Below are 56,626 nucleotides of genomic sequence, written 5' to 3' on the forward strand. Positions count from 1 at the left end.
AATTCCCCTTACCGAAGCCACGGATCGTCCATCGCTTTTATATACCGTCAAAATTGAGTGAGGCTTACTGAAGAGCCGTATGCGGAAAATCCGCACGTACGGTTCCGTGAGGGGCATTGAAATATATGTCTACTCGACAAAAAGCAAAAACCAGTTCAAAGGTTAAAAACTTAAGAGTTCGTCAAAATTAAAAGGTTTGCTATGGCCATTAAAATGAATGAAGAAATTTTGTCGCCTAAGACAAAACCTAAAAAAGTAGTGTCCTCCATCACAGTCAGATTTGCAGGCGATTCAGGGGATGGAATGCAATTGACTGGGGATCAGTTTACCGATACAACCGCAGTGATGGGAAACGATTTCGCAACATTCCCAGACTATCCTGCTGAAATTCGAGCGCCTCAGGGAACCCTGCCAGGCGTCTCCAGTTTTCAAATTCAATTTTCCGATACCGTTATTTTTACACCTGGCGACCTTGCCGATGTTCTTGTAGCCATGAATCCAGCTGCCCTGAAGGTTAATTTAGGTAATGTAAAAAAGGGCGGATTAATGATTTTGAATGAAAATTCTTTTGATGAAGAGCATTTAAAGAAGGCCGCTTGGAAGTCAAATCCTTTTGAAGGAGAAACCTTAAAAGACTATCAGATTTTAAAGGTTCCACTGACAGACCTGACCCGCAATGCCCTTAAAGACCATTCTTTAAAGGGAGCAGAAATTGATCGATGTAAAAACTTTTTTGCTTTGGGGATGATGTTTTGGCTTTATGATCGCAATTTAGATCATACCATTCAATGGATTCAATCCAAATTTTCCAAGCGACCTGAAATTGTGGCTGCGAATGTCGTAACCCTGAAGGCCGGTTATTATTATGCGGATATTGTGGAAGCCTTGCCAACCCAGATTCAAGTCAAGAAAGCTCAATTAGAACCTGGCATTTATCGAAAGGTTACTGGAAATGAGGCAACAGCCATCGGTTTAGTAACTGCAGCTCATTTGGCTGGAAAAACATTATTTTATGGGTCTTATCCTATTACTCCTGCAAGTTCGATTCTTCACGAGCTTGCAAAATATAAAAAATTTGGAGTTAAAACATTTCAGGCCGAAGATGAAATCGCAGCCATTGGTTCCGCCATTGGGGCTTCTTTTGGAGGGGCCATTGGGGTTACGGGAACCAGTGGCCCTGGAATGTGTTTAAAAGCAGAAGCACTCAATTTAGCTGTGATGGTGGAATTGCCTTTAATTATCATGGATATTCAAAGAGCAGGCCCAAGTACAGGGATGCCGACTAAGACAGAGCAGGGAGATCTTTTGCAAGCGATGTATGGCCGAAACAGTGATTCTCCTCTGGCGATTGTCGCCCCTAAAACACCTTCCGATTGTTTTTACATGATTATTGAAGCAGTCCGAATGGCTGTAAAGTATATGACACCTGTGATTTTTTTGTCGGAAGGCTATTTGGCTGAAGCGGCTGAGCCCTGGAAACTTCCAGAATTAGAAAGTCTTCCAAAGATTGAAATTACTCATCCGAAGGCAGGCAAAGATCCCTTCATGCCTTATCAACGAAATCCTGAAACTTTAGCGAGACCCTGGGCTATTCCTGGAACACCTGGATTGGAGCATAGGGTGGGAGGGCTGTCAAAAGCAGATTTAACAGGGGCCGTGAGCTATGATCCTGAAAATCATCAAAAGATGATTCAACTTCGTGCAGAGAAAATTCAAAAAATTGCTCAAGATATTCCGGATATGACTATTGAAGGACCTGCTTCTGGAAAACTATTGGTCTTGGGATGGGGTGGGACCTATGGGGCTATTTATCAGGCTTTAAAAGAGATGGAAGGAGAGGGTCAAAAAGTTTCGCATGCTCATCTGGGCTACATTCATCCTTTTCCAAAAAATTTAGAATTTATTTTGAAGTTTTTTGAAACAATTTTGGTGCCAGAGCTGAATATGGGACAACTCATCATGCTCTTACGTAACCGTTTTCCAAAAATGAACTGGGTCGGGTTTAATAAAATGAAGGGTCATCCCTTTACTGTCGCTGAAATGACCGAAAAAATGAAGGAACTATTATTATGAGTACAAGTACAGCTTTAAAAAAACCGTATACAAAAGAAAATTTTGTTTCAGGACAAGAAGTCAGGTGGTGTCCAGGTTGTGGTGACTATTCCATTCTTGCAACCATGCAAAGGACCTTGGCAAAATTTGATCTTCCCATTGAGAATTATGTCATTGTTTCAGGGATTGGCTGCTCTAGCCGATTTCCCTATTATATGAATACCTATGGGTTTCACACCATTCATGGACGTGCACCTACGATTGCAACAGGGCTTAAGTGTGTTAATCCAGACTTGTCCATTTGGGTGATCACAGGGGATGGGGATGGTTTAAGTATTGGTGGAAATCATTTGATTCACTGCATGCGTAGAAACGTCGATTTAAATATTCTTTTGGTTAATAATCGAATCTATGGTTTAACTAAAGGGCAATATTCTCCGACTTCTGAAATTGGCAAGGTTACAAAATCAACCCCCTATGGATCCATTGATTATCCGATTAATGCGTTGTGTATTGCGATTGCATCGGAGGCCACTTTTATTGCTCGAACCTTGGATACGGATCCGGCGCATATGAGCTATATCATGGAGCGGGCGGCCAACCATAAAGGAGTTTCCTTTATCGAAATTTATCAAAATTGCATTATTTTTAATGATAAAACACACGTACCTGTGACAGGGCGTGAGACACGGGATGATCGCATGGTTTATCTTGAACATGGGAAACCTCTTATTTTTGGAAAGAAAAAAGATAAGGCGATAGAAATCAAGGGACTTCAACCTGAAGTGGTTGATTTAGCCAAGGTGAGTCCAAATGAACTTTTGATTCATAATGAAAAAGATCCCAATCCTCATTACTCTTATTTGCTGACTCAGATGGATTATCCTGAAATGCCCGTTCCCTTTGGCGTTTTTCGGCAGATTGAAAAACCAACCTATGATGAGATGATGGAAAATCAAATTAAGGAAATCATCCGAACCAAAGGGAAGGGAGAATTAAAGGATTTAATTTACGGAAACAATACTTGGAAGGTAGAGTAACTAAACTGCCAAAGGCAAAATAAGCCTGTAACTAAAGGGCCTCGGAGGTGGTGGGATGAAATGCTCAACGTGTGGTCATGAAAATATTGCGGGGGAGGATCGCTGCGATCATTGTCTCCACTCTTTAATGCAGAGGGACCTTCCTCGGCCTAAGAAAGATGATCGTTTTCAAACCGTCATAATGACAGCTCCCATTTCAGATCTTTTGACGGGAAAAGACCTGTTGGTCGCAAGCCCCAGCGATACTCTTCAAAAAATCGTAAATATTTTTCAAGATGAAAAGAAAGATTGCGTCTTGGTTTATAAAAAGAAAAAATTGGTTGGAATCTTAAGTTTTAGAGATTTGTTGTGGAAGGTTGCTGGAAAAATTCAAGATCTTTCAAAAGCCAAGGTAGAATCCTTTATGACTCCCAACCCAGAATATGTCAGGGGAAATGACCCCATTGCCTATGTGGTCAACAAAATGGCTTTGGGTGGCTTCCGACATGTCCCTGTCCTTCAAGAGGATGGCGCCCCTTTAAGCATTATCTCTATCAAAGATGTTTTGAGTTATTTGTCCAAGAGGGATAAAAACCGTTCATGAAAACGCAGTGTACAGCGTTTAGGAAAAACTCTAGCCTCACAGAACTGAACAGTGCACACTATTTTTATGACTGTATTTAACGCCTCAAGCTTTTTCCTTGGACTTTAAACATTAAGCCTTGAACTGTTTTATTTGGGCAGAGAGGGAATCGAACCCTCATGAGGTTGCCCCCATAGGTTTTTGAGACCTACGCGTCTGCCAGTTCCGCCATCTGCCCGTTATTATCTCGATAAGGGATACATAATCTCGTTCTCCCTTAACGAATAACGCCTCATAAAGTATCAAATAAAAGGGTTGTGTCAACCATAATTCTTTTGTTACTTTGTTCCTGCTTTTGATTTTAACCAGTAGGAGTTATTGATGAACGATATAATTGAAACGTTACTTAAAGATTTAAATCCTGCTCAAAAACAAGCGGTTGAGTCAACCGAAGGCCCACTTTTAATTTTAGCTGGAGCCGGAAGCGGGAAAACGCGTGTGATTACTTACCGGATTGCTTATCTATTAAGTTTAGGGATTGATCCTAGCCGGATTTTGGCGGTGACCTTTACAAATAAGGCTGCAGAGGAAATGTCTAAACGGGTGAAGCGACTTGTAGAAGAAACTCCTGCTTTACAAATCAGGTCTTCGGACGGACTCTGGATTGGGACTTTTCATTCAACTTGCGTCAAAATTTTGAGGCGTCAGATTGAACGACTCGGCTATCGCAATGATTTTATGATTTATGATAATCAAGACCAAATGCATGTCGTGAAGGAGTGCCTTAAAAAATTAAATATGAGCGATAAGGAGTTTCGACCTCAGTTTATTTTAGGCCATATCAGTGGAGCCAAAAATCAGCTTTTAGATTCTAAAGCTTATCAGCAGTCTATTGGAAGTTTTTTTGAGCAAAAGGTTTCGGAGGTTTATACGCTTTATCAAAAACTTTTAAAATCAAATAATGCTCTCGATTTTGATGACTTAATTTTAAATACGGTGGTTTTATTTTCTCAACATCCTGAGGTGTTGAAACTTTATCAAGACCGATTTCAATATATTATGATTGATGAGTATCAGGATACGAATCATGCCCAATACCGACTCATTAATTTGTTGGCAGCCGTTCATCAGAATATTTGTGTCGTTGGGGATCCCGATCAGGCGATTTATCGATGGAGAGGGGCCGATTTCAAAAATCTTTTAAATTTTGAAGATGACTATTCTAATTGCACTGAAGTTGTTTTGGATGAAAATTATCGCTCGACACAAAATATTCTGAATGCCTCAAATCACTTGATTCGCTTTAACCGTCAGAGAAAGGAAAAAAATCTTTGGACTCAGCAAGCTCCAGGAGCGCTTATCTCCTATTTCAATGGTTCCAATGAACATGAAGAGGTTGATTTTGTGATTAATTCAATCGAACGACTTAAAAGACAAGGGGAATTTAGCTATCAGGATATGGTTGTTTTTTACAGGACTCATGCGCAATCTCGTGTGTTTGAAGATGGCTTAAGGAGATCAGGGATTCCTTATCAGATTGTTGGAGGCTTAAGTTTTTATCAACGTAAAGAAATTAAAGATATGGTGGCCTATTTAAGACTGATTGAGGGCTTTGGGGATTCGGTGAGTTTTAAACGGGTGGTGAATGTTCCTCCGCGGGGAATTGGGGAAGCCACAATCGAAAAACTCGAGAAGTGGCGAAGTGAGATGGGGGTTAGTCTTTTAGAGGCCGCTCTGCGATCCCGCGAAGTTGAATCGTTAAGCTCAAAGACACGTCAGACCCTGGAGAGTTTTGCCCAATTAATCAATAAATTTAAAGAACTTAAAGAGACCCTTTCCCCACCTGCGCTGATGACGCAATGGGTGGAAGAAATTCATTATTTTGAAGAGGCGCAAAAAAGTGATCCTCTCACAGCGGAGGGAAGAATTGATAATATTAAAGAGTTTGTTTCTTTTGCTCAGGAGTATGTCCTTGATTTTGAATCACCCACTTTAGGTGGATTTTTAGAAGGAATCAGTTTGGTTTCCAATATGGATCAGTGGGCGGATGAAGGTGAAAAATTAACTTTAATGACCCTTCATTCGGCCAAAGGACTTGAATTTTCAATTGCTTTTATTGTGGGACTGGAGGAAGGAATTTTCCCTCATGCAAGTTCTGGGTTTGATGAAGATGAGTTAGAAGAAGAAAGAAGACTTCTTTATGTAGGGATGACACGCGCCAAAAATCGTTTATCTCTTTCCTCTGTGAATAGCCGAATGATTTATGGTCGAAGGGCCGCGTCAAATCCTTCCAGATTTTTAAGTGAGCTTCCCAGTGAGTTGATTGAACGGGTGAGCCTCTATGCGCATGATTTCATGGCTCATGAAGCCTCATCGGTCGGAATTCCTTCTAAGAAGGAGTTTGAATATATTGCAGGCAAAAAGGTTTTACATGCGGTTTTTGGAATAGGAGAAGTTCTCGAGACAGAAGGGGAAGGGGATGATGTCAAGGTTCGGGTGGCTTTTGATAAAAACAGTTCCTCCAAATGGCTCATGGCCAAATATGCAAGGTTAACGCCGCTTTAAGAATAATTCGGGGTGAATGATTTTTGCAAGAATCTCAATTCCTTCAACAATTCTAGGTCCAGGGCGGGCAAAGTAAGCATTGGCATCCACTGCAAAGACTTGATTTTTCTGGACAGCAGGAAGCTTTTGCCAGTGGGAATATTTTTTGAGAAGTGAACTTTGTTTAATCACTTGATCCAAATTCATTCCACAGGGACTTAAAATAATAATTTCAGGGGCAAGGTCAAGGACGTCTTGCCAATCGATTCTTTTCGAGTCGCTGCCGTCTTGGGCAAGCGGGTCAAAACCTCCTGAAATTTTGATCATCTCACTGATCCAGTGCCCGCCATTATAAATGGGATCAAGCCATTCCATAAAGAACACTTTAGGACGCTCGATGAGGTGATCTGTAAACTCTTTAATTTTTTTTATTCTTTCTTGCAAAGATTGAACGAGTTCATTTGCTTTTTTTTCATGATTTATTGTTTGACCGACCTCCAAGATATTTTTAAAAATGTCGTTTAGATTTTTAGGTGTGAGCCAAAGAATTTTAGGAGAATGGGGGAGAGATTTTAAACTTTGAGTCACTTCATTTCCGGAAGGGGCACAAACCTGACAAAGGTTTTGAGTGATGATGAGATCAGGGATGAGTTTTTTTAGCAAAAGTTCATCAACCTGATAGAGGCTTTTTCCTTTTCTGAGATGTTGACTCACAAGGCGGTCAATTTCGTTTTGCTCAAGATGGGCAGTATCTAAATTTGCACGAACAACAATCGGCTTGGATTTTGCTTCAGGAGGGAAGTCGCATTCATGCGTTACCCCGACCAGTTGGTCACCTAGACCCAGACTGTAAACTATTTCTGTTGCACTGGGAAGAAAAGAGACAATGCGCATACCATGGGATTATATCGTGAAATTTTGATGAATCATATAAAATGTATGCGAAAAAGGAGGTCCGTACGAGTCAAGATCGAACATTGGTTTATTCAACGGATCCCCAGAAAAATCAAAAATGCCCAAAATGCAAATTTTTAATTTCTGAATGCACGTGTCAATCTCATCATCTGATTCGTTTAAGTAGTTTTACGGCTACCTTGAGAATTGAAAAGGCTGGGCGGGGAGGAAAAACAGTAACGGTGATTGACCGTTTGCCTCGAGAAGAAAAATTTTTGAAGAATTTTGCACGAACCCTTAAAACACGATGTGGCTCAGGAGGAACTTATCGAATTGAAAATGGTTTTGGTTTAGTTGAAATCCAAGGGGATAAACGCGATTTGATTCGCAGTATTTTTCAAAAAGAAGGAATTCAATATAAAGGTTAAATCGCCTCTAATAATTGTCCAACGACATAATCATTGAGCATCCAGCCTTTAGGAGTCAGTCGAATCTGATTTTTTCTTTTAATAAGTAGTTTTGCTTCAAGAAGGGGTTTGATTTGATCTGGGGTAAACCACGTGCTTTCGATTCCCTGAAGGGTTCTTGATTGTCGAATAATCTGATCCCGTTTTTTTGTTTCCTCTGTCGAGAAAGTTAGGATTTCTTCTTTTAGAAAAGGATTGGAAAGATAATTTTTAAGGCTAGAGGTATTGAGGGTATATTGATCGTTGTCAAATGATGTTGCGGAAAGGCCAAACCCTAAATAGGGTTTTCCTTCCCAAAATCTTAAATGATGAAGACATTCATAACCCCTTTTTGCCCAATTAGAAATTTCATAATGAAGAAAGTTTGTTTTTTCAAGCATTGCACAAAGATGCTCGTAAAAGAGAGAAGAAGTTTCTTCATTCATTTCTAAAAATTGACCTTTTTCATGTTCCCGCATAAACTGGGTTCCTTCTTCTAAGGTCAAGAAATAGCAGGAAAGATGTTGAGGATCAAATTGTTGAGCAATGGATATATTTTGTTGAAGTGACTGAAGCGTTTGTCCTGGAATGGCCATCATAAAATCAAAATTCAGGTTTTGAATACCCGTTTCTTTGAGAAGAGAAATTTTCTTTTGAACTTCTTGGGCCGTGTAACCTCGTCGGAGAACTTTAAGTTCATCCTCTTGAAAGCTCTGAACTCCCACTGAAAAGCGATTAAATCTCAATTGAATAAGTCCCTTGATGTAATCTTCGGATATAAGGTTCGGATGAAGCTCAATGGTTATTTCTTTGAGCATTTTTAAGGATGCATTATGGTGGAAAAGAGAATTCATGATTTTTTCAATCTCTTCCAGCTGAAGCAAATTTGAAGTTCCTCCTCCCATGTAAACAGTTTCAATATTAAGCTTATCTCTTTCGCTTAAGCGACCTTCAATTTCTTTGCAGAGTTGATGAACATAGTCTGAAATGGTTGATCGATGGCGAACCCCTGTTTTAAACGCACAAAATGGACACTTTGACGAACAGAAGGGAATATGAATATAAATATGATCTGTATTTTGGTTTTTCATAGAGACAATGTCGAGTTTTATCGACGTGCAATTAGGATGACACGATTTTTAGAAAAGCATATTTTGAAAAATCTGAATCCCGTGTAAAAATTTCTTTAATTCCGTTGTAGCGTAAACAAAGTGCAATTCTTGCATCAAAAATCTCATTGCCTCGTAAGGTTGGAATTTCATCTGTGAGGGTTTTAAGTTCAATCCACCAGTCCTCAGATTCTTCTAAAATTCTAATTTGAAAGCTTTCAACCCATTCGCTCACTAAATCAATTGCGGGGTCTAGGTCCAAAGGTAAAGGAAAGACACGTTGGTGAGTAAGAAGTCTTAAAATTTCGGCAATATTGGTGCCTGTGGTGACCAAGGGAGAATGGACTTTAGAAAACCAATGCCGTATCTTAGAATGGTCTTTTTGTGATTTAACGAGATAATCAACAATGACATTGGTATCAAGCGCGATCATGGTCTAAAAGATCCATCCAATCCCGGCGAGATTTAAGATTGATGCTTGAAGGTCCACCTAAATCAACAGGTTTCACAGGGTGTCTGGGATGGTGTTTGCTCCTTCGTAGAGATTCCCATCCAACTCTAGCCCAGAAACTGATGGTTTCACTTAAAGTTTTTCCTTCTCTGTGGGCTTCTTTCTGAGCTGCCCGGAAAAGACGATCTTCAATGATCAGACTTGTTTTCATATTCTTAACTATAGAATATATATTCTTATAAAGTCAATAATGATATTAAACGCTCGCGACGTTCTTATTTTCGTTATGAGGAAAAATATGAACAGCTGTAATTCCGACATAGACCCTTTTCCCAACTCGAAAATCGCTTTGTAAAGCAACTCCTTTAGGCACCTGTGCAGTCACAGAACAATTTCCTTCTAAATCAATTTTAAGTTCTTCAATGGCTCCAAGGAAACGTGTGGAATGGATAATTCCTGAGACTTCACTGGATTCCGGTTTTGAAGACACGTAAACATCGATGGGACGAAATAGAATCGATGCCTTGGTTAAATGGGCAATTTTACTTGGAGCCAAAAATTTAAAAGGTCCCCACTCAACAATTCCGTTATGAACCGTTCCTTCGATGCGATTGGTTTCCCCTACAAAGGTGGCGACAAATTCTGTTGCCGGCTGGTTAAAAATTTTTTTCGGCGGGGCATCCTGTTCAATCGTTCCATGATTAACAACCAGTACTCGATCAGAAAGTTCAAAGGCCTCATCTTGATCATGGGTGACAAGAAGGGTTGTGAGGCCAATTTGATCATGTAATTTTCTTAACCACGCCCGTAGTGCTTTTCGGAGTCTTGCATCTAGCGCTCCAAAAGGCTCATCCAATAAAAGAAGTTTGGGTTCAGGAGCCAAGGCTCGAGCCAACGCAACTCGCTGACGTTGGCCTCCCGACAGTTGTGAGGGCATCCTTTTTTCAAATCCCTGCAAGCCAATAAGCGAAAGAAGGTGTTTTGCTTTTTCTGTTCGATCCTTGTGAGAAACCTTACGAACTCTAAGTCCAAAAGCAATGTTGTCGACGAGGCTCATATGCCTGAACAGTGCGTAATGTTGAAAGACAAAACCTACTTTTCTGTCTTGAACAGGAATGCGAGTAACATTTTCTCCATTGATAATGACTTCTCCTTGAGTCGGAATTTCTAATCCCGCAAGACATCGCAAGATGGTTGATTTTCCAGATCCAGAGGGTCCTAAAAGGGTAACAAATTCACCATCCTTCACCGAAAATGAAACATCTCTTACTGCAGCAAAGTTATTAAATTTTTTCTGTAAATTTTTGACTTCGATACTCATCCCACCACCTCTGGAGCCTGCCAAAAGCAGGCTTGCCCTTTTCTTATTTTTAACATTTCATCACCACTCCCTATTTCTACTTCAAAGCCAAATTGTACTAATCGTCATCGGCTCCTCAAGGAGCCGACCAGAGGTGGTGGGATCATTCTTTCCACCTCCGTCTCCATAACTCTAACAGGCCTCTTCCGATGAAGGAAAGAATAATCAGAAAAAGGGCGCATGCATAAGCCGCATCCATTTCGAAAGCAATATAACGATCATAGATATAGGTTGGTAAAGTCTGGGTCACTCCAAGAATATTTCCGGAAACGACCAGAATAGCCCCAAATTCTCCAAGGGCTCTTGCGTATGAAAGGGCAATGCCTTGTAAAATTCCCTCTCGCATATTAGGGAAGGTCACCCATCGAAACGTTTGCCATCGGGAAGCTCCTAAGGTATGAGCGGCGTTTTCAGAATCCATTCCCATTTCTTCTAAAAGCGGAATCATTTCTCGAATAATAAAAGGGAGCGTTACAAAGACTGTAGCGAGAACCATGCCAGGTCGTGCAAAAATAATTTTAATTCCCATTTCTCTTAAAAGGGGACCTAAAAGTCCTCGAGGGCCGTAGGTGATCATGAGTGCAAAAGCACCGATAGCGGCAGGAGCGGCAAAGGGTAAATCAACAAGTCCATTTAAAAATTTTTGTCCTAAAAACTTATCCCGAACAAGAACAAGCGAAGTCATGATTCCAAACGGGATTGTGATAACAAGAGAAGCAGCAACAACAACAGCAGTATTTTTTAAGGCCGCCAGCGCATAACGGGTTGTAATGGATGCAGTAAAGACTTTCCATCCGGATTCAAATACTTGCCATATTAAATAGATATTGGGAAATATGAGCAGAATTAAAAGATAGAGGAGCGTTATTAAAATAAGGATCCATTTTATTCCTTGGGTTTTAAAAAATCGTTTCATCGCTCATTTCTCCTTTCAGGGGGACTTTCTAAAAATCTGATCATCCACAGGAGAAGATATGAAATGCTTAGAACAACCACTGAAGCTGCAGAAGCTCCTTGCAAATCAAATTGTTCAATTCGGGAGAAAATATAAGTAGACGCAACTTCAGTTTGAAAGGGTTGCGTTCCTGCAACAAATACGACAACACCAAATTCACCCAGACAGCGGGCAAAGCTTACAACAGCCCCTGAAAGGATACCGGGTCGAATCGCAGGAAGAACGACCGATAAAAAAATTCTTAAATGGCCAGCTCCAAGTGTAACAGCGGCCTCTTCCTCTGCTAAATCAATGGAGCGCAGCAAGGGTTCAACGGAACGAATCACAAAGGGAAGTGTTACAACCATGAAAGCAATATAAATGGAAGAAGGATGATAAAGAATATTCCATCCGTGATTTCCTAGCCAGGATCCAATCCATGATTTTGGACCCAGAATAGATGCCAAAGTTAATCCCGTAACCGAAGTTGGAATGGAAAAAGGAAGATCGATCATGGAATCTAAAATTTTGTAACCGGGAAATCGAAATCGAACCAGGCAATAGGCTGCAAGGGTTCCTAGAATTATATTGAATAAAGTGACAGCTCCCGCTGCCATAAAGGTGAGTTTAAAGGCATCAAGAGCCTGACTTTCAGTGAGGGCTTGCCAAAGCGCTCCCGGCCCATTTTGAATAGCCTTGTAAAAGACCATTCCTAAAGGCAGAGCAATAAATAATCCCAAATAAAGCATCACAAGGAAACGAGTGGTCAGTTTATAAAGTCCTCTTGAGGTCCGTTTTCCTTGTGAAGTCGCCATTAAGATTTTTTTCTTTCGGTTTGGATTATTTTTGTCCATAGCGATCCAGGATTAAATAAATCAGTTTCTACTTTCGACCATCCCCCTAAAAATCCAATATCAAAAGCCTGAGGAAGCAGGGGAAAACGAGAACGATATTCTTCTTCGATACGCGCATGAATGGACCTGAAACCCCATTCAGCAAGGATTTTCTGGGCTTCTTCTGATCGAAGAAACTCGAGGAATGTTTGCGCAATATCCTTGACACCATGTTGATCTGTATAAGTATCGACCACGGCAGCTGGATTCTCAATGTAAATGGTGGAAGAGGGAATGACAAACTCAACGGACTTCCCTTGTTTGCGAAGCCAAAGCACCTCATTCTCATAGGTGAGTGCAATCTGTCCAACTCCTCTCTCAAAATCCTGAATGGATGCACGAGCACTCTCGCCAAATGTCACAACATTTCCATAAAGTGCTCTTAAAGCATTTTCAGCATCTGAGACATTGCCTCCTTGCTTCAAGATAGAACCATAAAGCGCCAAAATGTTCCAACGGGCTCCACCTGAAGTTTGAGGATTAGGAGTCAGAACCTTCACTCCAGCTTTGAGAATATCCGCCCAATCCTTGATATGAAAAGGGTTTCCAGGTTCGACTCTAAAAACTATCACTGATTTGGAAACAATTCCCTTGTTTTCAAGATTCCAATCATGATGAATCAACCCTGCTTTTTCAATTAAGCGAACGTCGGGCTCCAAAGACAAATAAACGATATCCGCATCAAGCCCTAAAATCACGTTGCGTGCTTGAGCCCCTGAAGCGCCCCATGAAAATTGAAATTCAATTTCTTCACCTGGATGTTTCTCAGTCCATTTCTTAGAGAAGAGAGGAGCGATTTCCTTTTCTACCGCTTCTCCTGGAACTGAAAAACCCACGATAAAAAGTTTTCGTTTCTTAACATTCGTTTGATCTGAACGACCTAAAACTCTTATGCTTGTGATAAGTAGGATTGTTATGCTTATAAAAATTAACACTCGATTCTTCATTAAAGTTTCCTCATTTTTAAAAAAAATTAAAAAGCGAACTGGTGATCACTTGGCATGACTGGGAGCAACCCGGAAGAAACCCTTCATTCATTGGAAATGGGCATCTTAAGACAGGGAAGTCCCTATCTACAGATGCAGCTACAACAAAGCAGAGAAAGAGAAGATTTTTTAGAAAAAGCCCTGACGTCAGTTTTTGAAAAGGAATAACCAAGGTCGACACTTGTTGGCAATTGACTCATAGTACTGTCACTATCTCACGTCTTAAAAAAGAAGTCAAATATTTTTATCCTTGACGATTTTTAAATTCTTATTTAGATTATATCCAATTTAGATTAAATCTAAACTAAATACAAATCGTTGTGGATGTGGAGCACATGAAAACAAAAGCTTTAAGTGTGAATCGTTTTAAATCTTTTCTTCAAGAGCGAAGTCTTAAGTTGACGCATGAGCGAAGATGTATTTTTGAAAAGGTATCTCGCTTGAAGGGTCATTTTAATGCGGATTCTCTTTATGAATCACTTAAAGAGGAGAAGGCACGGATTGCAAGGGGGACTGTTTATCGGACTCTTCCACTTCTTCTGGAGAGCGGGGTTATACAAAAATCCGTCGGAGAGGGGAAAAGAGAGTTTTTTGAAAGTCAGGCAGGACGCAAGCATCATGATCATCTCATCTGTCTTCGATGTCACAAGGTGATTGAGTTTCATTCTGATGAAATTGAAAATCTTCAAGATACGATTTGTGCAAGATATGCTTTTGAAATGGTCTTTCACGATCATCGAATGTATGGACATTGCGAGGATTGCCAGCTAAAAAAAGGCTAAATTTTTTTAAAATTTAATTGAGATTTAGTCTCAATTAAAAGTTTTAAAATGAACGTTTAATAACTTTAAAAAAATGAAAAGGAGGTTTTTGTGAAGACGGGTTTTAAAAAGGGTCGGGCGCTCAGGTGTTGGAAAACAGGTTTATTGTTTTTATGCTTAGGGGGCATGGCTTTTTCGACGCCTTCCTATGCGCATGAAAGTATTTTTGCTTGGACTTATACGACGGATTTATTGCCCAAGGGAAGATGGGAGATTGAACATTGGACAACGGCTCGTTTAGAGAAAGAGCATGGGACTTATCAAGTTTTTGATTTTAGAGAAGAATTTGAATATGGGGTTACAGATAATTTTGGTGTGGCCCTCTATTTGAATCATCATGATGTGAATGCAAAAGAGAGCGTTCCTCAAGAAGATCCAAGTAATCCGGGACATCGTTTGCCGGGAAGCTATGAAACAGGAGGTGAGGATGTTCATGCGGATCATGATCCGGAGCTTTCTTTTAACTCTTATCATTTTGAGTCTGTCTCGGTGGAATTGATTTATCGGATTTTAAGTCCTTATAAAGATCCATTGGGATTGGCTTTGTATTTAGAGCCTGAGTTTGGAGATGAAGAGACAGAGATAGAAGGGAAAATCCTTTTGCAAAAAGACTGGTTGGACGATCGGCTGATGTGGGCTCTTAATTTGAATGATGCGCTTGAATTTGAAAAAGCGGAGGAAGAAGGGGAATACGAACGGGACGGAATGTTTGAATGGTTTACAGGGCTTTCGTACCGCTTTATTTCAAACGGGTCCTTCGGTTTGGAATTTTGGAATCACCATGAGTTTAGAGATGCGACCGAGCATGAGCATTCCGCTTATTTTATAGGACCTACGCTTCACTACGGCGCTAAAAACTGGTGGGCCACTTTAGGTTTTTTACATCAGTTGCCTGTCGGTCAAGCCTTCTCAGAAGACAATAAAGAATGCCTATAGTGATGGTTATATTTATGGTGAAGAGCATGAGAAGTATTACATTCGCTTGAAAGTGGGATTTAATTTTTAGTTTAAAAGAATGATAATGAGCGTAGCATTAAAAATTTTGAATTTTAGTATGTCATTTTGATTTTTGGATTTTAAATTTAAAATAAGGTCTTATGAGAAAAATAAATATTTCAAAGAAAACTTTGCGATGGCTTACGGTTCCTGGCCTTGTGGTTGTTGTCAACAGCGCCTCCTACGCAGAAATTTATTTAACAATCGAACAGGCAAAGCAGGTCATTTTTCCAGATGAAACATTAACGAATATCTCGTTCGTTTTGACGGATGCCCAGTGTAAAGAAATACTAAAAAAAAGCGGGATATCTGTTAGACGAAAGGAAGTCAAAGCCTGGCGTACTTCGCAAGGTGATTATTTAATTGTGGATGAAGTTTTAGGAAAGCATGAATATATTACATATGCTGTGGGGATTAATTATGATGGAGGAGTTCGTCAAATCGAAATTATGGATTATAGAGAAACTTATGGTTATCAGATTAAAAATAAGGACTGGCGAGATCAATTTGTCGGGAAGAAAAGTAATGATCCTTTTAAGCTGAATCAGGATATTAAAAATATCAGCGGAGCAACGCTTTCTTGCCGTCATGTGGCAGATGGGGTGAAGCGTGTTTTGGCCTTATATGAACTCGTTCTTAGCAAACAACAGAATTAGAAGACTCCGACCTTTGCTCGGAACCTTTGTTGAGATCTCACTTTTGGAGCCTGAATCTTTAAAGGCTCGGAAGGCTCTTGCTCTTGCTTTTAAAAAAATCGATCGCGTTCATCAGTTGATGAGTTTTCATGACAGAAAAAGTGATGTATCAAGATTAAACCGTCTTGCCTTTAAAAGGCCTATCAAAGTTAATTCCTGGACTTGTCAGGTGCTAAGAGAAGCCGTTCAGCTTTCTTTTATCACGAAAGGAGTTTTTGATTGCACCGTTGCACCCAAATTAGTTGAGTGGGAATATTTACCGCAAGTAAAATTAAAGACCTTCAATAAAGTAGGATCGTATAAGGATATTGAGTTTTTAAAAAATAAAAAAATTTATTTTAAATCTCCTCTCATGATCGATCTTGGCGGGATTGCGAAAGGTTTTGCGGTTGATCAAGCCGTAGCCCTTCTCCAAAAAAAAGGAATTAAATCAGGATCGGTGAATGCGGGCGGGGATTTAAAGATTTTTGGAAAAGCAAGTCAACCACTTTATATCCGGTCTCCAAAGCAATTATCCAAACTTATTTTTATCGGAGAAGTAAAAAATATTTCAGTAGCGACTTCTGCTCATTATTATTCAAGAAGAGAATTTAAAGGACGCGTAGTCACACCCATTGTGAACCCTTTTCGAGGGAGGGCCTGTTTGAAGCGCTGGAGCGTTTCTGTTTTTAATCATTCTTGCATGATCGCGGATGGATTGACAAAAGTAGTGATGTTGAAAGGGAAAGAGGCAAAACCTTATCTAGAGAAACTTAATGCACAAGCCCTGATGATTAAAAACTAAAGTTATGAAAATACCTAAAATATATCGCCGCTCCCTTTACATCAGCATGAGCCTCCTTTTCCTAACGGGTCTTGTGGCGTGGATTGCTTATTTAGGTATCAGTCCAGAAACAGAAACGACCGGCCTGCTTTATTTAATTCGATCGACCGGCTTAAAAATCCATGGGGGAATGGCCATGATTGTTTTAATTGTTCTGGGTGCCCTCATTCCAAATCATATTGTAAAATCATGGAAAATAAAAAAGAATAAGCCAAGCGGAACAATACTTGTTTCTGTACTTGTTGTTTTAATTCTAACAGGGTATTTCTTGTATTACTCTGATGAGGTCTTAAGAAATATTTCAAGTATGATTCATATTGCGCTGGGACTTCTCTTTCCTGTTTTTCTCGTTGGACATATTCTGAGCAGTCGTACTTATCGACATAAGAAGAAAAATCCTAGGATTTAATTTGAGTGGCTATCGTTAGTTAGAGAAATATCGTAAAAGATAACTCTGTTACTTTATTGTAAATTTTTTAAAAAATACTAGCTATAGCTTTTTCAAATTGAATTTTAAACAAGTAAATGCTATTTTACTAGGTATGACTAGTAATAATATGAAAATAGACCGATTGATCCGTGTGCAAAAGGACATCTTGGATAGGGTGGCTGAGCAATATCCAGAACTCTATCTTGTTGGAGGTACAGCGATCAGTCTTCTATACCGTCATCGTGTTTCTGAAGATCTTGATTTCTTTTCTCAGGATTACACCCCAAAATTTCATAAAAAGATTGTTCAATTTGTTCGAAGGGAGACGGGATATACCTATACTTTGATTGAAGAAGAGACACGTAAAAACTATGTGAACATGGCTGTTTATGAATTTGAGGTAGGGCATGGACTGATTCTTAAGATTGATTTTGTACGTGACTTTACACCTTTACTTAAAGTCAGACAAGAAAGCGGCATTGCTTCAGTAGATGATGTCTACTACCGGAAAATTCTAGCAGTGATTGGATGGAAATCTAGCCAATCTATTGTTGGAAAAACATTGGCAGGGGGAAGACAAAAGACCAAAGATCTTTTTGATATTTTCTATTTGTCTAGCCAGGTTGAACATTTAAGTGAGTGGTTTCCAAAGTATTTTGATCAAGCCTCCTATGAAAGACTGGTGTCTTGGTATTTGGGGATTCAAAAACAAAAAACCGTCATGGAACTTTTAGATCTCGTGGATAGATGTGATACAAAAGCCATTTTTAGACATCTGGATGAAGAAATCATTCATCAGCTGAATAGAAAGTATATTCAAATATGAAAAGAAGAAATTGGTATTGGGATATTCGCGTCCCCTACGAAAAGATAAAAAAGGTATTGCTTCGTGAGGATGATCCTCGTTTTCCTGCAATGGCAGGTGTACTTTTGTCCAGGGTGAGAGATCCCAAAGAGGTGTTTAAGCTGATTTCTCCGAATGCTTTTTGTAGAAGATACAGGGCAATTGAAAAAGAAATTCTTTCTGATGAATGGACAAAGGATAAATCCTTATTTTGGAGAGCGATTTTCCTTCGCCTTGTTAAGGAACTCAAAGAAAAAGGGGAGAAGGTTAGACAACCTGCAATTATTAAACTGGACGAATTTGATCGTCACTTAATTGAAAAAGTGAGGCAGCATCGCAAAAATGCCTTGATGACGCAAAAGGAATTGGCCAACTTTATGGGATGCACTCAGCAGTACATCTCAGGCATTGAAAAAGGTCGGGAGAAAATCAGCATTGAATTTTTGAAAAAATTAGCCCAGGTCAGTAGGGAAGAGATAAATATTGTGTTTGGGGGAAATTAGATTGTCATACCTACTTTGTAATATGTCTGATAGGATGAGAAAATGAAGCGTTTAGCAATGACAGGGATATTCTTATTTTGTGTCTCCTTCGCTATGACAGGTGAAGAGTCAAGACTTGCCTACGAGGATACGAAGTTAGGAGTGATATTTCCAAAAGTATAATGGGCTAAGCGAAGATAAGTCTTCCCGACTTCACGGTGATTGTTTTAGAAAAAAACATTTGAAAAGCAAGCTTCACGTTGTTCAGACAGCCTGAGGTGTTTTTAACTTCTTTAAGATTTTGATTAAGTATTTTTAGTAATTTAGTTGCTTCTATATACCCCTTTTCAACCAATGATTGCATATCCTCAAGGTCCTTGGGTTCAAGTCTAGGAAGCTTAGAAACAAAAATGTCGTAGGGGTCCGCAACTTTAAGAGTAATAAACTTAAACCCAAGGTCTAATATTTTTGTTCGTAGTCTCCAGTCTTTAGAAATTATAAGATTTATTTCTGGTAAATCAGAGAGATAAACGTGATATTTTTGGGCAACTTTAGAGTCTGGGCCGAAAGAAGAAATAACTTGGGAATAAGTATCGACAAGGTCAAGATCAAAAGTCCTATTTTCATGATCATACGCCAAAGTAATTGCAGCGCCTCCGAAAAGATAGAAGGTGAGTGGTTGTGCCAAACTCATGTCAACTTCTTTTAAAAAAGCAAGAATTTGTTTGTGGCCTGCGGGGTTCATAAGAATTTTCTCTTGATCGCTGTAAGGTCGCAATCGTAAATAAACCATTTTTTACCAATGGGTGTTTGCTGTTTTATAAGGTATTTCTTCCCGTTCGACCATCGATTGAGCGATTCAAAAATGTCACACAAAAAATCCCACTTTCTCCTTTCTGGTTCAATGGTTGGGGTGAAATTGGAGATTTCCATTAGCCAGCCTATCCTGTTTTTTAGTTTAGACGAGGCGTGAAGAGAAGAGGTAAGTTGAAGTTGAAATAGGATGATGATATTGGATAGAAAAGCAAGTGTTCGAGTGTTCAATGACTTTGCTTGGAGAATTAAGGGAATAATTGATTGGAAAAACTCTCGTTCCACTGGGATTTTTTCAAAATAACACTTCCATAAGAAGTTTATCCAAACAGGGGAGTTTTGCGTTGCAGTTTCTTCTTGGAAAACATCTAAAATTAGTTGGGTATGCGTTCCATTTGGATCTTGACGATGTGCCAACCAATGTGAAATGGTAAGAGCCGGGACCTCTAGTCGCCTAGCCCACCAAGCCTTTCTTCCAAAGCCATGCTCACGACAATCCTCTTTTAGGTGCTTAGATACCTGATTTAGCATAGCTTTATAATATATATGAAAACATATATATTCAATAACTTTCTGAGAGAATGTTAACCCCGTCTTCTAAAAACACGGGAAAGCCAGGATGTTTTGGGGGGGAGGGTCCCATTCAGCCAGAAGTGAAATTCCTTGGGGCTTTCAATGATGAGCGTCTTTCCACGGAGGCGATTCTTGACGGTTTGGGGAAGCGCCCCTTGATATTCCCTGACTTCGTGATGCTGGAGGTCATCTGAAAATTCGACGAGCAGGCGATCTCTTTCGTTTTTGATTTTGGCTTTTTTTAACTGTCCCAGCACATCTTTCCAGGAACGTCGACCCGGGTCATAAAGCCGCTCAATAGGTTCATGAGGAAAAAAATCAGGTACGGGAGTTCCAGAAAATTCATAAATCTTCTTCATGACCCAGCGTGCCAAATAGAGTTCGTCATCGCCTGCAACCTCTGTTTTGTTCAGGGCCTCTAGGTAAAGCTTTGAGAACCAGCGAAAGATTCTATTTTCACGAGTGAAGATCTGGGCCAACTCTGCTTTGTTCTTTTCGTTCGGTGCAAAATGAACATCAAAATCAACACGCTTCAAACGCGACTTTGCCCAATCTTTTAAATTAAAGATATTCGAGGACATCAAAATCTGGGGACAGACGCATGCCTCTTCCCACCACACCTCCCAAAATGATTTCGAAACCTCCTCAAAGCTCCCCTTTTGGGTCGGGGCTAAATCATCAAAAATAAGAGGGAAGACGGTTCCAATGGAAAGGGCGCTCAGAATTTTCCGTTTCGAGAAATCACTTCCTGAGAAGGGTTGCAGGTGATATCCGGTCAAGAGTTTTAGGGCAAAACGTAAAAAAGTAGATTTCCCATTTTGAGAAGGGCCGTAGATGTAAAGAAACCGGGGACCTCTTCTATCCAGGACGCCAAATTTTCTGCGTTTCATTTTCATGTATTCATGCGAAAAGGGAGAAGCAAAAATATAGAGCAGGGCTTCGTACATGTTCGTCTTCGTGAGTTTTGGGTCAGGAGATTGCCCCCAATCCACAGTGTTCAAATAAGCCTCCAGATGAACCAGGGTTTGCCCAACCTCTTGCTTTTCCGGGAGAGGCTCTGAACAGGTCTCAACTTTTCCATGAATTCCTAAACGAAGTGATGTCTTCTCCAAATCCACATGCATCAGGGGAAAACCATGACTTTCCTGGATATAGCGGATGAAAGAGGCGCTGTCAATTTGAAGATCTTGTTGGGTTCCTACAGGGTTCACCGGTGAGAGAAATCGCTCGATGCGGCGACGGCTTAATGTTTCTCCCGGTAAACGGACGGTGATCAGGGCCTCTTCACGTATTTCCCAGGCCTGAAGGGCACTCGCCGAGATTTCTTGCAAAACCTTTTTAAGTTCTTGATCCAGGTTCTCATCTATTTTTCCCCTTAACCATAGATCAATCACTTCCTGCTTGGGGGTCTCCTGACGATTTTGCAATAGCTCCATTAAATCGCCCATAAAGACACTCGAACCCTTCAAATGATTTTCGTAATCCTCTTTGACCTGTTCGAGCCAGGGATGGTTCCCAGAAACATCTGTAAACCAGGCATAATTCATTTGCCGACTGGCTTGACGGGCCGTCTCGGTCAGGTTGGCGCTGGTCAGGATAATACGTGTCACTTCTTTTCTCTCAAGGAGGTATAACTTGGTATGGATCGTTTTGGGTGGAATATAAATGCGCAATATTCCTTTCTCTATCCGGTCTGTTAACTGTTCAATCACGCCCATTCCTTTTTGCTCGAGGGCCTGCCGATAAGGTTCCGAAAGGTTTTCACCTACGAGAATCTCAACATGTTCATAACCCCGCCTTTCGAAAAATTCTAAGATGAGGTCGGGAGATGCCACATAGGAAATCGCTTTGAGTGAGGTAAAACCTTCAAACAATTCGTCGAAATCTTTACGCCGATAGATGAGGCGGGTTTGAAACAACGTTTCTGTAAACAAGGTCATTGGGTTCATGACAAAGATTATTCTACATGAAATACGGATTTTTAAAAACTTTTGGAGCTGATCGGGATCGAACCGACGACCTCCTGAATGCCATTCAGGCGCTCTACCAACTGAGCTACAGCCCCCTGTAAAGCCAATCCAAAATAAGGATCTTCAAACTTTAGTTCATCGCACCGCGTTCCTTCAAAATTCTTTCCGATTCAGAAATGAGAAGTCAAAGAGAAATTCCTTGTAAACTATTTTGAATGAATGCAGTTTTAGACCAAATGGGATGCTTAAGGATTTTCTCAGGGATGATCCGAGGAGAGATATAGACATCATAATTAAATTGATTTCGAAAGCTGTGTCTAACAAATTATTTTTAACCTTTAAATTTACTTTATCAAGGATAACCAGGAGGTCAATATCTGACCCTACTACATCTTTCCGAGTTGCTTTTGAACCAAAGAGTTTGATGTCCCTAAGTCGGTTTCCAAAGGACTTTTTCGCTTTTTTAGAAAACTCTCTCACTGCGATAAAATTTTTTTCTTTTAGAAATCCGAGTTTATTTTATGCCTTTTTCATAGAATTTACTCAATAATAATATCCTTCACCGTTTTTCCGCCGGGGATCATGGGGAGGACATGCTCTTGATAGGGGACAATAATATCCAAGAGGTAAGGTCCGTCGTGAGCCAACATTTTTTCAAGCGCTCCTCGCAAGTCTTTTTTATGAATAACTTTCTGAGCCTGAATTTTAAAGGATTCGGCCATTTTGACAAAATTTGGATAACTGTGCTGGGGGTCTGTTGGATCCGCCAAACTCGGATCTCCAATAAAAGTATGTCCGCGATTTCCTTTGTAAAACCGGTCTTCCCATTGAACAACCATTCCAAGATGCTGGTTATTTAAAATGACAATTTTCACGTCCACTTTGTCAATATACGCCGTTGCCAATTCTTGAACATTCATGACAAAACTTCCGTCCCCATCAATATCGATAACGGTTTGTTTGGGACAGGCAAGCTTTGCACCAATGGCTGCAGGAAGGCCAAATCCCATGGAACCCAATCCAGCCGAGGTAATGAAAGAACGTGGCTTCGTATATTTGATAAACTGTCCCGCCCACATTTGATGCTGACCGACGCCCGTCGTAATAATGGCCTCTCCATGCGTGAGTTGATCAATTTGCTCAAGAACATATTGAGGCATGATTTTGTCTGAATGATCTTTGTATTTAAAGGGGAATTCGCTCATCCATTTTTGAATTTTCTGATGCCATCCCGTGTATTCGCGGCTTTTTACCTTTTTGCTAATGGCTTTTAAGACCTCTTTGATATTTCCAACGACAGGAATGTGCACAACTTTATTCTTGTTAATTTCAGATGGGTCAATATCCACGTGAACAATGGTTCCGTGACTGGCAAATTCTTCCACTTTTCCGGTGACGCGATCATCAAAACGAACGCCAAAAGCCAAGAGAAGATCAGCCTCGTCAACAGCATAGTTTCCGGCAACAGTTCCGTGCATGCCAAACCACCGCATCGAAAGGGGATGAGTTTCGGGAAAGCATCCAATTCCCATTAAGGTTGTCGTGATGGGTATATTCGATTTTTTCACAAAATCTAGCAATTCATCCGAGGCGGCGGAAGAAATGATTCCACCACCCGCATAAATAACGGGTTTTTCACATGTTTCAATCGCCTTCAGGATTTGCTCGATTTGAGCCTCTGAAACAGGGTACTCGAGTTTGTAGCCTTTAAGTTCTATTTTTTCAGGAAAATGGGGGATGCATTCTGCTTGCTGAATATTTTTAGGAATATCCACAACGACAGGGCCCGGACGTCCCGTGGAGGCAATGTAAAAAGCCTCTTTAATAATACGTGGCAATTCTTCAATGCTTTGAACCAGATAATTATGTTTAACAATGGGCCGAGTAACTCCCACGATGTCTGTTTCCTGAAAGGCATTTTTACCAATAAAATGTTGAGGGACTTGACCTGTAATGGCCACAAGCGGAATTGAATCCATGTAGGCGTCCGCGATTCCTGTGATTAAATTAGTGGCTCCAGGGCCTGAAGTTGCAATGCAAACGCCCACTTTTCCTGAGGCCCGTGCGTACCCTTCAGCTTCAAAAACTCCTCCTTGCTCATGACGGGGGAGAATGGTCCGAATTTTTTTAGAGCGGGTAAGGGCCTGATGGAGCTCCATGCTGGCCCCACCGGGATAAGCAAAAACAATATCCACTTCTACTTTTTCAAGCGCAGTGACAACAATGTCTGCACCCTTCATTTTGTTATACTCTGTCATTGTAAAAGCTCCATTAAAACGGTAGCGCAGCCTATCATATTTGATGGATGAAGGGGTAGTGATTTTTTGAAGAAGTAAAGAAAAATAAGAAGTTTGGGGAAGGGATAGGGAAGGATTGACGAGCACTGTTTTTTTATGTATATATGACAATATGTGTATGTATTCATATAGAGTTCTTATTCACTGTTAATTTCTAAAAAGGAGAAGTTTTGTGCTATTGCCCAAGGATTCACTCGTTCGCGCAGAGCAACTTTTGAACGAGAAAAAGTAGCGATGGCTTGTCAGGGGAGGGCTATCTTGTATGCAGATTTCTGTCCTTGATATCATGAGAATCTTCGATGCCGAAGAGAAGACGATCTATGAATGGATTGCCAAAAAAGGCATGCCTTGCATCAAAGTAAACGAGCAGTACCGCTTCAATTATATTGAGCTTCTGGAGTGGGCGCTTGAAAATAAGATGGTGCTTACGACCGATATTTTGGCGCTTGGAGAACGGGAATCAACCCAGTCTGAAGTTTTAGCTGAAGCGCTTAAATGGGGTGGCATTTACTATGATGTTCCAGGAAAAACACGGGAAGAAGTTCTTGAAAATGTTGTAAATCTTCTTGTCTTTCCTGCTGAAGTGGACAAAAAATCCCTTCTTGAGATGCTGATTGCCAGAGAAATAATGGAATCAACAGCTATCGGAAACGGAATTGCGCTTCCTCATTTGAGAAATCCGGTTATTCTTAATATTGATGAACCGTTTGCAGCTTTGTGTTTTCTGAAAAATGCAGTTGATTTTAACGCCTTTGATCGTGAGCCTGTATCCGTTCTTTTCGTATTGATCAGCCCCTCAACCAAAATGCATCTCCTCCTGATGTCGCGTCTTTCCTTCTGTCTTCAGGATTCAGGATTCAAGAAATATTTGCGTATAAAAGCATCAAAAAAAGAGCTCATTGCAGAAACAATTATTATAGAATCTCGTCTGGTCTTGCAAAGAAAAGCAAGTGATGGAAAGTCTGTCGAAAAAAGAGGAATGACCTGATGAAATTCTTTCTCGTAAGTTTGTCAATTCTGATACTTTCGGGATTCATGGTTCTCTCCTTGGGGCATTTTAAAAAACTGTGTCATGGAATATTTCTCGTTTCATTGACCGCTGCCAGCAGTTTGGTTCTGATTTCATCCTTTTTCGCGTTACGCACAAGCTTTCAGGGGGATTTTCTCCTACCCTGGTCGGTTCCTTTGGGCCAATTCAGAATGGGTCTTGATCCTCTAAGCGCTTTTTTCTTGATCACCATCGCCTGTGTTGTTTTAGCAGCGGGTTTTTATGGATGTGGTTATTTACGGGGACATGGCGAAAAAAAGAATATCGGTGTCCATTATTTTTTCTATCTGTTTTTGACCCTGTCTCTCTTCTTGGTTGTGGCTGCCAGAAATGCAGTTCTTTTCTTGGCTGCCTGGGAACTCATGACCGTCTTTGCTTATTTTTTGATTACCTACTCTGATGAAAAAAAATCTGTAAGGCAGGCGGGATATCTTTATCTTACTGCAAATCACTGCGGGGTTTTTTGTTTATTGGCAATGTTCATGATGATGGGGAATTTTGCAGGCTCAATGGATTTTAATCAAATGGCGGCAGCCCATTATACTCCAACATTTCTTGCCGTTTTTTTTATTCTGGGCCTAATGGGTTTTGGGGTCAAGGCCGGATTCTTTCCGATTCATATATGGCTTCCTCATGCGCATCCGGCGGCTCCGAGTCACATTTCTGCGGTCCTTTCAGGGGTGGTTCTAAAAATGGGAATTTATGGAATTTTAAGAATGATTTCTATGATTGATGTTCCTCAGTGGGGAGGACCTCTGGTGCTTTTTATAGGCGCAGTTTCAGGCGTTCTTGGTGTTTTGTATGCCCTTGGACAGCATGAAATCAAGAAGCTTTTGGCTTATCACAGTATTGAAAATATCGGCATTATTGCCCTGGGAATCGGAATGGGATTGATTGGGAAGGCCTATCACAATAACCTTATTTCGATCATCGGTTATGCAGGGGCCTTATTGCATGTTTTTAATCATGCGGTTTTTAAGGGCTTGCTCTTCTTAAGCGCAGGATCTGTAATACGTTCAACTGGAACAGGTGAATTGGACCAGATGGGAGGGCTTTTGAAATCTCTTCCCTGGACAGGGCATCTTTTTCTAGTTGGTTCTTTATCGATCGCAGGCTTTCCTCTATTGAACGGGTTTATCAGCGAGTGGATGATTTATCGATCTTTTCTTGAAGGAATGATTCATTTTGGAAAAACGGGTATTATTTTGTCTGTTTTATCCATGATTTCTCTTACCCTTATTGGGGGACTGGCTGCGGTTTGCTTTGCAAAGGCTTTTGGTGTCGTTTTTCTGGGGAAGGCAAGATCCCATCATGAAGCACCCGTTAAGGAAAATTCGTGGGTCATGCGAGGGCCGATGGTGATTTTAGCGGCAATATGTTTGTGGGTCGGGCTTTCCCCAAAAACCCTTCTTCTTTTCTCACTAAAAGGTGTTTCTGTTATGACAGCAACGGATGCTGGTCAAATGGAAATGATTCTTCAGCCTATTCTTTTCGTTGTTAAAACTTTATTTTTATTTTTATCAATTTTGTGTTTGCTGGCTTTATTCAAACGATTATTGTTTCGGTGCGTTCCTCCTCGGTATCAAGAAACATGGGGTTGCGGCTATACGCTTCCTTCGCCTCGAATGCAATACACCGCTTCATCTTTTGCCGATCCTGTTCTTCGATTTTTTAAGTCCTTGGTTTTTTTTAAAGAATATGGCAAAAGCTGCACGGATTATTTTCCAAAGGAAGTAAGTCTTTTGTCGAAAGTCGTCGATGGGCCGGAGCATTTTATTTTCCGTCCTCTTTTATCTATATTAAGAAAATTTTCCGGGAAGCTTCTTAAATTGCAAAGCGGTTACATTCCGCAATATTTGCTCTATATTCTTTTGGCGGTTGTTGCCCTTTTACTCTGGAAATTTCCATGGAGTTCATAAAAAAATGATCGACGCGATACCTGTCTTATTGCGTTTTGCGATAGGTCTTTTATTTCCGCCCTTTTTGCTTGGCATCATTGCAAAAACAAAGGCCTTTTTTGCGGGGAGAAAAGGCCCGCGTCTTTTGCAGGTCTGTTACGATATTTTAAAATTAACGCGAAAGGGGAGTGTTTATAGTCCAACAACGACTTGGATTTTTCGAGTGGCACCTTTAGTTTTTGTTGCAGCCATGTTCGTAAGTACTTTGTTAATGCCCTTTGGCGCCCTGAAGGCTCCCATTCAATTTTATGGAGATGTACTTCTTTTCGTGGGTCTTTTTGCCCTGACCCGTTTTTTGATGGTGTTGGCGGCCCTGGATACCGGATCCAGTTTTGAAGGAATGGGCGCAAGCCGTGAAGCCGCTTTTTCATGTTTATCGGAAATCGCCCTCTTTTTAAATTTAACGGTTCTTGTAATCTTGTCTAAAAATTTTTCCTTATCGACCCTCCTTGGGGGATATACCAGATCTTCATGGATCAACGCAGGGCCATCTTTGATTTTGGTGGTCATCAGTTTTTTTATGATCCTCTTGGTTGAAAATGCAAGAATTCCGATTGATGATCCTGATACGCATCTGGAATTGACAATGATTCATGAAGTGATGATTCTGGACCACAGCGGACCGGATCTTGCCTTTATTCTGTATGGAGCTTGCCTAAAACTTTTTGTTTTGGGAAGCTTCCTGGCTTCATTGCTTCTTCCTTTTCGATTTCATGATGATTGGATCAATGCGGCTGTATTTTTGGGCGCAATGATTGGACTTGCCGTGGTCATTGGAATTGTCGAGTCCAGTATGGCGCGGCTGCGGCTCAATCGTGTTCAATCTTTTATTACAGTCGCCATCGTTCTGGCATCTTTTGCTTTGATCATTGTTTTATCGAGGACTTTATGAACCCTGTTTGGCTGGATAGGATGCTGGCCGTCATTGTGGTTTCGGCGATTTGTCTTTTAGGGATAAGCCGCATCGGATCGATTATTAAACTTTTTGCAATACAATCTTTAGTTTTATCTATCATTCCTTTTTTGATGAATGGCCCATTGGGTGTCCACAGAATTGCGCTTGCGCTTGTTACCTTTTTTCTTAAAGTGATCATCATTCCCATGATCCTTTTTTGGGCTGTTCGGCATGTCGCAATCCGCCGCGACTCACCGGGTCTTTTTGGTATCAGCATCAGTCTTTTACTTGGGGGATTTTTAGTTGGCCTTTCTTTTTTTCTATCGTCGTGTCTGGTTCTATCTGAAAAACCTTTTTCGGATCTCTTGATCCCTTCAGCTTTTTCAACCCTCTTTATTGGATTATTGCTTCTCATCAGCCGGACCAAGGCGATTACTCAGGTCGTCGGCTATCTGGTGATGGAAAACGGTATATTTCTTTTTGCTCTTTTGCTTTTTGATGTTACGCCCCTTCTGGTTGAGTTGGGAATTTTTTTGGATATTTTTGTCGGAGTTTTTATTATGGGAATTGTCATTAACCATATTCAAAATGAATTTGACCATACGGACACATCGCAGTTCACGGCGTTGAAAGGCTAAGGATATGATTTTTTTTATTTTGGGATTGCCCCTGGCGGGTGGAGCCTTGGCTTTCATGCTTCCTATAAACCGATCAAGAAGTATTCTTCTTTTTTGTGTTTCGTTGATCCATTTATTGAGCGTGGGAAGTTTTTGGATTAATCGGCCGTCGAGTGTCTTGAGCGGTTTTCTCGATCTTGATTCATTCGGGATCATTGTTCTTTCTATTTTCAGTCTGCTTTTCTTTGCGGTTTCCCTCTATTTGCCAAGCTATATTCAAAATGAAAAAGGGCGTTCTAATCGTGTTTTTGCAGGGTACCTTTTGCTACTTCTTTTCTCAATGACACTGGTTTCTCTGAGTCAGCATCCAGGGCTGTTTTGGGTAGCGGTTGAATCAACCACACTGTTAACGGCACCCTTAATTAATTTTCACCGACGGGCTTTGGCGCTTGAAGCAACCTGGAAATATCTCGTGATTTGCTCTGTTGGGATTGCCCTGGCGCTTTTAGGAACTTTCTTTTTGGCCATCTCCGCCATTCAACTCAAGAGCCTCCTTTTTAACGAGATTGTTCATCAAGCCTCTTTGCTTTCAATTCCATGGTTAAAATTGAGTGCCATTTTTCTTGCCGTTGGTTACGGCACAAAAATGGGACTTGTTCCAATGCATAGCTGGAAACCAGATGCCTATGGAGAAGCCCCGGGTCCTGTGGGGGCCTTACTCTCTGGAGGGCTGACGAATTGCGCCTTTTTAGCCTTCTTGAGGTTGATTCAGATTTGTAACAGTGCGGATCAAACAGAATTTTTACGACCGGTGTTATTGATTTTTGGAATGGCTTCAATCGCCCTGGCTGCTTTTTCCATGCTGGGTCAAGCAGATTTCAATCGGCTGCTAGCCTACTCCAGCATTGAACACATGGGAATTCTTATTCTGGGTCTGGGCCTTGGGGGGGCTGGCTTTTATGGAAGTCTATTTCATGCAATCAATCATGCGTTTTCAAAGGGACTGATCTTTTTAGTCTCGGGCAATATTTATCAAAAATACCGCAGTAAGCGTGTTGACAACATTCAGGGTGTTTTAAGATCATCGCCTTTTACAGGAGGATTTTTGATCGCTGCGATGTTCGCAGTAACAGGGATTCCTCCCTTCGGTACTTTTTTCAGTGAATTGATGATTTTAAGCGCTGCCCTGAAAGCCCATGATTACGGGTTGGCTTTTTTCTATCTCTTTTTCTTGTCCATTGTTTTTATTGCGATCGCAAATACCATTTTAAAAATGGCCAGAGGACTCCCTCCGGATACATGGAATGAACATTCAAAAAATGAGTCTTGGGGCAGTCTATTGCCGCTCTTGTTGTTAGGAGGAATTGTGTTCCTGCTAGGATGTTATGTCCCTTCGTTTTTGGATCGAATGCTTCTTAAATCCAGTGGAATTTTAGGGGGATAATCAATGCCAACTCGTAAATTAACGGTGCGAAACAATCAAAGTTGGGAGTTAGAGAGAGTTCCTGTGTTTGAGGAAGAACTATTTATCAAACGAGTTTTAGATGAAAGTAGAGCAGGGGCCCGACTTGCTAATTTTTTTGGGTTTCCTGATAAAAATGGAAATATTCAGATTTTTGCCTTGCTCGGTCAAGACGAGGATTCCAGGTTGAGCCTTCTTTCGTTTAAAGTTTCTAAAAATACCTCCATTTTTAAATCGTTAACGCCCAATCTCCCTCAGGCCCAGGGTTTCGAGAGGGAAGTCGCTGAGCAGTATTCGATGATGCCAGAAGGACATCCCTGGCTTAAACCGATTCGTCGTCTCATCTCAGAAAACGCAGGTTTTTTTCATGCCCAGGGCGAAGAGATTCATGAGGTAGCGGTTGGACCTGTCCATGCAGGGATTATAGAGCCAGGACATTTTCGGTTTCAGTGTCATGGCGAAAGAATTTTAAATTTGGAGATACAGTTGGGTTATCAGCATCGGGGAATTGAACAGATGCTGTTGGAAGTTTCTCCTGATCGAAAAGTGCTGTTGGCAGAATCAATTGCGGGAGACACGGTGATTGGACACACAATCGCTTATTGCAGCGCCATGGAGTCTTTGGCTTCACTTCACATTTCTCCCAGGGCTGAGGCCTTGCGGGCCGTTGCGCTAGAGCTTGAAAGACTGGCCAATCATGCAGGGGACTTAGGCGCCTTGGGCAACGATATTGGATTCTTATCGACTGCGGCCTATTTCGGAAGATTGCGGGGCGAGTTTTTAAATCTACTCATGGAACTCACGGGTAACCGCTATGGAAGGAGTTTTTGCAGGCCTGGGGGTGTGCTTTTTGATATGGATTCAAAAATGATTAAAGAATTCAAAAACCGTTTATCAAAGGCCAAAGGGGAGATGCAGGAAGTTTCGGATCTTTTTTTTACGAAGCCTTCGGTTCTTTCCCGATTAGAAAATATAGGTGTTGTCTCTTCTGAAATGGTTAAGAAACTTGGTTTTGTCGGTCTTACAGCCCGTGCTGCAGGGTGTGAGCGTGATGTTAGAATGGATTACCCTCATGGAATGTACCGTTTTCATCAGATCCCGATATCCCTGGCCAATTCTGGAGATGTGTATTCCCGTGCGGTGATCCGCTGGCTTGAATCCCAAAGATCGATCGATTTTCTGCTAGAGTTATTAGAGCAAATGCCCAAAGGTGGGCTTTTGACAGCGATGCGTCCTCTCAAAGAAAATCACATGACTTTTTCGATGGTTGAAGGCTCCAGAGGAGAGATTATCCATGGGGTGATCACAGGAGTGAATTCTCAAATTGTTCGTTATAAAATTAAAGATCCTTCCTTTAATAATTGGCTCGCATTAACCTTGGCGGTTCGCGATGCTCAAATATCCGATTTTCCACTTTGTAATAAAAGCTTTAATTTGTCTTACGCAGGGCATGATCTATAACTTTGGGAGAAAAATATTTTTATGTGGCAAATATTAAAAAATAGAATCAAGCAGGGCTACCGGACAAGCCGATATCCAAAAGAGGAACCTGTATTTCCCAGTCGATTTCGGGGCAAGCCTGTTCTTAGAAATATCGAGATGAATGCTTCTCTTGAAAATAATTTTCAAAAAGAGAAAGACGCAACAGGCTCCATATCCTGGGGCAACACCCCTTCGGTTGATATGGGCAAATTATTATTTAACGAAGACCTTAAAGAGGCTTTACCATCAGGATCTTTTGAATATTCAAACGATTATCGAATGGCGGTATCGAGACGCGAGGACCTTATTCTTCAAGGGGATGAACTCAAACTTGCGAGCGCTCTTAATTGCAAAATGAAAAAAATATTAGGCCACTCGCTCAGATTAAGAGAAGTCTCTGCCGGAAGCTGTGGCGGATGTGACGCCGAGGTGCAAGCGCTTGGAAATGTTGTTTTTGATCTATCGAGATTTGGAATTGGATTTGTTGCATCTCCCCGTCATGCGGACGGGCTTCTGGTAACCGGTCCCGTCACAAAAAACATGAAACTTGCCTTAAAAAAGACCTATGAAGCCCTGCCAGATCCAAAGATTGTGATTGCAGTTGGGGCCTGCGCAGCGAGTGGCGGGCCTTTCATGGGGGGCCCAGAGGTTTCAAATGGGGTTGATTCCATCATTCCTGTGGATTTGTATGTCCCTGGTTGTCCTCCTCATCCACTGACTATTCTTGATGGTTTATTGAGATTGCTGGGCCGATTAGGTTAGAATTGTTTATGAGGAGAAAAATCAGGGAGTGATCCGATAAACGGTAAGGGGTTTATCCAAACCTTTTAAGAGGGTTTCCTCAGGTTTTGCCTGGATGATACCGCTCACTCTTTTGTAGGTTACCTCACTGAGGAGGATTTCACCTTTATTAGCGATTGAGACCAGTCGTGCCGCTAAATTTACATCCTGACCAATAACCGTATAGGCCATTCTTTTTTCAGATCCTACGTTTCCAGCGACTGCAACACCTGTGCTAATCCCAATTCCGATATCAATTTTGGGATAATTTTCACGGACGAGTTTTTCATTCACTCTTTCAAGTTCTTTCATCATTTGAAGAGCCGTTCGTAAAGCCCGCTCGGGGTGGTCAAGATGATGGATGGGAGCTCCAAACACAACCATGATTTCATCACCGCTAAATTTATCAATCAGTCCTTCATTTTGAATGACAACATCGGTCATGGCTGTGAAGAAAAGATTTAGGAGATAGACCACCTGTTGAGGGGACAATTTCGTCGCGATAGAAGTAAACATGCGAATATCAGAAAAAAGAACCGTTACTTCACAGAGCTCACCACTCAAGGTGGGGCGAACCTCACCGCTCAAAATTTTTTCAACAACCTGATCGGTCGCATATCTTCGAAAAACATCCTTGATGGTCTCACGTTCTCTGAGTCCTGCGGTCATCTCATTAAAAGACTGGGCCAGTTCTTGGAGCTCATCGTGGGTTTGAATATGGACTTGGGCTTCAAAATCTCCTTTCGAAACTTTTTCAAAACCTTGAATAAGGGTAAAGAGCGGTTCCGTAATTTTATTGGCAAGACCCATCGCTGCTCCAATTCCAAAGATGATGAGAATAATTCCAATTGCTAAATGTTCAAATCGACTCTCCCATATTTCGCTGATAAGAATTTGCATTGAAAAACCCACATGAAGGCTGCCTTTATTTCCAACATCTATGGCGACATCTTGAATGCCAGGACCGATTAAAAATTTTTTAGAAAGAATTTCTTTGGCTACAAAAAGAGGATCCTGATGGGGGAGGTGAATCATGTTAAGATTGAAAACAGGAAGTTCAATTTGCCCATCAGGAGTTGTTGTAATAATATAAACGATGGTCATCGTATATCCTTTGCGACTGATCACCGAATGGACTGTTTTTTCGAGGTATTCGGCAAAAGATTCTTGAGAAGGACTCAGCGACAAACCCTTTAAAAGGCCAATCTGCTTTCCAAGATTAATCATGAGCTTACGAGCCTCAGCCTTTTTGAATTCGACCTCACGATAAGAGGAAATGACGAGGGTGATGAGAAGGGTCAGGGCAACCATTGAGGCTGTTAAAAGGCCAAGTTTGGCTTTAATTCCGAGTTTTAGAAATCTTTCCTTAAGAAAATCCGTCATTGCTGAAACGTTTTTCCTTTAAGTTTTTGGATTTCGTTTTCAAGCATTTTTTGTTGTTTCCCTAAATAAAAAAGATAAGAAAAAAGTCCCAACCATACGATTGAAAAAGCGGCAAATAGATAGGGCATGTTCATTCCTTTCACGTAGTTAAACCCAGAATTTGCAATAGGCCGCGGAATTCGACGCAAGATCTTGGCCGCCTAGCCTTTCAGAAAGCCTCGACGTACACTATCATGTACGTCTACGTTTTCTTCAAGGCTATTCGGTTCAAGCTTTTGCGTCTCGGTTCTCGCGTCTATTGCAAAATCTGGGTTAAAAATTAAGATTTAAAAGTGAAGAGTTCACGAATCTCTTTTAATTCATTGGCTGCTTTTAAAATCCCCAATCGAAGTTTCATGAGTAAAAAATAAAAGAGCAAGAAAGCAGCAAAACTGATCATCAGGGTTTTGAACATCACAGGGTCAATTCCAGATCCTTCGCCTCCTCCAATCACGGGAGCTGGATGCTGGGTTCTCCACCATCGGATTGAAAGGTAGACAATAGGGACATCGATAAATCCAACAATACCCAAAACAGCCGAGAGGGTTTTTTTCTTTTGTTCCTGAGGGATAAAGGATCTTAGCATAAGATAGGAGATATAAATCAGCCATAAAACCAATGTAGAGGTGAGCCGGGCATCCCAGGTCCACCAAATTCCCCAAACAGGTTTTGCCCAGAGAGGGCCTGTGATAAGAACAAAACTCGAGAACAAAACTCCAAGTTCAGCTGAAGCTTGAGCCGTGTGATCAAAGATGTTTTTTCGGGTTATCAGATAAAGCAAGCTTGAAATAAAAACGACGAGAAAGCTGAGAAAACTGACCCAGGCTGAAGGAACATGAAAATAAAAAATTCTTTGAACATCGCCCATGGTTTTTTCAATGGGAGCCCAAAGAAAAATAGCCCATAAGGCTAGAAGCATGAAGCAAAGAAGTGAAAAATGAAAAATGAAAAATGAAAAATGAAAACGTTTCTGCATTTTATGCCTCGTTTAACTTATTTTTTAACTTAACTTTTATGCTCTCCTTGGAGGTGATTAATATAGAGGAGAGAATTCTTACGAGTTGGTGGTTTTCATCTTTAAGATATTTTGTTTCATCAGAATGGACAATCTTTGTTTCTTCAATCAATCGAAGCCAGTAAGCTGTTTCTAGTGCTTCTTTATGCGCGATTGATATTTTTGAGATAAAATCCGCTTTACTTTGAGCTCCTTGAGCTTCGTGGACATTGGCTCCAATCGAAGTACCAGACCTTAGCAATTGTTTCCCAAGAATTTGGGCTAAGATTGTTTTTTTTGATAATTCTTGATAAAGTCTAATAATTGCGAGAGCGTATTGAACGCTTCGTTCGTTAATTGGATTAGATTTAACTTTTAATTTTTCACTTTTCATTTTTCATTCTTCTAATTTCACTCTTCCAATACATATTCAAATAACAGAGTACCCGTAGTCATAAAAATAATATCGTAAACGACGATCAGTTTAAACCATGTAGAGTTAAGATGAAAATGATTTTCTAAAATAAGTGTTGTACATTCTACACACCCAATGAGCATGGGAATGCTGATGGGAAATAGAAGAATAGGCAGGAGAACGTCTCTCATCCGCGTATTGAGAGCCAAGGCTGAAAAAAGGGTCCCTGTTGCCGCAAATCCGGCCGTTCCTAAGAGATTAACCAGTAAGAGGCTTGCTAAGGAAGGAAGAAGAGAAATATTAAAAAAAAGTCCTAGAAAAGGAAGAATAATTATTTGAATCAAGGTCATAAAAATAAAGTTTGTAAGCCATTTTCCTAAAAAAATAGCGCTGGGATTAATGGGGGCCAATGAAAGACTTTCTAATCCAGCATTTTCCCTTTCAAGACTCAAGGTTCGATTAAGCCCTAAAATTCCCCCAAAGGTATAACAAATCCATAAAATACCTGGAATGATATGCAGCCTTTCTTCAGAAGTCGGCTCAAAAGCAAAATTAAAAAGAACAAGAATGAGAAGTCCGAAAACAAACATGGACGTCAGAATCTCACGACTTCTGAGTTCTAATAAAAGATCTTTTTGAAAGATAAGCCAGGCTGGTTTCATTTGTGATTCAAAAGCTCCTGATAAATTTTTTGAATTTCAGAAGCGGTCATTTTTACCTTGTCAGTTTGAAATATCATTTTCCCCTGATGAAGCACGAGCCATCGATTTGCAAAAAAAGAGGCAAGATCAATTTGATGAGTTGCCAGAACAAGAAGCCCTTGTTGGGACAAAAATTTTTCCAGGTTCTCAATAACCTTTAAAGTCGATTTTTGATCCAAGTGTGTAAAAGGTTCGTCCAGAAGAAGGATGGAGGGTGAATGAAGAAAGGCCCGAGCCAGATCGGTCCTTTGCTGGAGCCCCTTCGAGAGTTTACGAATAAAAATTTCACGGTGATCTATTAAATCAAACTCATTGAGTATTTCCAAAACACGAAATTTCTTTTCTTCTATGCGATAAATTTGAGAAAAGAATTTAAGATTTTCTTCGATGGTGAGATCCTGATACAGGTGGAGTTTGTCCCCAGCATAACCTATGCTTTTCTTGTAGAGAGATGGATTTTCGTAAATAGGTTTTGCGTTAAATTGAATCGATCCGGAGGTTGATTTCAAAAGGGTGGATAAAATTTTTAAAAGGGTTGTTTTACCCGCACCATTAGGGCCTAAGAGAACAAGGGCGTCTTGGGAAAAACATTCAAAATTAATTTTAGAGAGCGCTTGAACCGGGTAAAAAATTTTTGTCAAATCGCAAATTTCAAGAGAGACATTGGGGATCATGATTGTTTTATAAGGTGAAGAAGCTGGCTTTTAAGGCGGTTTTTTTTGTCCTGATAAATTTTCTCTGAAACTCGACCTTCTCGGTAGGCGGCTGTAAGATCCTGAAAGGCTAAAATAAGGCCTTCTTTTTGAGAAAGAGCGATGATTTTTTGCTGTTTAAGACGAGGAAGGCTCCCTAGAAGCAACATAAAACCTAATCCAAGACAGAGGGGAATGAGAAGTTGTTGTGTTTCATGAGGAACCGTGATGACCTGAGGTTCAACCGACTCTGTTCCCCCTGAAAGTGTTAATGCAATGACATTTCCTTTTTGAAAAGGTCCTCCGGTCAACAGGCGGACATCCATTTTAGACTGAACTCCCTGATCATAAAAAGCTTCAGCCTGAGCGACCATGTCGGTAGGATAAAGAAGTAAATCTATTTCTGGAATATCGTAAAAGGATTTTTCCTCGAAGGAAATTCTTCCGCTTGAGTTATCAACCGCATACTCAATCATAACCTCTGTCTGGCCTGGTTTGATGGGATAATCAATGGTGTAATCATTTGAATTTTCAATTTGAGTGGCTTTCTGACGAAGAGGCATGGATCCGGTAGATACACTAACCGATGCAGGCTCTCGGGTCTGGGGTGGGACGTAGAAGCGAAATGTGCCTTCAGGATCTGCATATGTTTTGGGAATTTCACTCTCGTTTTTTAAAATGAAAATTTTCTTAATTTTTAAGAGATCATGATCTTTTTCAAAAATCCAGTGAGAACGAGAGAGGTGAATGTTTTTAGCATCCTGAGTGGCCTCATAAACAGTGGTCTCAATCGGAGTATCTATGGATTGGTTGGGTAAGAGGGGCGAGCTATAAAGAACTCCCTCATAGCTTGCTTGGATAAGATGAGGGATTTCTAGGTCAAGATCGATATTTTCAAACTGATAATCACCCGTAATATTTCTCACAATCGATATCATTTTCATTCCAGATTTGAGTTCAATAAGACGGACTTCATTGGCTTGACCTGCTTTACCTGTTGTTCCGTTAGTTATTTTTCCCCTAATGCTTGTAGTTTTTGAATAAGCATGAGTTAAGAAAGATAAAAAGAATAGGGGAGTCATGAGTAGCAGTAGGCTCGAGGCTCGAAGCTCGAAGCTCGAAGCAAAAGCAAAAGGAGTATTTGCCTTTAACCTTGAGCCTCGAGCCTCGAGCCTTTTCATATCTTCCCTCCGCACTCTGGACAGAACTTTGCGTTTACGGGAAGAGGTTTGCCGCAAGAAGAACACTCCCTGAAAGGGCGGTTTTGCAATTCTCTTTCAATCTGTAGATCAAGTTTATCCATTTCAGTAAGAATCTTGGCAGCTTCTTCTTTAGATTCAGAGCGAATTCTTTGATAATCAACTTCCGAAACTTTTCCTATAGCAAAGTCAAGATCAAGGTCTTTTAAGTTGGTGTAAACCGTTGCCCTTTTTTCTTCAAGATAAGAAAACTCAGGATCCTCAGGAAGAGAAAGAAGGGATGAACCCCCTGATTGATAAAGAGGCATAAGAACATAGACAACACTGATTGCAAGCGCTATAAAAAATAGGGTTTCAATCATTTTTAATTTTTAATTTTAAATTTTTAATTGTTTTTATCATTTTCCCATTCTTTCAATTCTTTTTCAATTCGATCATTCATTGAAGAGTCTACGGTTGAGAAAGGAGGAAGCCCAAAGGATTTTTTTCGTACTCTTCTTAAGAAAAAAAACACTACGACTAATCCAATCATCATCACAAGTCCTGGCATGATCCAGGCTGTTAGATTAAAACCGTGAGCCGGGGGGGACGATAGCACTTTGATTCCGTATTGATCAATAAACTTTTGAATGATAACGCTTTCACTCGAGCCTTTCTCAATTTCCTCTTCAATTATTTTTCTCATAGGGATGGCCGAAGGGCAATTTTCATGATTGCAAACTGAAAGCATCATGAAGCAGCCGCATTGGCAAACAAGCTTCTCACTGACAGATTTAAAAATGGTGATCTTTGAAGGATTTTGGAGATCTGTTTGGGCCAAACCAGCGAGTCCATCGTCCCTGGCACATAACACGAGGGGAAGAAGACTCAAAATATATAAAATGGCTCGTTTAGAGAGGATCATGAGAAAACATGTTCGATATGATCATTACATAGGGAATCATTTGTTGTTCGTTTCATAAAAGGCGCCTCCAATGCTTGCATAATATCATCGCCATAACTTAGGGTTCAACCAAAAGAACATATATCATAAAGCTTTCCTCGCAGCTACTTCTGTAAGAAGAATCAGCATTCCAAACACAATCACGAGTCCTCGGATCCACACCCATTGGACTAAGGGATTAAGGAAAATTTTTTTACGATGCTTGTTTTTCTCTCCCATATGTTTTTTGCGAAGCCTGCCTTCGAGTTAATCTCAAGACTCAGCAATTTTGGATATTTGTCGCCATGGAATGATTTTGGTGTCTTTAAAAGGCTGGGCTTGAGCGCCTGCGTAGACGAGATAGGATAATTTTTCTTTTTCTCCAGAGATTTGATACCACTTTTCAAGTCCCTTAAAATAGTCAGTTGAAAGGGTCTGGCCCGATTTAATTTCAATAGGAATTAATTGGGATCCGTTTTCAATCAAAACGTCAACTTCATGACCGGTGTTATCCCGCCAAAAATACAAATTAGACGTGAGTCCTGCGTTGAACCTTCCTTTTGCAAGCTCAATAAGAACCCAAGTTTCAAAAAGAGCTCCCCGCATGGCGTGGGTTACAATTTCTTCTTTTTTTTGAATTCCTAAAAGCCACGATGCCAAACCTGTGTCATAGAAGTAGAGTTTTGGGGTTTTTACAAGGCGTTTGTTAAAATTGCGATGATAGGGAGTCAGTAAAAAAAGGATGTAGCTTGCCTCAAGTGCCGAGAGCCAGGCTTTGGCCGTGTTGTGAGAAATGCCGCAATCATTTGAAAGCGATGACAAATTGAGAAGTTGACCCGTTCTTGCGGCACACATGCGGACAAATTTTTGAAAGAGTGAGAGATCATGGACATTGAGGATTTGGCGTAAATCCCTTTCGATATAGGTCATCATATAACTCGCATACCAGTTTTGAGGTGAAACTTCTCGTGAATAGAGGGGGGGGTATGATCCCCTAAACATAAGTTCTTCAAGCGTGGGAGGTATTCTTTTAGCACTCTCAAGCTCTGAAAGGGAAAAGGGAAGGAGTTGAACCATTCCGACTCGCCCTGCAAGCGATTGACTGATTTTGGCCATGAGTCCAAATTGTTGCGATCCTGTCAGAACAAAGAGCCCCATTCTTCCATCTTGATCGACCTGTGTTTGAAGATAAGAGAGAAGGTGGGGGGTGCGTTGGATTTCATCGAGGATGGCTCCATCAGGATAACGTGACAGAAAACCCCTGGGATCATTTCTTGCGAGTTCAAGTTCATCAGGATCTTCCATGGAAATATAAGGTTTTTTGGGGAAAATAGCTTTTGAAAGGGTTGTTTTTCCAGATTGTCGAGGCCCCGTAACAGCAAGTATAGGGTATCCTTTGGCAAGTACGGCTAAAGCACGAGACATCTCTCGATGGATCATGATAGAAGCGTAGCCTATTCCTTACAAATTGTCAATTTAATTGACAATTTGTAATAATTTTCATAACTCTTTCAGGCAGAAGAAGAATCAGCGTTCCAAAGACAATCACCAGTCCCCCGACCCAGACCCACTGGACTAAGGGATTTAAAAATACTTGTATCAGGACCTTGTTGTCGCTTTCTGAAAAGTCAGCAAAAACAGCATAAAAGTCCTCGATCAGAGTTGAATAAATAGCTACTTCTGAAGTAGGTTGTTCGCTTGCCTTGTAAAATCGCTTTTCCGTTTGAAGTTGCTTAAGGAATCGATTGTTTTTAAAAAGATCTAGACGCACGATCCCTGATTCATAATTGGGATTGTCTTCTTGTCTTATTTCCTTGCAGACAAGGGTGTAGTTTTTAATTTTCAGAGACTCGCCCTCTTTTAAAGCTGTTTTTGTTTCTTGATTAAAAGCATTTCCGCTCATTCCGATAAAGATCATCACAATCCCAACATGAACGATATAGCCTCCATAGCGGCAGGCATTTTTCCGAGTGAGGTTGATCAGTGAAATAAAAATATTTTCTCCCGTCGAGCGATGCCGAGCCTGAGTCCCTCGGTAAAATTCAAGAAAAATGGTTAGGGAGACAAAAAAGGAAAGAGAAAGAGTCATCCATGCATATAAATGACGTACTCCAAAAAAACCGATTACAAGTGCAAAAAGGAGAGAGGCAAGAATGGGATAGGAAAAATTTTTTTTGAGACTCGCCCACGATGTTTTTCTCCACGCAAGCAAGGGACCGACGCCTGTTAAAAACAGCAAAATAATTCCAATAGGGATGTTGACTTTATTAAAAAATGGAGCGCCAACCGTAATTTTTTGGCCTTGTATGGCTTCTGAAATAACAGGGAAAATGGTTCCCCAGAGGACTGCGAAACAGGCCGCCAGAAGAATCCAATTGTTTAATAAAAACCCTGCTTCTCGAGAAACAAGAGACTCCAGCGTTCGTTCGGATTTAAGAAAGGGAAGTCGGCATAAAAGCAGTATCAAACAGAAAAGGCTTGCCAGACCAATAAAGGATATAAAATAGGGCCCAATATTCGATTGTGCAAAGGCGTGAACGGAATTGACAATTCCGCTCCTTGTGAGAAAAGTTCCAAAAATTGAAATAAGAAAAGTAATCATCACCAAAATCATATTCCATATTTTCAGCATCCCTTTTTTTTCCTGAATCATTACGGAGTGAAGAAAGGCTGTAGCCGTGAGCCACGGCATGAGAGATGCGTTTTCAACAGGATCCCAAGCCCAGTAGCCACCCCAGCCAAGTTCTACGTAAGCCCATTTGGCGCCCAGAAGAATACCCATTCCTAAGAAGGCCCAACTGATAATCGCCCATCGACGGGTGGTGCGAATCCAGGCAGAACTTTTGTGTTTCGTGATGAGCGCTGCGATTGCAAAGGCAAAGGGGGCTGCTGTTCCAATATATCCAAGGTAGAGAATGGGAGGATGAATCAGCATCGCAAAATATTGAAGAAGGGGATTTAAGCCCTTTCCATCTTCTGGCTGATAAGGATAGATCAGCCCATTTCCATGATCCAGGGCTAGTTCCTTGAAGGGATTTGCCACAATAACGTTGAGAATGAGAAAGAAAAAAGTAATACTAATCAATACGAAAATCACATAAGGAATGAGGGAACTATGGTGATTTTTATTTTGGTGGACAATGATAACGCTATAACACGAAAGGATCCAGGACCAGAAAAGAAGAGATCCTTCCTGCCCTCCCCAAAGCGCTGCAATTTTATAAGGGATAGGGAGCGCCTGATTAGAATATTTGGCTACATATTCAATTTGAAAATGATTCATTAGAAGTTCTGAAACCAGACACACTACAGCCAAAGTGATAAGTGTGCAGACGCAATAAACCGCATGGCGAGAGCTTTGAACAAACGCGAAATGGTTTATTTTTGCGCCCCAAAGAGCCGATAAGATTGCATAGACTGAAAAAACTAAAGCGGACATCAGAGAAAGATTACCGAGCAGGCTCATAAATTAGTCCAAAAATCAAATTTTAAAAATCAAAATGACAAATTAAAATCTAAAACTTTAACCTAATTATTTTTTGTCTTTCATCGTTAAGATGCTAGAGGCTAGGATATTAGATATTTCAGTTAATTCATTTAGCAATATATTCGATTTTTCAATATTGCTTCTATCTATTTCCATTAAAATTTCTAACCAAAATTTTGATTCATTGGCAGATTTTAAGGCATGAGTAAAGAAGTTGATAAAATCCTTTCTGGAACTTGCAGCTCTTGCCTCAAAATAGTTAGCACCAATACTTGTTCCACTGCGGATCAGCTGGTCAGAGATAATTTGAAAAACTCTTCCAGTGGGCAATGAGTCGATATGTCCAACCAGCGCTAAAATAAAAGATTTGAGTCTCTGTTTGAACTCATTTTTGAATTGCTCTTTTTTAATTTTTGGATTTTCCAATGTCATTTTGATTTTTGATGTTTGATTTTTGGATTTGAAAAGTCCCTTCATATTTCGAGGCGCACTTGGCTTGAATCTTTTGGGCTTGGAATATACCCTCAGGAGTGAGTTTCCCCTCTGCAACAGCTTGGGTACCTCCTTTGAAGCTATCAGGGATAGGATCGCGACCCAAATATCGAACGGGAATAACAAGATCACCTTGTGAGATTTGAAAAAGAAGGTCGGTGTCTTTTCTTTCAATAGAATTTTCCACAACAATTCCAGCAACACGAACTCTTTTTTGATAGGCCTCCGTCCCCATTTGTTTGAGTTCGTCAATGGTTACATAATAAGCCTTGCTTTCTTCAAAGCCTGAAAAGGCAAGCCAGGCTAAGGCTCCTAAAATAATTAAAATTCCTAGAGTGAATTTTATTTTCTTTGGGTTCATTTGTAGCGTTGTACCTTAATTTAAGACGGAAAATAACATTTTCTCGAGATCATAGCACAAAGTTATTTGTTCGAGAATCCCAAAATCCCGATGCCTTCTGAATCGGGATTTGGGAGAATAAAATTCGTGCATCAAAGGAAGGATAAAAGGTATAATTCCTTCTCTATGAAAGAAAAGCTGAGTGAATTTGTTCAACAACTGATTCAAGAAAAGTGGGGGGATCAATATGCTCTCGCTGATATCCTATCCCAGGAATACGGCTATAGTCTTATTTTTACAAATAAAAAAGATCAGAATCGATTTTCTCCTACGATGATTCCTTCACGGTGGGTCTATGATTTTTTTGTAAAGAAATCCGATGTGGCTAGACGAAAGATCGAGATAGAAGTTGAGGTTGCTTTTGATAAAGAAGTCATCAGCGGCTAAGGTCTTGGAAATATCAACCTTTTAAGAGACTGTTTTAAAAGAGAGTGACAACGTTATGAAAAAACAAACAATATCGGATGATTTAATTGAAAACCGCATTGTTGAAATTTTGAAGTTTGTTGGCGAAGATCCAAGTCGAGAAGGGCTTCAAAAAACTCCACATCGGGTAAAAGAATCTCTTCGCTATTTAACTTCGGGGTATTCTAAGGATGTAGAGAAGGTTTTAAACGGGGCCACTTTTGAAGAACCGTGCGACGAAATGGTCACGGTCCGCGATATTGAAATTTTTAGTTTATGTGAGCATCATTTATTGCCTTTTTATGGAAAGTGCCATGTCGCCTATATTCCAGATGGGAGGATCATCGGCCTTAGTAAAATCCCAAGAATTGTCGAGGTCTTTGCTCGAAGATTGCAAGTTCAAGAGCGTTTAACGACTCAAATTGCGAATTCTTTAAATGAGGCGCTTCATCCTCTGGGAGTAGGAGTGGTGGTGGAGGCCTTTCATTTATGCATGGCCATGCGTGGAGTTGAAAAGCAAAATGCCTTTGCGGTCACAAGTTCAATGCTAGGTGCTTTTCGTAATGACAGAGGAACAAGAATGGAGTTTTTAAATTTGATTGGGACGAGAACGCGGAGTTAAAAGTGAGGTCCATTTTGTAGTTGCCCCATTCATGGGGCTCTCCCTCGCATGAACTGCCCGATTCATCCCCCCACCCAATCTATCTAAGGTGGCGGGATTGTTTAGCGGTCAATGCACGGGTCATAAGCTTATGAACGCGCTAAAGATATGGGTGGGGGGATAAATCGGGCGACTACAAAAAACATTATGAAAAAAACATATCATTCAAGATCCGCCTTTACCGCAGTAGAGCTTGTTATGGTTATGGCTGTTACCCTGATTCTTGCAAGTGTTCTCGTTCCCGTTTTGCTCAAAGGCCGTGAGATGGGCCGATCTACGCGATGTGTTGCAAATCTTAAGCAACTGATTCAGGCTGTTAGAATGTATGTTGAAGAGGAAACAAGTGGAAGATTTCCGGACATCGACCCTTCAAACGACTTGGTGGATGTGATGACCCTTCTTTATCCTTATTTAAGCCCCAAATCTTCGATCAGCGCAAAAGAAGGTAAACTTGAGATTTTTAGATGTCCTACCAATTTTGATGCTTTAACTGGTAATCAGGATAGTGCAGGCAATATTCGTCAGGATAATTATGGGAATCGCACGGATTACGGGTACAATTCTCTTAATTTAGATAATCAAGTGGCTCAAACTCGAGTGAAAAATCCTGAATGGGTCAGTGTTTTATGGGATCTTCAACCCCTCCCTGGAATTCATAGAGGAGGCTCCAATATTGCTTTTTATGACGGGCACATCAGTTGGATGTCAACGCAGCAGATGCAGTCATCGCATACAGGTATTACACCTTACAATATGTGGGGATTAGGACTAAAGACGATTACGAAGGATCATGGTTGAATAATCTTTCGTTAGAAATCGTCTGAGGAGAATTGAATGATAAATTTTGCTTCAAGATTAAGGAGAGAAAAACATTCATCAGGGGTTACGATGCTGGAAATGCTTGTTCTTGTCGCTGCCATTTTAATTGTGACCGCAGCTTTAGTTCCCATGTTTAAAACAATGCGAGACGCCGCAAAAAAAATTAAATGTCTGAGTCATTTAAAACAGTTAGGGGTTGCGATTCACCTTTATGTGCAAGACGATGGACAAGCGCGTTTTCCTGGATGGGGAGAGACCTGTGATGAAGTAAAAAATTTACCCGCTTTGCTTTATAGCTATTTAGGCGAGGAAAATACCAACGCCCTTTTGAGCGGTGACATGTTTCAATTTCGTTGTCCTGTTCAAAAAGACGAGACATCATCGTCTGCGCCCTCACGGGTGGATGCTTATAAAAATCAGGTTGATGATGCCATTAACTGCAATCTCATGGGACAAGCTTCCGTTGGAAATATTCCGGGTTATACCGTGCGCAATGATACGATAGCCGCCCTTTTATGGGATTATCCCGTTTCAAATGGTATTCACTCCAGAGGGACGAATTTTTTATTTGTCGATGGTCATGCAGAATGGATTTCTGTAGCAAAAATAAACTCTCCTTGGCCAGACGCAGAACAATATGCGGGTAATGATTATCGAGATTGGGGATTGGAATATAAAACAAATTAAGAATTTAAAAATTCCAGGTGGAAATTTTTGTGTGTTTCAGATTTAATGGGTGAACTTTTTAGAAAATCTAAGAGGCTGCAATGAATAGCGGTGTTCTTTCGTACAAAGAAGCAGGTGTCGATATCCCTAAATTGGATCATTTCAAAAAAAATATTGGAAAATCAATTCATCGAACCTATGGTCCTGAGGTTTTATCGAAGATCGGTGGGTTTGGTGGTTTATTTCATCTGGATCGAAAGAAATACAAAGACCCTGTTCTTGTTTCAAGTGTCGATGGAGTAGGGACAAAACTCAAAGTGGCGGCCATGATGAATCGGCACGACACAGTAGGTATAGATATTGTCAGTCACTGCGCCAATGACATTGTGGTTCAAGGCGCAAAACCCCTTTTCTTTCTAGATTATATTGGATCCGGTCGCTTAAATCCTAAAGTTGGAAACGCAGTGATTCAGGGATTGGTTAAAGGGTGCCAAATTGCAGGATGCGCTCTTATCGGGGGCGAGACGGCCGAGATGCCAGGGATGTACAGCGGCGAAGATTATGATTTGGTAGGCACCATTGTGGGGGTTGTTGAAAGGAAAAAAATTATTGATGGCTCAAAAGTGAAGGCCGGTGACGTTATTTTGGGTTTAGCTTCAAATGGACTCCACACCAATGGATATTCTTTGGCCCGAAAAATTTTCTTTGAAAGAATGAATTGGGATGTCCGCCAGGAAATTCCTGAACTGGGGTGTTCCATAGGCGACGCTCTCCTTAAGCCCCACACCTGTTATAGCAATGCCATTTTAAAGGTTTATGAAACTTTGAATATTCATGCCATTTCTCATTTAACAGGCGGTGGATTTCCTGGAAATATTCCTCGAGTGCTTCCTGCGGGGCTAAAGGCTAAAATTCATAAGGGATCCTGGAGTATCTTGCCTATTTTTCAGCTCATGCAACGCCTTGGGAATCTTCCGGATGAAGAAATGTTTCGTGCTTTTAACATGGGGATTGGAATTGTAATTATCATTGCAAAAAAAGATATCGAGACCGCACAACGTCTCTTTAAAAAAACAGGATTTGATTCACGGGTTATTGGCGAAATTGTCAAAGGAAAATCAGGCGTAGAATTCGTTGAGAAAAAGGGGATAGAAACAAGATGAGTAAAATTGAAAGAGCGATTATCAGTGTTTCAAATAAAAAAGGTATTACTGAATTTGCAGCGGAACTCAGCCGTCTGGGAATTGAAATTATTTCAACGGGAGGAACAGCAAAGACCCTCCGTGAGGCCGGAGTTAATGTTCGCTTGATCTCGGACGTAACAGATTTCCCTGAAATTTTAGATGGTCGTGTTAAAACGCTTCATCCAAAAATTCATGGAGGACTGCTCGCACTCAGAGAAAATCCAGAACATGTCCGCCAAATGCAGGAACACCAAATTACTCCCATCGATTTGGTGGTTGTTAATTTATACCCTTTTGAAGAAACCATTTCAAAAAATGGGGTGAGTCTTGCTGAAGCGATTGAGAATATAGACATTGGTGGACCTTCGATGCTGAGGTCAGCCTCTAAAAATTATCAATCCGTTGCGGTGGTTGTGAGCCCTAGTAAATACAAACTGGTTTTGGACGAGCTTAAACAAAACGGACTCGCTTTAAGCGAAAATTTCCGACTTCGACTGGCTCAAGAAGCTTTTGCGCATACCGCTCATTATGATTTGGTTATTGCAAATTTTCTAGAGGGCTTAATCCGTCCTTCTGGAACCCTTTTTCCGGATGAATTATCTTTAAACTTTGAAAAAGTAGAAGATTTGCGATACGGAGAAAATCCTCATCAGAAGGCAGCTCTGTATCAAGAATTCAATACCCCCGAGCCAAATCTTGTTTCGGCCAAACCCATTTCAGGAAAAAGTTTATCGTTTAATAATTTGCTTGATTTAGATGCAGCCTGTCGTCTGGTTGAAGAATTTAATAATCCCTGTTCGGTTATTATCAAACACAATAATCCTTGCGGTGTTGCGGTGGCTGAAAATTTGGTTGAGGCTTATCAAAAGGCATTGGAGACAGATCCTGTCTCTGCCTTTGGGGGCGTGATGGGTTTTAACCGACCTGTAGATGGGGCACTCGCTTCCTTCATTGCAAAAGGTTTTGTCGAAGCGGTTGTGGCGCCTAATTTTACTGAAGAGGCCTTGGGAGAATTCAAGAAAAAGAAAAATTTAATTCTCATTCCTCTTGAAACATTAGGTAAAGCAAATAAACTGAAAAAAACGGGTCTTGATTTTAAAAGAATCCGCGGAGGACTGCTTCTACAGGAAATAGATCAGATGCCTCTCAGAAAAGAGGACTTAACGATTGTAACACAAAAAGCGCCTACCCCTCAGGAGATGGAGACCCTTCTTTTTGCTTGGAACATTTGCAAGCATGTCCGAAGCAATGCGATTGTTTTTGCAACAGGGAACGAAACCATTGGAATTGGAGCAGGACAAATGTCACGGGTTGATTCTGTAAAAATCGCCATCACAAAATCTCTAAAAAATCTAAAGGGATCTGTCATGGCATCAGACGCCTTTTTCCCATTTCGTGATGGAGTCGATCTTGCGTACGATGCGGGTATCACAGCCGTGATTCAACCCGGCGGATCCATCCGCGACGAAGAAGTGATTCAGGCCTGCAATGAAAAAGGGATGAGCATGGTGTTTACCGGAGCGAGACATTTTAGGCATTAAGTGAGCCCCTGATTCTATCCTTTCAAAAATTCAAAATATTAATATTGTTGTGCGCACATATTATGTGTTATATTTTCCTTGAAAGGAGGGTTCTTTATGCGCAATGTGACTTTATCTATTCAAGATGAACTTTTAAAAGCGGGTCGGGAATATGCTCAAAGGCATCATATCTCTCTTAATGACTTAATTCGTCAACTTCTTACGAGAACCGTAACAAGACCTTCACGCACGGGGTGGTTGGAAGAAGCTTTTAAGCTTGCAGATAAAGCAAATATCGGATCACGCGGTATAAAATGGAGACGTGAGGACGCTTACGATGTCTAAGATTTTTCTTGATACAAATATTTTGGTTTATGCATTTGATCCTGACACCCCTAAAAAACGAGACATCTCTAGACAAATTTTGAGAAAATTAAATGAAAGCAGGGTTGGAGTTGTTTCAACCCAAGTGATTCAGGAATTTTTCTCTATTGCGACAAAAAAACTGCGTATAGCTCCACTGCTTGCAAAAAATATTCTTTCGGATTTTGAAAATCTAGAGATCGTTGTCATTGACTTTGAAATAATCAAAGACGCGATCGATTGCAGTATCCTCAATCAAATTTCTTTTTGGGATGCCCTTATCGTTACAGCAGCCGAGAGCGCAAAATGTGAAAAGGTTTTGACAGAAGATATGAATCATCACCAAATCATTCGCGGTGTGCGCATTGAAAATCCGTATTTAGAAAGTTGATCATGATGATCCCACCACCTGTCAATCAAACTAAATTTTGTGGTGAGGTTTATTTATTAAGGAAAGGAAGTCTTCAATGTGTCGGATGGCCTTGATAGAAAGTGGCTTTTTAAGCCAGAGACAGGTGGTGGGATGAAAGTTCTTGTCATTGGAAGCGGGGGGAGGGAGCACGCGCTCACCTTGAAAATTTCAAAAAGTCCTCTCGTCAAAAAAATTTATTGTGCACCAGGAAATCCCGGAATTTCCAGCCTTGCCCAGAGGGTGGACATTCCTATTGAAAATATTTCAGGTCTTCTTGATTTTGCAAAAAAAGAAAAAATAGATCTTACCGTAGTAGGGCCTGAACTTCCGCTCAGTTTGGGTATTGTGGATCAATTTGAAGCGGAAGGTCTTAAAATTTTTGGCCCTTCGAAAAAAGCTGCTCAGCTTGAATCCAGCAAGATTTTTTCAAAATTCATGATGAAAAAATTCGGCATACCTACAGCAAGATCTGAAAGTTTTTCAGATTTTGCATCAGCAAAAAAATATATTCAAAATTCTCATCTTCCACGGGTCATTAAAGCCGATGGTTTGGCCGCAGGGAAGGGTGTTCTTGTTGCAAAAACCTGCGATGAAGCTCTTCTCTTTCTTCAGAAGATTATGGTCGATAAAATATTTGGTGTTTCAGGCGAAAACATTCTCATTGAGGAATGCCTCGAAGGCCGAGAAATTTCGATTTTAGCGCTTTCAGATGGAGAAAATATTGTTCTTCTACCCGAAGCCCGAGACTATAAGAGAGCCTTGGATCACGATCAAGGTTTAAACACAGGCGGCATGGGCGCTTATAGCCCCGTTTCAGAAGCAACCGAAGAACTACGTCAATGCGTTCTCAAAGATGTTTTTCACCCGATGATTCGTGGAATGAAGAAAGAAGGCATTCCTTATCGAGGTGTTCTCTATGCCGGGCTCATGCTAACTTCACAAGGTCCAAAAGTTTTAGAATTTAATGTTCGTTTTGGAGACCCTGAAACGCAGGTGATCTTGCCAAGAATTAAGTCCGATATCGTTCCTCTCTTTTTGGCCTCTTGTAATGGAACACTTGACAAGGAAAGCGTTCAAATTCATAAAGAAACAGCGATTTGCGTTGTTTTGACTTCAGGGGGCTATCCAGGCGCATATCAGAATGGGTTTGAAATTCTTGGGTTGGATCAAGCGTCTAAAATGGAGAATATCATGCTCTTTCATGCTGGAACATCATCCAAGGATGGGAAAATTTTGACTCATGGGGGACGCGTTTTGGGAGTGACATCCCTAGGAAAAGACATGAAACAGGCTCAAACACTTGCTTATGACACGATCACTAAAATTCATTTTGAAAGAATGCATTATCGACGGGATATTGGAATGAAATGAAATATCAAATATCAAATATCAAATATCAAAATGACAAATCAAAAGTCAAAAATTTTAAAACTCAAAATTTTCCCATTTTTATTGTTAGAACTATCCCGCTCTTTTGTTTATCCTTTCTTTTTATTTTACCGTGCTTTGCCGAGTCCCCAAAAACGCATTTAGGTCTTTGGGCTCCGTGTGAAGGGGATAATCAAACGCTTTCGAGCAAAGCTAAAATTATTGAAATGCTGGATTTCGCATCGAAGCTCGGAACCCAGGATATTTTCTTGCAAGTGTATCGTGGAAACCGTTCATGGTACCCTTCAAAACTTGCCGACGATAAACCTTTTCAGGAAATTCAAAAAAAAGAAAAATTTGATCCCATTCGTTTTGCGATTAAAAATGCTCACGCCAGAGAAATCAGAATTCATGCATGGTTTAATGTTTTTTGGGTTGGAAAAGATCTTAATATTCCTGTGATTAAAAAATTAGGGAAAGATGCAATCACTCGAGACCAAAAAGGCCGGTCGATGGTTGATTATCCTGGAAATCATATTCCGCCTCCTGAAGGGGAATGGTATTCTTATGGCGAAGATGGTTATTGGCTAGAACCTGGGGATGAACGAGTTCAAAAATATCTTTTGGGAGTCGTTCAGGAAGTGCTTCAAAATTATCCAGAGCTGGATGGTATCCATCTTGATTATGTTCGCTATCCCTTGACCTCTCCTTTTCTGCCAGGCTCCTACTATGCCTTTCATCGTGGAATTGAATTTGGTTATGGGAAACGGAGTGTCGAATGGTTTAAAAAGGAGACACGACTTAATCCTTTGTCCATGGCAAGAACTCCTCAAAATCATATGCGCTGGGATCAGTGGAGACGGGATCAAATTACAAAATTAGTGGCCGAGCTCCATCAAATTTTAAAGCAAAAATATCCATCCATTCAGCTTTCTGCGGCCGTATTACCCTGGCCCGAGAGGGCCTATTTTTCCTCTTATCAAGATTGGAGCACTTGGGTCGAAAAAGGAAAGATTGATTTTGTTGTTATTATGAATTATACGCTGGATTTACACCTTTCCTGGTTTCTTTCAAAAATGGCTCTGGGGGCTGGCCCTTATGGGACGGTTTGGATCGGTTTAGGTCCTTATCTGTTTGAAAGAGATGCTGTAGGATTTGAAAGGGAATGGCTTGAAACCCTGAATCTTTCTCCTCGAGGAATTGTTTTATTTTCCTATGAGGGTCTTCTAAAACAAAAAGAGGTTGTGAAAGTCATTTCAAAAAATAAATTATAAAAGATATTGTGATCTATGGGTCGTCCCCAATTTCCACATGAAGTTGTTCTTTTTGTAGGGCTTTTAACATCCGCGGGTCATCTTCTAAGCGCTGAACAAGTTTTAGAAAAAAAATGGGGGACAATTAAAAAAAGAAGTCCCGTTTTTCCATTTGATTACAGTGCGTATTATGAAGATGAATTGGGTCCTAAAATTATTCGATGCTTTTATGTTTTTGAACGCAAATTAGATCCTTTGATGATTCGGGATATTAAATTAGAATCAAATGCCCTTGAAGAGGAGGGGAGTGTTTCAGGGTTGAGACAGTGGAATATTGATCCAGGGTATATCGATCTTGACAAAATCGTTCTTGCAACAACAAAGCCGGCAACTTATCGTATTTACCTTGGAAAGGGAATTTATGCCCAGTCCACTTTATATTTCAAAGATAAAGCGTTTCATCCCTGGCCATGGACTTATCGAGATTATAAGGAGGAGATAGCGCTTAGTTTTTTTAAGGAAGCACGAGAGGAATTTAAGAAAGCGAAACTTGAAGTTAAGAGTCAAAAGCAAAGCTCGAAGCTGGAGGCTCGAGGCTCGAGGTAAAAACAACAGCCTGCTTGGCTTTTGCTTCCAGCTTCCAGCCTCCAGCTTCGAGCTTCTTTTAGAAAGGAAACCATGGCAACGATTAAACCATTTAAAGGGATTTATTATAATCCTAAGAAAATTAAAATTGAAAATGTCATTGCACAACCTTATGACAAAATTGATTCCAAGCTTTTTAAAGCTTATAAGGAACGAGACCCTCATAACGCTGTTCGTTTAATTCTCAAATCAGATCTTTCAAAGATGAGTAATTCCAAAATAGGTTATGAACCTCAAGCTCAGCTTCTTCAACAATGGCTTAAAGAAGAAATTTTTATCCAAGAACCGGAAGAGGCCTTTTATGCCTACGATCAGGAATTTAGAGTCTTTGGGGAGATTAAACATCGTCAAGCCTTGATTGGATTGGGAGGACTCGAAGAATACGGAAAAGGAATTGTTTTTCCTCATGAAGAAACATTGTCTAAGCCAAAAGCCGACCGGTTGAATCATTTAACGGCAACACAAACACAATTTGGACTTATTTTCATGCTTTATGAAGATAAAAATTATCTCATATCAAAAGAACTCCACATCGATACGTCCACAAAAATGCTTTTTGATTTTGTTGATAAAGATGATGGCGTTCGTCACCAACTTTGGTCCGTGAAGGATCAAGTGCTCACTCAAAAAATTACCGAACAAATGAAGGATAAAAAATTACTGATTGCGGATGGACATCACCGCTATGAAACCGCTTTGACTTATCGCAATCAAATGAGAGAGCGCTTTGGAAGCCTTCCTTTTTCAAAGCCGTATGATTATGCCATGATGGCTTTTGTTAATTTATATGACGAAGGATTAGTCATACTTCCTACACACCGACTGATTCGCAAGGTGTCTGAAGAAGCCAAAACCCAGCTTTGGAGTGTTCTTAAAGCTCATTTTAAAATAGATCGTTTTAAATTACCTAAAACATCCCAAAGCAAATTTATCCATGAAAAAATGACCCCAGGTCATTCCTTCAAACATGTCATCGGTCTTTGCGAAAATTTAGATGAGTTGGTCCTTCTTCACTATGAAGCGACTGTGCTTCCTCAAAACGAAATTAATGAAAAACATACGGAGGCCTGGCGCAGACTGGATGTTGTTCTCTTGCATTACCTGATCCTTGAAAAAGGACTGGGGATTGAAGAAGAGATGGTTAAGCAAGAAGAGAATCTATTTTATTGTCGAGGAATTGACGAGGCCCTTGAAAGTTTAAAGCTTTCAAAAGCCGAAATGGTCTTCTTCCTTAATCCGACTCAAAGCGAAAGCGTTCGTGATGTTGCTTTTGGAGGAGAACGAATGCCCCAAAAATCTACTGATTTTTATCCCAAGCTGATGACGGGGCTTACACTAAATCGAATGGAATTTTAGATCGGTTTGTGGTAGCATTCTCTTTGTTTTCAGTATCAACACTTGTCTATTCAAGTGGATAAAAATAAGTGGTAGATTTAAAATGCAAAAATCAAAATGCAAAATGACATGCTAAAATTCAAGATTTCTAATGCTAGTGCAGGGGAAACATTTTAAGTTTTACATTGTCCGACAAGATTTTTGATGTTTGATTTTTGGATTTTCGTTGTTACACACGCATTGGCAAAACGGGGGGGGAAGCAATGAAGTGTTATTTGATTTCTTTGTTTGTGGGTGGATATTTGCTCTTCGGGGGTTCATCTTCGTTAGTTTTTAGCGATTTAGAAGTCCGTATTCCATTTTCTATTGAAAAAGTAACGCAAAGAGATTCTGCTTCCTATGATCAAGGACGCCCTTCCACACCCTTAGGTTATCAGTTTAATTATTTCGATAAATTTTATTCTCCCCCTCAACTTTCTTCAAATCATCAAGGAGAGATTTTTATTGTTGAATGGAACTGTTCAAAAGTTCTCTCTAAAAAAGAAGAGTTTCAAATTATTTTTTCTTACCGCTCGACTGAAGACTGGACAATCCATCATAAAAAATTAGATGTCTCAATTGATAGAACTGGATTTTACGAAACGGCCATTGAACATGTGGGGGAGGAATTTCAAAAAGAAGGCCGTGTTGAGTCATGGAAAGTGGTGCTCTTAAATAAGGAAGGGACTCCCCTTTCTCAGAAAACCTCGACTTTATGGACCGAATAAACAAAATCTCTGTTAAAATCGGTATTCATAAAGATTGGCTGATTGCCGAGGCCACTCATGTTTCTTCCCATGGGTTTCGATGTTTGCTTGAACAGGCTTTGCCTCTTGAGTCCCAACTCGAAATCGTCATGATGATCCCCTCCATTTCAAAATCAAATAGAATAAGCCGAAAGGCACGTTTTCATGGAATTGTAAAAATGGTTGAATGTATTTCGGGTAAAGAAAATGAAGTCAGATACGATACCGAAATCGTTTTCGACCTAAAAGACACGGGAACCGAGAAATTAATAGCTCAATTTGGCGAAAATGTCCACCCTACGAGAACGCCTAAAAATCATCCAGAGAAGCATTGAACAGTCCTCGACTAAAGTGGACCGCAACCCTTCTGAAATCGCCCTTCTAGCGGTCACTAAAAATATCTCGCCTGACAAAATCCTTGAGGCCGTCGCGTCAGGTATCACCCTTTTTGGAGAAAGCCGGATTCAAGAAGCTCGAGAAAAAATAATGCAGTTCCCAACCCATTTGACCTGGCATCTTATTGGCCATCTTCAAACCAATAAAGTGAAAGAGGCTCTTGAAACGTTTCAAATGATTCAATCTGTAGATTCCTTGCGATTAGCAGAAAAAATCCATAGAATGGAAGTTCAATTAAATAAAACGATCGATATTTTACTCGAAGTTAATATTGGGGAAGAGAAAAGCAAATTTGGTTTTAGAGAAGAGGAGCTCACGGCAGCCGTTTCAAATATAAAGAAATGGGATCATTTGCGTATTCGAGGCCTTATGACTATCGCCCCTTTTTTAGAAAATCTAGAAGAGGTAAGACCTTATTTCAAAAAAATGAAAACCCTTTTTGATCGCTTTAAGGACATGGATATTCTTTCAATGGGCATGAGTCACGATTTTACGATTGCCATTGAAGAAGGATCAACCATGGTTCGAATTGGACAGGCGATATTTGGAAAGTAAGTCATGAGAATCCAAAAATCAAACATCAAAAATCAAAATGACAGATCAAAATTTGAAATGTCTCCCTTGTAATAGCAGTAGAAATTTTGAATTTTAGTATGTCATTTTGATTTTTGACTTTTGAATTTTAAATTTACCGATTATTTTCATCCACTTGGGGAACAAAAAAATTATGGCGACAACACTAACTCTTAAAAATAAAAAAATACTATTCATTGGGGCAGGCAATATGGCTGAAGCCATTTTGCAGGGACTTTTGAATTCCGGAAAAGCAGATCGAAGTTCTATTGCCGTTACCGAAGTAAAAAATGAGCGACGCGATTTTATCTGTCAAAAATTTGAAATCCATTTTTTTGAAAATAATTCTGAGGGGGTTAAAAATTCTGATCTGATTTTGTTTGCCGTAAAACCTCAAAATATTGATGAAGTTCTCAAAGAAATTGCTGCAGTTCCTTTGCGAAATAAAATTTTCATTAGCATCGCAGCGGGAGTGCCTATTGAAAGATTTGAAAAAGCCCTTGGAAAGGGGGCCCGAATCATTCGTGTCATGCCAAACATGCCAGCGCTTGTGGGCCAAGGGATCTCAGGTATCAGTCGAGGAATGTTTTCATCATCTGAAGATGAGAATCTTGCAGAGGAAATGATGTCTTCTGTGGGGGAGGTCGTCCGAGTTCCAGAAAATTTACTGGATGCGGTTACCGCTGTGAGCGGAAGCGGACCCGCTTATTTCTTTTATTTGATGGAAGCACTTCAAAAAGCAGGGACCGAGCTCGGACTGAGCGAGGAAATATCAAATCGACTTGTTAAAGCAACAGCGCTTGGGGCATCAATGCTTGTTAAAAAGAGCGAAGAATCTATAGAAGTTTTAAGAAAAAAAGTGACCAGCCCCGGTGGAACGACTGAAGCGGCGATTCATCTATTCCAAAAAAAAGGATTGAGTAAAATTGTGATTGAAGGGGTTTGTGCCGCCGAAAAACGATCAAAAGAATTGAGGGGAAAATGATATCATTTTTAATGAATCTTATCGATTGGATCGCACGTTTTTATTCACTTATATTGCTCATTCGAGTCCTTTTATCCTGGGTGAGTCCCGATCATTTTAATCCCATTGTTCAATTTCTCTATCGAGTAACGGATCCTCTGCTGAATCGCATTCGCAGTCTCATACCTCTACGATGGGCAATGATCGATTTTTCTCCCATCATTGCTTTTCTTCTCATCGAACTCGTTCGACGTATCCTCATTCAGATGTTGGTCCGTCTTTTATAGGCGCTCGCA

General features: G+C 40.5%; 62 protein-coding genes and 2 tRNA genes. 36 read left to right on the forward strand and 28 right to left on the reverse strand.

The window, feature by feature from the left end; all coding sequences use genetic code 11:
* Positions 1–213: 213 nt before the first annotated feature.
* The 3 genes from HYS07_00005 to HYS07_00015 are packed head-to-tail and all read left to right on the forward strand — an operon-like array spanning position 214 to position 3,675.
* Entirely contained in the window at positions 214–2,073 is a 1,860-nt protein-coding gene (locus HYS07_00005) for a 2-oxoacid:acceptor oxidoreductase subunit alpha (GenBank protein MBI1869557.1), read from the forward strand.
* Complete coding sequence (locus tag HYS07_00010) at positions 2,070–3,092, forward strand: 2-oxoacid:ferredoxin oxidoreductase subunit beta (GenBank protein MBI1869558.1); 1,023 nt, start codon at positions 2,070–2,072, stop codon at positions 3,090–3,092. Before HYS07_00005 ends, HYS07_00010 begins: the two co-directional genes overlap by 4 nt.
* Positions 3,093–3,147: 55 nt before the next feature.
* Positions 3,148–3,675: a CBS domain-containing protein gene (locus HYS07_00015; protein ID MBI1869559.1), complete on the forward strand. Its 528-nt coding sequence runs from the start codon at positions 3,148–3,150 to the stop codon at positions 3,673–3,675.
* 133 nt (positions 3,676–3,808) lie between these two features.
* Here the strand turns inward: HYS07_00015 and HYS07_00020 are convergent.
* A tRNA-Leu gene (locus HYS07_00020) sits at positions 3,809–3,892 on the reverse strand.
* 143 nt (positions 3,893–4,035) lie between these two features.
* Here HYS07_00020 and HYS07_00025 point away from each other — a divergent pair.
* Positions 4,036–6,219, forward strand: coding sequence for a UvrD-helicase domain-containing protein (locus HYS07_00025; protein MBI1869560.1), 2,184 nt, complete (start codon positions 4,036–4,038; stop codon positions 6,217–6,219).
* Here HYS07_00025 and HYS07_00030 read toward each other — a convergent pair.
* Positions 6,205–7,092, reverse strand: a complete 888-nt coding sequence (locus tag HYS07_00030; protein MBI1869561.1) for a cobalamin-binding protein — start codon at positions 7,090–7,092, stop codon at positions 6,205–6,207. The genes HYS07_00025 and HYS07_00030 overlap by 15 nt on opposite strands.
* Positions 7,093–7,133: 41 nt before the next feature.
* Here HYS07_00030 and HYS07_00035 point away from each other — a divergent pair, with 41 nt between their 5' ends.
* Positions 7,134–7,520, forward strand: coding sequence for a translation initiation factor (locus HYS07_00035; GenBank protein MBI1869562.1), 387 nt, complete (start codon positions 7,134–7,136; stop codon positions 7,518–7,520).
* On the opposite strand, the gene hemW is transcribed toward HYS07_00035, so the two are convergent.
* The 7 genes from hemW to HYS07_00070 form a co-directional block, all read right to left on the reverse strand.
* Positions 7,517–8,629 (reverse strand): radical SAM family heme chaperone HemW, encoded by a 1,113-nt coding sequence (gene hemW, locus HYS07_00040; protein MBI1869563.1) that lies wholly within the window; start codon positions 8,627–8,629, stop codon positions 7,517–7,519. The genes HYS07_00035 and hemW overlap by 4 nt on opposite strands.
* Positions 8,630–8,660: 31 nt before the next feature.
* Complete coding sequence (locus HYS07_00045; protein MBI1869564.1) at positions 8,661–9,080, reverse strand: PIN domain-containing protein; 420 nt, start codon at positions 9,078–9,080, stop codon at positions 8,661–8,663.
* Positions 9,067–9,309, reverse strand: coding sequence for a hypothetical protein (locus tag HYS07_00050; protein MBI1869565.1), 243 nt, complete (start codon positions 9,307–9,309; stop codon positions 9,067–9,069). Before HYS07_00050 ends, HYS07_00045 begins: the two co-directional genes overlap by 14 nt.
* A gap of 45 nt (positions 9,310–9,354) precedes the next feature.
* The gene (locus tag HYS07_00055) at positions 9,355–10,419 is read right to left on the reverse strand and encodes an ABC transporter ATP-binding protein (GenBank protein ID MBI1869566.1); all 1,065 of its coding nucleotides are present in this window, start codon (positions 10,417–10,419) and stop codon (positions 9,355–9,357) included.
* Between the two features lie 142 nt (positions 10,420–10,561).
* Positions 10,562–11,374 carry a sulfate ABC transporter permease subunit gene (locus HYS07_00060; protein ID MBI1869567.1) on the reverse strand — a complete coding sequence of 271 codons (813 nt, stop codon included), beginning with the start codon at positions 11,372–11,374 and terminating at the stop codon, positions 10,562–10,564.
* Complete coding sequence (gene cysT, locus HYS07_00065) at positions 11,371–12,207, reverse strand: sulfate ABC transporter permease subunit CysT (protein ID MBI1869568.1); 837 nt, start codon at positions 12,205–12,207, stop codon at positions 11,371–11,373. Before cysT ends, HYS07_00060 begins: the two co-directional genes overlap by 4 nt.
* Positions 12,207–13,232 (reverse strand): sulfate ABC transporter substrate-binding protein, encoded by a 1,026-nt coding sequence (locus HYS07_00070; protein ID MBI1869569.1) that lies wholly within the window; start codon positions 13,230–13,232, stop codon positions 12,207–12,209. The genes cysT and HYS07_00070 overlap by 1 nt, the downstream gene beginning before the upstream one ends.
* A 374-nt stretch (positions 13,233–13,606) precedes the next feature.
* Here HYS07_00070 and HYS07_00075 point away from each other — a divergent pair, with 374 nt between their 5' ends.
* The 7 genes from HYS07_00075 to HYS07_00105 all read left to right on the forward strand — a co-directional run bounded on the left by HYS07_00075 (position 13,607) and on the right by HYS07_00105 (position 18,383).
* Positions 13,607–14,053 (forward strand): transcriptional repressor, encoded by a 447-nt coding sequence (locus HYS07_00075; protein MBI1869570.1) that lies wholly within the window; start codon positions 13,607–13,609, stop codon positions 14,051–14,053.
* Between the two features lie 90 nt (positions 14,054–14,143).
* A complete protein-coding gene (locus HYS07_00080; GenBank protein ID MBI1869571.1) occupies positions 14,144–15,028 on the forward strand; it encodes a hypothetical protein in 885 nt (294 codons plus the stop codon).
* A 161-nt stretch (positions 15,029–15,189) separates the two neighbouring features.
* On the forward strand, positions 15,190–15,744 hold the full coding sequence (locus HYS07_00085) for an FMN-binding protein (GenBank protein MBI1869572.1): 555 nt from the start codon (positions 15,190–15,192) through the stop codon (positions 15,742–15,744).
* A 13-nt stretch (positions 15,745–15,757) separates the two neighbouring features.
* Positions 15,758–16,567 carry an FAD:protein FMN transferase gene (locus HYS07_00090; protein ID MBI1869573.1) on the forward strand — a complete coding sequence of 270 codons (810 nt, stop codon included), beginning with the start codon at positions 15,758–15,760 and terminating at the stop codon, positions 16,565–16,567.
* Between the two features lie 4 nt (positions 16,568–16,571).
* Positions 16,572–17,015 (forward strand): hypothetical protein, encoded by a 444-nt coding sequence (locus tag HYS07_00095; protein ID MBI1869574.1) that lies wholly within the window; start codon positions 16,572–16,574, stop codon positions 17,013–17,015.
* A 148-nt stretch (positions 17,016–17,163) separates the two neighbouring features.
* On the forward strand, positions 17,164–17,862 hold the full coding sequence (locus HYS07_00100) for a nucleotidyl transferase AbiEii/AbiGii toxin family protein (protein ID MBI1869575.1): 699 nt from the start codon (positions 17,164–17,166) through the stop codon (positions 17,860–17,862).
* Entirely contained in the window at positions 17,859–18,383 is a 525-nt protein-coding gene (locus HYS07_00105) for a helix-turn-helix transcriptional regulator (protein MBI1869576.1), read from the forward strand. Before HYS07_00100 ends, HYS07_00105 begins: the two co-directional genes overlap by 4 nt.
* Before the next feature lie 166 nt (positions 18,384–18,549).
* Here the strand turns inward: HYS07_00105 and HYS07_00110 are convergent, their stop codons facing one another.
* From HYS07_00110 to ilvB, 6 genes are all read right to left on the reverse strand, one after another.
* The gene (locus HYS07_00110; GenBank protein ID MBI1869577.1) at positions 18,550–19,107 is read right to left on the reverse strand and encodes a hypothetical protein; all 558 of its coding nucleotides are present in this window, start codon (positions 19,105–19,107) and stop codon (positions 18,550–18,552) included.
* The gene (locus HYS07_00115; protein MBI1869578.1) at positions 19,104–19,706 is read right to left on the reverse strand and encodes a hypothetical protein; all 603 of its coding nucleotides are present in this window, start codon (positions 19,704–19,706) and stop codon (positions 19,104–19,106) included. The genes HYS07_00110 and HYS07_00115 overlap by 4 nt, the downstream gene beginning before the upstream one ends.
* A gap of 53 nt (positions 19,707–19,759) precedes the next feature.
* A complete protein-coding gene (locus HYS07_00120; protein ID MBI1869579.1) occupies positions 19,760–21,697 on the reverse strand; it encodes a phospholipase D family protein in 1,938 nt (645 codons plus the stop codon).
* Between the two features lie 43 nt (positions 21,698–21,740).
* Positions 21,741–21,813 (reverse strand) — tRNA-Ala (locus HYS07_00125).
* A 58-nt stretch (positions 21,814–21,871) separates the two neighbouring features.
* A complete protein-coding gene (locus HYS07_00130; GenBank protein ID MBI1869580.1) occupies positions 21,872–22,198 on the reverse strand; it encodes a hypothetical protein in 327 nt (108 codons plus the stop codon).
* A 59-nt stretch (positions 22,199–22,257) separates the two neighbouring features.
* A complete protein-coding gene (gene ilvB / locus HYS07_00135) occupies positions 22,258–23,958 on the reverse strand; it encodes a biosynthetic-type acetolactate synthase large subunit (protein MBI1869581.1) in 1,701 nt (566 codons plus the stop codon).
* A 319-nt stretch (positions 23,959–24,277) separates the two neighbouring features.
* Here ilvB and HYS07_00140 point away from each other — a divergent pair, with 319 nt between their 5' ends.
* The 7 genes from HYS07_00140 to nuoB are packed head-to-tail and all read left to right on the forward strand — an operon-like array spanning position 24,278 to position 32,239.
* Positions 24,278–25,003: a PTS sugar transporter subunit IIA gene (locus HYS07_00140; GenBank protein ID MBI1869582.1), complete on the forward strand. Its 726-nt coding sequence runs from the start codon at positions 24,278–24,280 to the stop codon at positions 25,001–25,003.
* Entirely contained in the window at positions 25,003–26,982 is a 1,980-nt protein-coding gene (locus tag HYS07_00145) for a hydrogenase (GenBank protein MBI1869583.1), read from the forward strand. The genes HYS07_00140 and HYS07_00145 overlap by 1 nt, the downstream gene beginning before the upstream one ends.
* Positions 26,983–26,986: 4 nt before the next feature.
* On the forward strand, positions 26,987–27,913 hold the full coding sequence (locus HYS07_00150; GenBank protein ID MBI1869584.1) for an NADH-quinone oxidoreductase subunit H: 927 nt from the start codon (positions 26,987–26,989) through the stop codon (positions 27,911–27,913).
* Entirely contained in the window at positions 27,910–28,554 is a 645-nt protein-coding gene (locus HYS07_00155; protein ID MBI1869585.1) for a hydrogenase, read from the forward strand. The genes HYS07_00150 and HYS07_00155 overlap by 4 nt, the downstream gene beginning before the upstream one ends.
* Before the next feature lie 4 nt (positions 28,555–28,558).
* Positions 28,559–29,977, forward strand: coding sequence for a hydrogenase (locus HYS07_00160; protein ID MBI1869586.1), 1,419 nt, complete (start codon positions 28,559–28,561; stop codon positions 29,975–29,977).
* A 3-nt stretch (positions 29,978–29,980) separates the two neighbouring features.
* Complete coding sequence (locus HYS07_00165; GenBank protein MBI1869587.1) at positions 29,981–31,456, forward strand: NADH-quinone oxidoreductase subunit C; 1,476 nt, start codon at positions 29,981–29,983, stop codon at positions 31,454–31,456.
* Positions 31,457–31,477: 21 nt separating this feature from the next.
* A complete protein-coding gene (gene nuoB, locus HYS07_00170; GenBank protein MBI1869588.1) occupies positions 31,478–32,239 on the forward strand; it encodes an NADH-quinone oxidoreductase subunit NuoB in 762 nt (253 codons plus the stop codon).
* 21 nt (positions 32,240–32,260) lie between these two features.
* Here nuoB and HYS07_00175 read toward each other — a convergent pair whose 3' ends face one another.
* From HYS07_00175 to HYS07_00235, 13 genes are all read right to left on the reverse strand, one after another.
* On the reverse strand, positions 32,261–33,640 hold the full coding sequence (locus HYS07_00175) for an adenylate/guanylate cyclase domain-containing protein (protein ID MBI1869589.1): 1,380 nt from the start codon (positions 33,638–33,640) through the stop codon (positions 32,261–32,263).
* Positions 33,637–33,828, reverse strand: coding sequence for a CcmD family protein (locus HYS07_00180; GenBank protein ID MBI1869590.1), 192 nt, complete (start codon positions 33,826–33,828; stop codon positions 33,637–33,639). The genes HYS07_00175 and HYS07_00180 overlap by 4 nt, the downstream gene beginning before the upstream one ends.
* Before the next feature lie 131 nt (positions 33,829–33,959).
* Complete coding sequence (ccsA, locus tag HYS07_00185; protein ID MBI1869591.1) at positions 33,960–34,655, reverse strand: cytochrome c biogenesis protein CcsA; 696 nt, start codon at positions 34,653–34,655, stop codon at positions 33,960–33,962.
* Between the two features lies 1 nt (position 34,656).
* The gene (locus tag HYS07_00190) at positions 34,657–35,067 is read right to left on the reverse strand and encodes a four helix bundle protein (GenBank protein MBI1869592.1); all 411 of its coding nucleotides are present in this window, start codon (positions 35,065–35,067) and stop codon (positions 34,657–34,659) included.
* A gap of 17 nt (positions 35,068–35,084) precedes the next feature.
* Positions 35,085–35,750 (reverse strand): heme exporter protein CcmB, encoded by a 666-nt coding sequence (locus HYS07_00195; protein MBI1869593.1) that lies wholly within the window; start codon positions 35,748–35,750, stop codon positions 35,085–35,087.
* The gene (ccmA, locus tag HYS07_00200) at positions 35,747–36,463 is read right to left on the reverse strand and encodes a heme ABC exporter ATP-binding protein CcmA (protein MBI1869594.1); all 717 of its coding nucleotides are present in this window, start codon (positions 36,461–36,463) and stop codon (positions 35,747–35,749) included. Before ccmA ends, HYS07_00195 begins: the two co-directional genes overlap by 4 nt.
* Complete coding sequence (locus HYS07_00205; protein MBI1869595.1) at positions 36,460–37,662, reverse strand: hypothetical protein; 1,203 nt, start codon at positions 37,660–37,662, stop codon at positions 36,460–36,462. The genes ccmA and HYS07_00205 overlap by 4 nt, the downstream gene beginning before the upstream one ends.
* The gene (locus HYS07_00210) at positions 37,659–38,042 is read right to left on the reverse strand and encodes a zinc ribbon domain-containing protein (protein ID MBI1869596.1); all 384 of its coding nucleotides are present in this window, start codon (positions 38,040–38,042) and stop codon (positions 37,659–37,661) included. Before HYS07_00210 ends, HYS07_00205 begins: the two co-directional genes overlap by 4 nt.
* A 23-nt stretch (positions 38,043–38,065) precedes the next feature.
* A complete protein-coding gene (locus tag HYS07_00215; GenBank protein ID MBI1869597.1) occupies positions 38,066–38,584 on the reverse strand; it encodes a cytochrome c-type biogenesis protein CcmH in 519 nt (172 codons plus the stop codon).
* Between the two features lie 291 nt (positions 38,585–38,875).
* A complete protein-coding gene (locus HYS07_00220) occupies positions 38,876–40,042 on the reverse strand; it encodes an ATP-binding protein (GenBank protein ID MBI1869598.1) in 1,167 nt (388 codons plus the stop codon).
* 31 nt (positions 40,043–40,073) lie between these two features.
* On the reverse strand, positions 40,074–42,068 hold the full coding sequence (locus HYS07_00225) for a heme lyase CcmF/NrfE family subunit (GenBank protein ID MBI1869599.1): 1,995 nt from the start codon (positions 42,066–42,068) through the stop codon (positions 40,074–40,076).
* Between the two features lie 66 nt (positions 42,069–42,134).
* Positions 42,135–42,521, reverse strand: coding sequence for a four helix bundle protein (locus HYS07_00230; protein MBI1869600.1), 387 nt, complete (start codon positions 42,519–42,521; stop codon positions 42,135–42,137).
* Positions 42,496–42,942 (reverse strand): cytochrome c maturation protein CcmE, encoded by a 447-nt coding sequence (locus tag HYS07_00235; protein ID MBI1869601.1) that lies wholly within the window; start codon positions 42,940–42,942, stop codon positions 42,496–42,498. Before HYS07_00235 ends, HYS07_00230 begins: the two co-directional genes overlap by 26 nt.
* Positions 42,943–43,107: 165 nt before the next feature.
* On the opposite strand from HYS07_00235, the gene HYS07_00240 reads away from it, so the two are divergent.
* The 17 genes from HYS07_00240 to HYS07_00320 all read left to right on the forward strand — a co-directional run bounded on the left by HYS07_00240 (position 43,108) and on the right by HYS07_00320 (position 56,617).
* Positions 43,108–43,368: a hypothetical protein gene (locus HYS07_00240; protein ID MBI1869602.1), complete on the forward strand. Its 261-nt coding sequence runs from the start codon at positions 43,108–43,110 to the stop codon at positions 43,366–43,368.
* Between the two features lie 55 nt (positions 43,369–43,423).
* Entirely contained in the window at positions 43,424–44,008 is a 585-nt protein-coding gene (folE, locus tag HYS07_00245; GenBank protein ID MBI1869603.1) for a GTP cyclohydrolase I FolE, read from the forward strand.
* A gap of 186 nt (positions 44,009–44,194) precedes the next feature.
* The gene (locus tag HYS07_00250) at positions 44,195–44,845 is read left to right on the forward strand and encodes a type II secretion system protein (protein ID MBI1869604.1); all 651 of its coding nucleotides are present in this window, start codon (positions 44,195–44,197) and stop codon (positions 44,843–44,845) included.
* Positions 44,846–44,881: 36 nt separating this feature from the next.
* Entirely contained in the window at positions 44,882–45,553 is a 672-nt protein-coding gene (locus tag HYS07_00255) for a prepilin-type N-terminal cleavage/methylation domain-containing protein (protein MBI1869605.1), read from the forward strand.
* Between the two features lie 80 nt (positions 45,554–45,633).
* Complete coding sequence (locus tag HYS07_00260; protein MBI1869606.1) at positions 45,634–46,695, forward strand: phosphoribosylformylglycinamidine cyclo-ligase; 1,062 nt, start codon at positions 45,634–45,636, stop codon at positions 46,693–46,695.
* Positions 46,692–48,257 (forward strand): bifunctional phosphoribosylaminoimidazolecarboxamide formyltransferase/IMP cyclohydrolase, encoded by a 1,566-nt coding sequence (gene purH, locus HYS07_00265; protein MBI1869607.1) that lies wholly within the window; start codon positions 46,692–46,694, stop codon positions 48,255–48,257. The genes HYS07_00260 and purH overlap by 4 nt, the downstream gene beginning before the upstream one ends.
* A gap of 96 nt (positions 48,258–48,353) precedes the next feature.
* The gene (locus tag HYS07_00270) at positions 48,354–48,581 is read left to right on the forward strand and encodes a hypothetical protein (GenBank protein ID MBI1869608.1); all 228 of its coding nucleotides are present in this window, start codon (positions 48,354–48,356) and stop codon (positions 48,579–48,581) included.
* Entirely contained in the window at positions 48,574–48,990 is a 417-nt protein-coding gene (locus tag HYS07_00275; GenBank protein MBI1869609.1) for a PIN domain-containing protein, read from the forward strand. The genes HYS07_00270 and HYS07_00275 overlap by 8 nt, the downstream gene beginning before the upstream one ends.
* A 132-nt stretch (positions 48,991–49,122) precedes the next feature.
* The gene (gene purD, locus HYS07_00280; GenBank protein MBI1869610.1) at positions 49,123–50,382 is read left to right on the forward strand and encodes a phosphoribosylamine--glycine ligase; all 1,260 of its coding nucleotides are present in this window, start codon (positions 49,123–49,125) and stop codon (positions 50,380–50,382) included.
* Entirely contained in the window at positions 50,379–51,653 is a 1,275-nt protein-coding gene (locus HYS07_00285; GenBank protein ID MBI1869611.1) for a family 10 glycosylhydrolase, read from the forward strand. The genes purD and HYS07_00285 overlap by 4 nt, the downstream gene beginning before the upstream one ends.
* Positions 51,654–51,668: 15 nt before the next feature.
* Positions 51,669–52,238 (forward strand): DUF4416 family protein, encoded by a 570-nt coding sequence (locus HYS07_00290; protein MBI1869612.1) that lies wholly within the window; start codon positions 51,669–51,671, stop codon positions 52,236–52,238.
* Positions 52,239–52,310: 72 nt separating this feature from the next.
* Positions 52,311–53,633, forward strand: a complete 1,323-nt coding sequence (locus tag HYS07_00295; protein ID MBI1869613.1) for a DUF1015 domain-containing protein — start codon at positions 52,311–52,313, stop codon at positions 53,631–53,633.
* 242 nt (positions 53,634–53,875) lie between these two features.
* Complete coding sequence (locus tag HYS07_00300) at positions 53,876–54,379, forward strand: hypothetical protein (GenBank protein MBI1869614.1); 504 nt, start codon at positions 53,876–53,878, stop codon at positions 54,377–54,379.
* Entirely contained in the window at positions 54,367–54,732 is a 366-nt protein-coding gene (locus tag HYS07_00305) for a hypothetical protein (protein MBI1869615.1), read from the forward strand. Before HYS07_00300 ends, HYS07_00305 begins: the two co-directional genes overlap by 13 nt.
* A complete protein-coding gene (locus HYS07_00310; protein MBI1869616.1) occupies positions 54,686–55,348 on the forward strand; it encodes a YggS family pyridoxal phosphate-dependent enzyme in 663 nt (220 codons plus the stop codon). Before HYS07_00305 ends, HYS07_00310 begins: the two co-directional genes overlap by 47 nt.
* Positions 55,349–55,520: 172 nt before the next feature.
* On the forward strand, positions 55,521–56,351 hold the full coding sequence (locus HYS07_00315) for a pyrroline-5-carboxylate reductase (GenBank protein MBI1869617.1): 831 nt from the start codon (positions 55,521–55,523) through the stop codon (positions 56,349–56,351).
* A gap of 11 nt (positions 56,352–56,362) precedes the next feature.
* On the forward strand, positions 56,363–56,617 hold the full coding sequence (locus HYS07_00320) for a YggT family protein (protein MBI1869618.1): 255 nt from the start codon (positions 56,363–56,365) through the stop codon (positions 56,615–56,617).
* The last annotated feature ends 9 nt before the right edge of the window (positions 56,618–56,626 follow it).

Source organism: Chlamydiota bacterium (assembly GCA_016178055.1).
Lineage (GTDB): Bacteria > Auribacterota > JACPWU01 > JACPWU01 > JACPWU01 > JACOUC01.

Coding starts and splice junctions, on each gene's coding strand:
- HYS07_00165 (MBI1869587.1), top strand. CDS start 29,981: ATGCCAACTCGTAAATTAACGGTGCGAAACAATCAAAGTTGGGAGTTA.
- HYS07_00225 (MBI1869599.1), bottom strand. CDS start 42,068: ATGAGCCTGCTCGGTAATCTTTCTCTGATGTCCGCTTTAGTTTTTTCA.
- HYS07_00240 (MBI1869602.1), top strand. CDS start 43,108: ATGAAAGAAAAGCTGAGTGAATTTGTTCAACAACTGATTCAAGAAAAG.
- HYS07_00075 (MBI1869570.1), top strand. CDS start 13,607: ATGAAAACAAAAGCTTTAAGTGTGAATCGTTTTAAATCTTTTCTTCAA.
- HYS07_00160 (MBI1869586.1), top strand. CDS start 28,559: ATGATTTTTTTTATTTTGGGATTGCCCCTGGCGGGTGGAGCCTTGGCT.
- HYS07_00215 (MBI1869597.1), bottom strand. CDS start 38,584: ATGATCCTCTCTAAACGAGCCATTTTATATATTTTGAGTCTTCTTCCC.
- HYS07_00150 (MBI1869584.1), top strand. CDS start 26,987: ATGATCGACGCGATACCTGTCTTATTGCGTTTTGCGATAGGTCTTTTA.
- HYS07_00050 (MBI1869565.1), bottom strand. CDS start 9,309: ATGAAAACAAGTCTGATCATTGAAGATCGTCTTTTCCGGGCAGCTCAG.
- HYS07_00205 (MBI1869595.1), bottom strand. CDS start 37,662: ATGAAAAGGCTCGAGGCTCGAGGCTCAAGGTTAAAGGCAAATACTCCT.
- hemW (MBI1869563.1), bottom strand. CDS start 8,629: ATGAAAAACCAAAATACAGATCATATTTATATTCATATTCCCTTCTGT.
- HYS07_00295 (MBI1869613.1), top strand. CDS start 52,311: ATGGCAACGATTAAACCATTTAAAGGGATTTATTATAATCCTAAGAAA.
- HYS07_00260 (MBI1869606.1), top strand. CDS start 45,634: ATGAATAGCGGTGTTCTTTCGTACAAAGAAGCAGGTGTCGATATCCCT.
- HYS07_00250 (MBI1869604.1), top strand. CDS start 44,195: ATGAAAAAAACATATCATTCAAGATCCGCCTTTACCGCAGTAGAGCTT.
- purD (MBI1869610.1), top strand. CDS start 49,123: ATGAAAGTTCTTGTCATTGGAAGCGGGGGGAGGGAGCACGCGCTCACC.
- ilvB (MBI1869581.1), bottom strand. CDS start 23,958: ATGAAGGGTGCAGACATTGTTGTCACTGCGCTTGAAAAAGTAGAAGTG.
- HYS07_00045 (MBI1869564.1), bottom strand. CDS start 9,080: ATGATCGCGCTTGATACCAATGTCATTGTTGATTATCTCGTTAAATCA.
- HYS07_00055 (MBI1869566.1), bottom strand. CDS start 10,419: ATGAGTATCGAAGTCAAAAATTTACAGAAAAAATTTAATAACTTTGCT.
- HYS07_00155 (MBI1869585.1), top strand. CDS start 27,910: ATGAACCCTGTTTGGCTGGATAGGATGCTGGCCGTCATTGTGGTTTCG.
- HYS07_00310 (MBI1869616.1), top strand. CDS start 54,686: ATGTCCACCCTACGAGAACGCCTAAAAATCATCCAGAGAAGCATTGAA.
- HYS07_00230 (MBI1869600.1), bottom strand. CDS start 42,521: ATGACATTGGAAAATCCAAAAATTAAAAAAGAGCAATTCAAAAATGAG.
- HYS07_00145 (MBI1869583.1), top strand. CDS start 25,003: ATGAAATTCTTTCTCGTAAGTTTGTCAATTCTGATACTTTCGGGATTC.
- HYS07_00105 (MBI1869576.1), top strand. CDS start 17,859: ATGAAAAGAAGAAATTGGTATTGGGATATTCGCGTCCCCTACGAAAAG.
- HYS07_00300 (MBI1869614.1), top strand. CDS start 53,876: ATGAAGTGTTATTTGATTTCTTTGTTTGTGGGTGGATATTTGCTCTTC.
- HYS07_00255 (MBI1869605.1), top strand. CDS start 44,882: ATGATAAATTTTGCTTCAAGATTAAGGAGAGAAAAACATTCATCAGGG.
- HYS07_00120 (MBI1869579.1), bottom strand. CDS start 21,697: ATGAACCCAATGACCTTGTTTACAGAAACGTTGTTTCAAACCCGCCTC.
- HYS07_00070 (MBI1869569.1), bottom strand. CDS start 13,232: ATGAAGAATCGAGTGTTAATTTTTATAAGCATAACAATCCTACTTATC.
- HYS07_00175 (MBI1869589.1), bottom strand. CDS start 33,640: ATGACGGATTTTCTTAAGGAAAGATTTCTAAAACTCGGAATTAAAGCC.
- HYS07_00290 (MBI1869612.1), top strand. CDS start 51,669: ATGGGTCGTCCCCAATTTCCACATGAAGTTGTTCTTTTTGTAGGGCTT.
- HYS07_00285 (MBI1869611.1), top strand. CDS start 50,379: ATGAAATATCAAATATCAAATATCAAATATCAAAATGACAAATCAAAA.
- HYS07_00235 (MBI1869601.1), bottom strand. CDS start 42,942: ATGAACCCAAAGAAAATAAAATTCACTCTAGGAATTTTAATTATTTTA.
- folE (MBI1869603.1), top strand. CDS start 43,424: ATGAAAAAACAAACAATATCGGATGATTTAATTGAAAACCGCATTGTT.
- HYS07_00100 (MBI1869575.1), top strand. CDS start 17,164: ATGAAAATAGACCGATTGATCCGTGTGCAAAAGGACATCTTGGATAGG.
- HYS07_00015 (MBI1869559.1), top strand. CDS start 3,148: ATGAAATGCTCAACGTGTGGTCATGAAAATATTGCGGGGGAGGATCGC.
- purH (MBI1869607.1), top strand. CDS start 46,692: ATGAGTAAAATTGAAAGAGCGATTATCAGTGTTTCAAATAAAAAAGGT.
- HYS07_00115 (MBI1869578.1), bottom strand. CDS start 19,706: ATGCTAAATCAGGTATCTAAGCACCTAAAAGAGGATTGTCGTGAGCAT.
- HYS07_00005 (MBI1869557.1), top strand. CDS start 214: ATGAATGAAGAAATTTTGTCGCCTAAGACAAAACCTAAAAAAGTAGTG.
- HYS07_00110 (MBI1869577.1), bottom strand. CDS start 19,107: ATGAACCCCGCAGGCCACAAACAAATTCTTGCTTTTTTAAAAGAAGTT.
- ccsA (MBI1869591.1), bottom strand. CDS start 34,655: ATGCAGAAACGTTTTCATTTTTCATTTTTCATTTTTCATTTTTCACTT.
- HYS07_00315 (MBI1869617.1), top strand. CDS start 55,521: ATGGCGACAACACTAACTCTTAAAAATAAAAAAATACTATTCATTGGG.
- HYS07_00140 (MBI1869582.1), top strand. CDS start 24,278: ATGCAGATTTCTGTCCTTGATATCATGAGAATCTTCGATGCCGAAGAG.
- HYS07_00305 (MBI1869615.1), top strand. CDS start 54,367: ATGGACCGAATAAACAAAATCTCTGTTAAAATCGGTATTCATAAAGAT.
- HYS07_00195 (MBI1869593.1), bottom strand. CDS start 35,750: ATGAAACCAGCCTGGCTTATCTTTCAAAAAGATCTTTTATTAGAACTC.
- HYS07_00270 (MBI1869608.1), top strand. CDS start 48,354: ATGCGCAATGTGACTTTATCTATTCAAGATGAACTTTTAAAAGCGGGT.
- ccmA (MBI1869594.1), bottom strand. CDS start 36,463: ATGATCCCCAATGTCTCTCTTGAAATTTGCGATTTGACAAAAATTTTT.
- HYS07_00010 (MBI1869558.1), top strand. CDS start 2,070: ATGAGTACAAGTACAGCTTTAAAAAAACCGTATACAAAAGAAAATTTT.
- HYS07_00060 (MBI1869567.1), bottom strand. CDS start 11,374: ATGAAACGATTTTTTAAAACCCAAGGAATAAAATGGATCCTTATTTTA.
- HYS07_00210 (MBI1869596.1), bottom strand. CDS start 38,042: ATGATTGAAACCCTATTTTTTATAGCGCTTGCAATCAGTGTTGTCTAT.
- HYS07_00030 (MBI1869561.1), bottom strand. CDS start 7,092: ATGCGCATTGTCTCTTTTCTTCCCAGTGCAACAGAAATAGTTTACAGT.
- HYS07_00275 (MBI1869609.1), top strand. CDS start 48,574: ATGTCTAAGATTTTTCTTGATACAAATATTTTGGTTTATGCATTTGAT.
- HYS07_00190 (MBI1869592.1), bottom strand. CDS start 35,067: ATGAAAAGTGAAAAATTAAAAGTTAAATCTAATCCAATTAACGAACGA.
- HYS07_00035 (MBI1869562.1), top strand. CDS start 7,134: ATGTATGCGAAAAAGGAGGTCCGTACGAGTCAAGATCGAACATTGGTT.
- HYS07_00220 (MBI1869598.1), bottom strand. CDS start 40,042: ATGATCCATCGAGAGATGTCTCGTGCTTTAGCCGTACTTGCCAAAGGA.
- HYS07_00085 (MBI1869572.1), top strand. CDS start 15,190: ATGAGAAAAATAAATATTTCAAAGAAAACTTTGCGATGGCTTACGGTT.
- HYS07_00025 (MBI1869560.1), top strand. CDS start 4,036: ATGAACGATATAATTGAAACGTTACTTAAAGATTTAAATCCTGCTCAA.
- HYS07_00320 (MBI1869618.1), top strand. CDS start 56,363: ATGAATCTTATCGATTGGATCGCACGTTTTTATTCACTTATATTGCTC.
- nuoB (MBI1869588.1), top strand. CDS start 31,478: ATGTGGCAAATATTAAAAAATAGAATCAAGCAGGGCTACCGGACAAGC.
- cysT (MBI1869568.1), bottom strand. CDS start 12,207: ATGGCGACTTCACAAGGAAAACGGACCTCAAGAGGACTTTATAAACTG.
- HYS07_00095 (MBI1869574.1), top strand. CDS start 16,572: ATGAAAATACCTAAAATATATCGCCGCTCCCTTTACATCAGCATGAGC.